Annotated in this window: 28 protein-coding genes and 1 pseudogene (1 of these 29 running past the window's edge); 15 read left to right on the forward strand and 14 right to left on the reverse strand. The window is 65.1% G+C overall.

What is annotated here, in order from left to right; all coding sequences use genetic code 11:
• Both BST42_RS29935 and BST42_RS30155 read left to right on the forward strand, forming a co-directional pair.
• A partial coding sequence (locus BST42_RS29935; protein WP_207569564.1) for a hypothetical protein occupies positions 1–1,450 on the forward strand: 1,450 nt, incomplete at its 5' end.
• 326 nt (positions 1,451–1,776) lie between these two features.
• Positions 1,777–3,024 carry a PGRS repeat-containing protein gene (locus tag BST42_RS30155; RefSeq protein ID WP_165760909.1) on the forward strand — a complete coding sequence of 416 codons (1,248 nt, stop codon included), beginning with the start codon at positions 1,777–1,779 and terminating at the stop codon, positions 3,022–3,024.
• A gap of 4 nt (positions 3,025–3,028) precedes the next feature.
• Here BST42_RS30155 and BST42_RS23420 read toward each other — a convergent pair whose 3' ends face one another.
• The gene (locus BST42_RS23420; protein ID WP_083121723.1) at positions 3,029–4,792 is read right to left on the reverse strand and encodes an AMP-binding protein; all 1,764 of its coding nucleotides are present in this window, start codon (positions 4,790–4,792) and stop codon (positions 3,029–3,031) included.
• Positions 4,793–5,134: 342 nt separating this feature from the next.
• Between BST42_RS23420 and pks2 the strand changes: the two genes are divergently transcribed.
• From pks2 to BST42_RS23435, 3 genes are read left to right on the forward strand one after another with little or no spacing between them, the layout of a single operon-like run.
• Positions 5,135–11,416, forward strand: a complete 6,282-nt coding sequence (gene pks2 / locus BST42_RS23425) for a sulfolipid-1 biosynthesis phthioceranic/hydroxyphthioceranic acid synthase (RefSeq protein ID WP_237159565.1) — start codon at positions 5,135–5,137, stop codon at positions 11,414–11,416.
• Positions 11,417–11,452: 36 nt separating this feature from the next.
• Positions 11,453–12,127, forward strand: a complete 675-nt coding sequence (locus BST42_RS23430) for a methyltransferase family protein (RefSeq protein WP_083121724.1) — start codon at positions 11,453–11,455, stop codon at positions 12,125–12,127.
• 58 nt (positions 12,128–12,185) lie between these two features.
• Positions 12,186–13,136, forward strand: a complete 951-nt coding sequence (locus tag BST42_RS23435) for a metal-dependent hydrolase (protein WP_083121725.1) — start codon at positions 12,186–12,188, stop codon at positions 13,134–13,136.
• On the opposite strand, the gene BST42_RS23440 is transcribed toward BST42_RS23435, so the two are convergent.
• The 5 genes from BST42_RS23440 to BST42_RS23460 form a co-directional block, all read right to left on the reverse strand.
• A complete protein-coding gene (locus BST42_RS23440; protein ID WP_165760910.1) occupies positions 13,133–28,732 on the reverse strand; it encodes a non-ribosomal peptide synthetase in 15,600 nt (5,199 codons plus the stop codon). The two genes, BST42_RS23435 and BST42_RS23440, sit on opposite strands and share 4 nt — an antisense overlap.
• Positions 28,719–33,266, reverse strand: coding sequence for a non-ribosomal peptide synthetase (locus BST42_RS23445; RefSeq protein WP_083121726.1), 4,548 nt, complete (start codon positions 33,264–33,266; stop codon positions 28,719–28,721). Before BST42_RS23445 ends, BST42_RS23440 begins: the two co-directional genes overlap by 14 nt.
• A gap of 27 nt (positions 33,267–33,293) precedes the next feature.
• Positions 33,294–33,524, reverse strand: a complete 231-nt coding sequence (locus BST42_RS23450) for an MbtH family protein (protein ID WP_083121727.1) — start codon at positions 33,522–33,524, stop codon at positions 33,294–33,296.
• 276 nt (positions 33,525–33,800) lie between these two features.
• Positions 33,801–35,069 (reverse strand): glycosyltransferase, encoded by a 1,269-nt coding sequence (locus BST42_RS23455; RefSeq protein WP_083121728.1) that lies wholly within the window; start codon positions 35,067–35,069, stop codon positions 33,801–33,803.
• Positions 35,070–35,083: 14 nt separating this feature from the next.
• On the reverse strand, positions 35,084–35,809 hold the full coding sequence (locus BST42_RS23460) for a class I SAM-dependent methyltransferase (RefSeq protein WP_083121780.1): 726 nt from the start codon (positions 35,807–35,809) through the stop codon (positions 35,084–35,086).
• 101 nt (positions 35,810–35,910) lie between these two features.
• Between BST42_RS23460 and BST42_RS23465 the strand changes: the two genes are divergently transcribed.
• The 3 genes from BST42_RS23465 to BST42_RS23475 all read left to right on the forward strand — a co-directional run bounded on the left by BST42_RS23465 (position 35,911) and on the right by BST42_RS23475 (position 40,836).
• Entirely contained in the window at positions 35,911–36,411 is a 501-nt protein-coding gene (locus BST42_RS23465; RefSeq protein WP_083121729.1) for a DUF2505 domain-containing protein, read from the forward strand.
• A gap of 69 nt (positions 36,412–36,480) precedes the next feature.
• Positions 36,481–38,661, forward strand: coding sequence for an acyltransferase family protein (locus tag BST42_RS23470; RefSeq protein ID WP_083121730.1), 2,181 nt, complete (start codon positions 36,481–36,483; stop codon positions 38,659–38,661).
• Positions 38,662–38,664: 3 nt separating this feature from the next.
• Complete coding sequence (locus BST42_RS23475; RefSeq protein WP_435406064.1) at positions 38,665–40,836, forward strand: acyltransferase family protein; 2,172 nt, start codon at positions 38,665–38,667, stop codon at positions 40,834–40,836.
• On the opposite strand, the gene BST42_RS23480 is transcribed toward BST42_RS23475, so the two are convergent.
• A complete protein-coding gene (locus BST42_RS23480) occupies positions 40,822–42,102 on the reverse strand; it encodes a glycosyltransferase (protein ID WP_083121732.1) in 1,281 nt (426 codons plus the stop codon). The genes BST42_RS23475 and BST42_RS23480 overlap by 15 nt on opposite strands.
• 203 nt (positions 42,103–42,305) lie before the next feature.
• On the opposite strand from BST42_RS23480, the gene BST42_RS23485 reads away from it, so the two are divergent.
• From BST42_RS23485 to BST42_RS30165, 5 genes are all read left to right on the forward strand, one after another.
• The gene (locus BST42_RS23485; protein WP_083121733.1) at positions 42,306–43,586 is read left to right on the forward strand and encodes a glycosyltransferase; all 1,281 of its coding nucleotides are present in this window, start codon (positions 42,306–42,308) and stop codon (positions 43,584–43,586) included.
• Positions 43,587–43,619: 33 nt separating this feature from the next.
• Positions 43,620–44,663, forward strand: coding sequence for an NAD-dependent epimerase/dehydratase family protein (locus BST42_RS23490; RefSeq protein WP_083121734.1), 1,044 nt, complete (start codon positions 43,620–43,622; stop codon positions 44,661–44,663).
• 69 nt (positions 44,664–44,732) lie between these two features.
• Positions 44,733–45,662 (forward strand): efflux ABC transporter ATPase subunit, DrrA-related, encoded by a 930-nt coding sequence (locus BST42_RS23495; protein ID WP_083121735.1) that lies wholly within the window; start codon positions 44,733–44,735, stop codon positions 45,660–45,662.
• Entirely contained in the window at positions 45,659–46,414 is a 756-nt protein-coding gene (locus BST42_RS30160) for an ABC transporter permease (protein WP_237159568.1), read from the forward strand. The genes BST42_RS23495 and BST42_RS30160 overlap by 4 nt, the downstream gene beginning before the upstream one ends.
• Positions 46,411–47,211, forward strand: coding sequence for an ABC transporter permease (locus tag BST42_RS30165; protein WP_083121736.1), 801 nt, complete (start codon positions 46,411–46,413; stop codon positions 47,209–47,211). Before BST42_RS30160 ends, BST42_RS30165 begins: the two co-directional genes overlap by 4 nt.
• Before the next feature lie 10 nt (positions 47,212–47,221).
• Here BST42_RS30165 and BST42_RS23510 read toward each other — a convergent pair whose 3' ends face one another.
• From BST42_RS23510 to BST42_RS23525, 4 genes are all read right to left on the reverse strand, one after another.
• Positions 47,222–48,499, reverse strand: coding sequence for a glycosyltransferase (locus BST42_RS23510; protein WP_083121737.1), 1,278 nt, complete (start codon positions 48,497–48,499; stop codon positions 47,222–47,224).
• Between the two features lie 20 nt (positions 48,500–48,519).
• Positions 48,520–49,512 carry an NAD-dependent epimerase/dehydratase family protein gene (locus BST42_RS23515; protein ID WP_083121738.1) on the reverse strand — a complete coding sequence of 331 codons (993 nt, stop codon included), beginning with the start codon at positions 49,510–49,512 and terminating at the stop codon, positions 48,520–48,522.
• Positions 49,512–50,882, reverse strand: a complete 1,371-nt coding sequence (locus tag BST42_RS23520) for a nucleotide sugar dehydrogenase (RefSeq protein ID WP_237159569.1) — start codon at positions 50,880–50,882, stop codon at positions 49,512–49,514. The genes BST42_RS23515 and BST42_RS23520 overlap by 1 nt, the downstream gene beginning before the upstream one ends.
• A 405-nt stretch (positions 50,883–51,287) precedes the next feature.
• On the reverse strand, positions 51,288–52,556 hold the full coding sequence (locus BST42_RS23525) for a glycosyltransferase (RefSeq protein WP_083121782.1): 1,269 nt from the start codon (positions 52,554–52,556) through the stop codon (positions 51,288–51,290).
• Between the two features lie 137 nt (positions 52,557–52,693).
• Between BST42_RS23525 and BST42_RS23530 the strand changes: the two genes are divergently transcribed.
• A complete protein-coding gene (locus BST42_RS23530) occupies positions 52,694–54,850 on the forward strand; it encodes an acyltransferase family protein (RefSeq protein WP_083121740.1) in 2,157 nt (718 codons plus the stop codon).
• Between the two features lie 278 nt (positions 54,851–55,128).
• Positions 55,129–55,684 (forward strand): annotated as a pseudogene (locus BST42_RS30495) (class I SAM-dependent methyltransferase); the annotation flags it as partial.
• Between the two features lie 132 nt (positions 55,685–55,816).
• Here BST42_RS30495 and BST42_RS23535 read toward each other — a convergent pair.
• The 3 genes in view from BST42_RS23535 to BST42_RS23545 are tightly spaced (each overlapping or abutting the next) and all read right to left on the reverse strand, a layout consistent with a single transcriptional unit that may run on beyond the window.
• Positions 55,817–56,698 carry a glycosyltransferase family 2 protein gene (locus BST42_RS23535; protein ID WP_083121741.1) on the reverse strand — a complete coding sequence of 294 codons (882 nt, stop codon included), beginning with the start codon at positions 56,696–56,698 and terminating at the stop codon, positions 55,817–55,819.
• Positions 56,695–57,168, reverse strand: coding sequence for a GtrA family protein (locus tag BST42_RS23540; RefSeq protein ID WP_083121742.1), 474 nt, complete (start codon positions 57,166–57,168; stop codon positions 56,695–56,697). Before BST42_RS23540 ends, BST42_RS23535 begins: the two co-directional genes overlap by 4 nt.
• Positions 57,165–57,671: the 3' portion of a glycosyltransferase family 2 protein gene (locus BST42_RS23545; RefSeq protein ID WP_207569565.1), read on the reverse strand. The gene runs 489 nt beyond the window's last position; only the last 507 of its 996 coding nucleotides appear in the window; its start codon lies beyond the right edge, outside the window; it ends in the stop codon at positions 57,165–57,167. Before BST42_RS23545 ends, BST42_RS23540 begins: the two co-directional genes overlap by 4 nt.

Consider the following 57,671-nt stretch of genomic DNA (forward strand, 5'->3'; position numbering starts at 1 on the left):
TGCCGGCGCCGGCGGCACGGGCGGTAACGGCGGAAACGGTGCGACTGGTACCACCGGCACGACCGGCACCACGCCGACCGCGGGCGGGCAAGGCGGAACCGGCGGCACCGCCGGTCAGGGGGGAACCGGCGGCGCCGGTATTGGCGGAACCGGCGGCGGCGCAGGCGGACAGGGCGGCGTCGGCGGAACCGGCGGCGCCGGCGGCGCAGGCGGCACCAACACCACGCTCGGCGGCGCTGGGCAGACCGGCGGCAAGGGTGGCACCGGCGGCAACGCCGGCGCGGCAGGCACCGGCGGAACCGGCGGTGGCGCGACCGGCAGCATCGGCACCGGCGGAAAAGGTGGTGTCGGCGGCAATGGCGGAGCCGGCGCTACCGGGACGACGGGTGCAAGCGGCGGCGCACCCACCGCGGGCGGCACCGGCGGGGCCGGCGGCGCCGCGGGCGCGGGCGGCACCGGCGGCACCGGTATCGGCGGAGTCGGCGGAGGGGCCGGCGGTAACGGCGGCATCGGCGGTACCGGTGGCACTGGCGGCGCAGGCGGCACCAACACCGGTAACAACGGCGGCAACGCCGCGGCAGGTGGAAACGGCGGCACAGCAGGCGCCGGAGGCGCGGCCGGTGCGGGCACCAACGGCGGCGCCAACGGGAAGGGCGGCACGGGTGGTGTTGGCGGCAACGGCGGCGCTGGCGGCACCGGTGACGTCGGTACCAACAGCACTACGGCACCCGTCGTTGGCGGCAACGGCGGCAACGGCGGCACCGCCGGTCAGGGTGGTGCCGGCGGTGCCGGTATCGCGAGCGTCGGTGGCGGCAACGGCGGCGCGGGTGGAATGGGCGGCACCGGCGGCACCGGCGGCCGGGGTGGCAACGGCACCGGCATCAACACCAGCGGCGCGAAGGGCGGCACCGGCGGAGCCGGCGGCCAGGGTGGTCTGGGCGGCAACGGCACCGACGGTGGCGCAGGGGGCGCGGGCGGCAACGCGAACACGGCAGGCGCCGGTGGAAACGGTGGCACCAGTAATGGCACCGGAACCGGTGGCGCCGGCGGCAACAGCGGCACCGCGGGCGTGGGTGGCGGCGGCGGCAATGCCGGCGGTGGCAATGGCAGCGGCGGGAATGGTGGCACCGGCGGCTCAGGTGGCACGGGTGGCACCGGTGGCGCCGGAACCGGTCTCCTCGGCATCGGCGGTGCCGGCGGCAATGGGGTTGTGGGCGGCACCGGCGGTGCCGGCGGAACGGGCAGTGGCAGTGGCGCCGGCGGAACTGGAGGAACCGGCGGCGCAGGTGGCGGCGGCGGTACCGGCGGATCAGGCAGGGCCGGCACGAGCGCAGGCAAGGCCGGCATCGGTGGGGGCGCAGGCAACCCCGGTGGTGGTCCGACGGGAGTTAACGGCGGGGCCGGCGGGACGGGTGGCACCGCCGGGACCGGTGGGGCGGGTGGTACGTAACGAACTCAACCCGCAAATTCAGATGAACGAGAGTTTGCTACGGTGCGCGTCGACCGTTGTTACCATGTGACCGCTAAACCAAGTCAACATGGGAGCAAACCATGGCCGCAAGGCATCGTGCGAGAAGCCGGGCCGGATCCGGTGCGCGGCGCACAGTCGGCCAGCACGAGGCTCAGGAGCCACACAGCAAACTCTTAACTTGGTTGGGAACGGGTGCACTCACCTTCGGTGCTTGCGCTGCACTATCAGGCACGGGGGGCGTCGCCCACGCTGACTCCGCCGGTAGCGATTCGGCATCCTCGGCACACAGTGGTACCCGTTCCACAGTGGCAGGCGGTGGCCGCGCCGCGTCGCCGAAGCATTCCCCGACCACCAAAGCAGGCACCGCTGGCCGCACCACCGCGGCAAAGTCGGCGGCTGGCGCCAAACGGGTGACCTCGACGACCGTGGCACCTCCGGCGGCCGCCGATTCGAGTTCGTCTACGACTCAGACCGCCGCCACCGACACCATTTCCGCGTCCACTTCCACGGGCGCACCGACGGGCACCCCGAAGTCGGCCGGAGCCGCGGCGGCGACGCCAGTTCCGTCGGCGACAGCCTCTCCGACCACGCCGCCAAACCTCACCCTCACCGACATCATCGGCGCGCTCGTCGCGTACGCCCAGACGGGAGGCGGCAGCCCAAAGGTCCAGATCAGCTTCCCAGAGATCGTCACCGCACTCGTGACCAATCAATGGCAGGGCCGCCCGATCGTCGGCAACGGCGCGGACGGCACCGCGGCGAATCCCGACGGGCAGGGCGGCGGCTGGTTGCTCGGCAGTGGCGGCAAGGGTTACACCTGGACCGGGGCAACCTGCACCAACAACGCCGGCTGCGCGGGTGGCAACGGCGGGGCTGGCGGCCTGATCGGTAGCGGCGGCAACGGTGGAGACGGCGCGAACGGCGGAACCGGCGGCGCAGGCGGGTCCGCCCTGTTGTTCGGCGTCGGCGGCAACGGCGGCGACGGCGGAGCCAATACCGGCGGAGTCGGCGGCGACGGCGGCGCGGGCGGAACCGGCGGGCTGATCGGCGGCGCCGGTGGAAACGGCGGCAAAGGTGGGGACGGCCTAACCGGCGGCAACGGTGGTGCGGGCGGCGCAGTCGTCAGCTTCGGGTTCGGTTACTTCACCGGCGTCTACCACCCCGGAAGCGTCTACGGCGGGAACGGCGGCACGGGAGGCAACGGCACGAGCGGAGCAGGTGGCAACGGCGGCGCCGGGGGCACAGCTGACCTGTCCAACGATCCGTTGTGGGACTACCTCTTGTCTGTCGCGACGCTGCTTCCTGGCGTCGTCTCCCCCGGCAACGCGGTCGGCGGGCAGGGCGGCGCCGGCGGCACCGGCACCACCACCGGTGGTGCCGGCGGCCAGGGCGGGATCGCCTACAACTACAGCCTTGGGAATTCGACCGGCGGCAAGGGCGGCAACGGCGGAGCCGGGACGACGGTCGGCGGGGCGGGTGGCACCGGCGGCATCGCCGTCGCGGCCAATGGGACGGCGACCGCCGGAGCCGACGGCAGCCCTGGATCGCCGTAAGGCGTCAGGCGTCCAACCGGGTGAACTGGTTGCGCTGGTAGAGGTCCTTCGACAGCTGTCGCCTGACCTTGCCGCTGGTGGTGACCGGGATCGAACCCTGGCCCACCAGAACGAGATCCGCCACGGCGATGCCGTGCGTATTCGAGATCGCCACTGTCACATCGCGTTTGATGGCCTCGAGCTTCTCCCTGACCTCCGCCTCGGAGTCGCCGCGTTTCCTGACCTCCATCACGACAACCAGCTTCTCGACGGAGTCGTCGGGAACAGCGACCGCGACACAGCGGCCACCGGTGACCTCGGTGACCGTCGCCTCGATGTCGTCGGGGGCGTGGTTGCGGCCGTAGATGATCAGGATGTCCTTGATGCGGCCCACCACGAACAGCTCGCCCTCGGAGATGAAGCCCACGTCGCCGGTCCGCAGCCACGGCCCGACGGGCGTGCCCTCCGACGGAGACACGATCGTCGCGCCGAACGTGCGCGCCGTTTCTTCGGGCTTCTCCCAGTAGCCGGCGCTGACGTTGTCACCGTGGCACCAGATCTCGCCGGTCTTGCCTTCGGGAACCTCGGTATGGGTCTCCGGGTCGACGATCCGCAAGATCGGTGACCGCTCGCTGATGGGGCCGTCGTAACTGATCAGCGGCGTCCCCTCGGTGCCGCTGACCCGCTTGGCCTCACCGGCGGTCAGCCCATCGGAATCGAAATGGACGACCTTGATCGGGTCTTCGGGCTTGGGCGTCGACATGTAGAGCGTCGCCTCGGCCATGCCATAGGACGGCTGGATCACGTTCTCGTTCAGGTTGAACCGAGCGAACCGGTCGGTGAACCGCTTGATGGTCGCGGGCTGAACGCGCTCGGCGCCGCTCTGGATGGTGTGCACACCACCGAGGTCGAGTCCGGCCATGTCCTCATCGGACGTTTTGCGCGTCGCCAGATCGAACGCGAAGTTCGGGGCCGCGGTGAACGGGCACGGGTTGGTCGCCAGCAACTGCATCCAGCGCGCGGGCCGCACCAGGAACGACGCCGGACTGGTCAGCACCGCGCTGGTCCCCAGCACGATCGGCGAGCACACCCCCAGGATCAATCCCAGGTCATGGAAGAACGGCAGCCACGACACGAACGTCAAGTCCGGCGGAGTGATACCGCCATGACGCGAGTAGTCGGTGGTGATCTGCTGCAGGTTCGTCAGAAGATTTGTGTACGAGATCATCACGCCGGCCGGCGAACGCGTCGAGCCCGACGTGTACTGCAAGTAGGCGGTGTCGTGGGGGGTGCCGTCCTCGTACATTCCGCCACCGGACTGCGGCGGGGCGTCCAGGTCGAGCCGATCGATCTCGATGATCGCGGGCGCCGGCTGCCCCGATTCCGGGGTCACGCTACGGACGACTTCGGCTACAACCGCAGAAGTGGTGAGAACAGCAACGGGCGAGGCGTCGCGCAGCACCGATTCGACCCGCTCGTCGGTGACACCCCCCATCGGCACCGACAGCGGCACGGGGATCACCCCGGCGTGCAGCGCACCAAGGAAAGCGACGATGTACTCCAGCCCCTGTGGCGCGATGATCATCGCGCGGTCACCGGGCGACGCGGTCAGGCGGAGCTCACGGGACATGTTGGTGACCCGCCGATACAACTGCGGCCAGGTCAGGCTGATCGGGACACCGGCCCAGTCCTGGTCATAGTCGATAAAGGTGTACGCCGTATCGTCCGGCTGCATACTGGCCCGCTCCCGCAGCAATGCCGGAAGAGAAGCCTCGATCGCCTGTGTCACGCGAAGCAAGCTATCAAAGGCCGTTGTCCCGATTCCTTCGAACCGGGATTTGAGTGACGCTGCCGTCAACTGCCCCGTACTGTGGCCAAGCGGGCGCCGCGGGCGCCTGCACAACGGCTCGGCCACCCGGTCTGCCGATGCGGATAGTTGCGAATCAAGCAAACTTGACCCGCAACGCTGCGTCTGCGTCAATAATTGCCTTGCCCGGGTTCGGGGGAACCGGCGGTGAGTCAGCAACGGACCGATCCGCAGTTTCCGTTGCTGTGGAGAGACGGGATGGTTTCATTCGGTGCGATCGATGATCGGGCAGGTTGCTCCGACCCGGCGGATCCCCCGGCCGCTATGAACGCCACCTCGCCCACCCCGATCGCCGTCATCGGCATGGCCTGCCGGCTTCCCGGCGGCATCGAGTCCCCTGAGCAGCTATGGGAGGCGTTACTGCGGGGCGACGACCTGGTCACCGAGGTCCCGCGCGACCGGTGGGACAACGACGAGTATTACGACCCCGAGGCCGGCGTGCCGGGCCGGACGGCGTCGAAGTGGGGCGCGTTTCTCGACGATGTCGCGGGCTTCGATTCGGAATTCTTCGGCATCACCGACGACGAGGCCGCGGCAATCGATCCCCAGCACCGCTTGCTTCTGGAGACCGCCTGGGAGGCCATGGAGCATGCCGGTCTCACACCGGACACCCTCAAGGACTCGCTGACCGGCGTCTTCACCGGACTGACCCACGCCGACTACCAAACAGTGTCGGCCCACTCCGGCGCCATGGAGGGGCCCTACGGCTTCGCCGGCAATACCTTCAGCATGGCGGCCGGCCGTATCGCCTACACCCTCGGACTCCGCGGTCCCGCGCTCGCGGTCGACACCGCGTGCTCGTCCGGCCTGCTAGCAGTGCATATGGGGTGCCGCAGCCTGAGCGAGGGTGAAAGCGACCTCGTGTTCGCCGGGGGCGCTTACGTAATGCTGGATCCGCGCAAGTATGTCGCCGGGACGGCGGCGGGTCACTTGTCCCCGACCGGACGCTGCCGCGCCTTCGACGCCGCAGCAGATGGCTACGTCGCCGGCGAAGCGTGTGCAATGGTCCTGCTCAAGCGGCTGCCGGATGCGCTGCGCGACGGCGACCGGATCCTCGCCGTCATCCGTGGCACGGCCGCCAATCACGACGGCCACACCGTGAACATCTCCACCCCCTCGGCTGCCGCCCAGTCCGCGGTGTACCGGGCGGCGCTGGCTGCTGCAGTCGTCGACGCAGACAGCATCGGCATGATCGAGGCGCACGGACCCGGCACACCGGTCGGTGATCCGATCGAGTTCGCCAGCCTGAGCGAGGTGTACGGCGTCTCCGAGCCGTGTGCCCTGGGCTCGGTGAAAACCAATGCCGGCCATTCGCAATCAGCCTCCGGTGCCGTCGGCCTGATCAAGGCGATCCTGGCGGTGCAACACGGTGCGGTGCCGCGCAATCTGCACTTCAGCCGGCTGCCGGACGACCTGGCCCGTATCCCGACGAAGCTCTTCGTGCCGCAGGAGACGACGGAGTGGCCCATCAGCGGCCTGAATCCGCGGCGTGCGGCGGTGTCGTCGTACGGCGTGTCCGGCACCAACGTGCATGCCATCGTCGAACAAGCTCCTGCCCCCGAGAGCCAGGCGAACGGCAGCGACGACGACAGCGTCGCACCCGTCGCGCTTCTCTTCCCGGTGTCGTCGACGTCCGCAGAGCAGCTCCGCCGCACCGCGGGTCGCCTCGGCCAATGGGTGCAAACCCATGACGACGTCGCCTTGCCCGACCTGGCGTACACCTTGGCCCGCCGTCGCGCGCACCGCCCGGTGCGGACCGCGGTGACGGCCCGAACCCGCCCGGAACTGACCAGGGCACTGCGGGGGGTAGCCGATGGCGATGCGCCCTACCCGGCGGAGCTGGGTCACGGCGACCGCGGACCGGTGTGGGTGTTCTCCGGGCAGGGATCGCAGTGGGCTCGGATGGGTGCCGAATTGCTCGCCACCGAACCGGTGTTCGCCGCTACGATCGCGCAGATCGAGCCCTTGGTGGCCGAGGAGTCCGGTTTCTCGGTCACTGCCGCGATGACCGCAGCGGACGTGGTGAGCGGTGACGCCCACCTCCAGCCGACGGTGTTCGCCGTGCAGGTCGCACTGGCGGCGACGATGGCTGCTTACGGTGCGCGTCCCGGCGCCGTCATCGGATATTCGATGGGTGAGGTCGCCGCGTCGGTGGTTTCCGGTGCGCTGACGCTCGAGGACGGCGTGCGGGTGGTCTGCCGCCGCGCACAGCTGATGGCCGGAATCGCCGGGGCCGGGATCATGGCATCGGTGGAACTGCCTGCCAAGCAGGTACTTTCGGAGCTGACGCTCGGCGGCATCAAGGATGTCGTCGTCGGTGTCGTCGCCGCGCCGGAGTCCACGGTGGTCAGCGGTGCCGCAGCAACGGTTCGCGAGTTGATGGCCACTTGGGAAGAACGAGACGTGATGGTGCGTCAGTCACTGATCGACGTGGCCGCCCATTCACCCCTCGTCGATCCTATTCTCGACGACCTCACGCAGGCACTGGCCGAGATCACGCCGCGGACGCCAGAGGTTCCGTTCTATTCCGCGACGGGCTTCGACCCCCGCGAAGAGCCGGTGTGCAACAACAAGTACTGGGCGAAAAACCTTCGCAACACGGTCCGGTTCGCCGCCGCGGTGCGGGCCGCCCTGGAAGACGGGTACCGGGTGTTCGCCGAGATGGCGCCGCACCCGATGCTCACCCATGCGATCGAGCGCGCCGCCGCCACATTGGACACACCGGTTGCCACCTTCGCCGCCATGCGCCGTGAGCAGGCTCAGCCGAACGGCCTACGCGATTTGGTCGCCGGCCTCCACAGTGCCGGTGCGGCAATCGATTTCGCCGTGCCATACCCGACCGGTCAACTGGTGGATGCGCCACTACCGAGCTGGACGCATCGCCGGCTGTGGTTGGAGCGGGGTGACCAAGAGTCCTCGACGCACGGTTACTCCGTATCCGTGCACCCTCTGCTGGGCCAGCACGTGCGGCTGCAGGAGGAACCCGAGCGCCATGTGTGGCAGGCCGAGGTCGGCACCGAGACCCAACCCTGGCTCGCCGAGCACTCGATCCGCGACGTTCCCCTGCTGCCCGGGGCCGCGTACTGCGAAATGGCTTTGAGCGCCGCGCATACCGTGCTGGGCGACGCCGCCGAGGTCCACGACATCCGCTTCGAACACGCCCTGTTGCTCGATAAGCACACCACCATCGGCGCCTCGGCGACGGTGCGCTCCCCCGGCCTGGTCGACTTCATCGTCGAGTCCGACGAGGCCGGCGCGCAGGTACGCCAAGCCAGCGCAACACTCGAGGCGACCGGGGAAGAACAGCCCTCCGCCTACGACATCTGTGCACTGCTCGCCCTCCATCCACGCCGGAGGGATGGCGCCGAGGTGCGCGCGAGCATGGACCAGCGTGGAGTTCAGTACGGCCCCGCCTTCAGCGGTCTCAGCGCGGTGCACACCGGCTCGGACGCAACAGACACCGTCGTGGCCGAGGTCGCGCTGCCCAGCAAGATCCGCTCACAACAGAGCGCCTACGGTGTGCACCCAGCCTTGCTGGATGCCTGCTTCCAGGCCCTCGCGGCGAGCCCGCAGGTCACAGCCGCGGGCGACGGTGTGCTCGGGCTGGCGCTCGGCGTGCGGCGGCTGCGTCTGTACGCCTCGACACGCAACGCCCGCTACTGCCATACCCGGATCACTCGTGTCGACTCGTCCGAAATCGAGGCCGACCTCGACGTGCTCGACGAGGACGGCGCCGTGCTGCTGCGTATACACGGACTACGTTGTGGCACTGGAGAATCCGAGGAGGCTCAACAGGAGCGGGTGCTCAGCGAGCGGTTGCTGACCATCGAATGGCAGCCGCGGCAGCTGCCCGAGCCACCTCACGTCGACGCGGGAACCTGGCTGCTGATCAGCACCACAGCGACGCCGACTGTGCTCGCGGCTTCGTTGGCCGACGCCTTGAAGCGCGAAGACGCGCAGTGCACTGCGATGTGCTGGCCGAGGTCCGCCGATCACGCAGTCCACGCCGGACAGTTGGCCGACAATCTGCGCTCCGGGCAGGTCACCGGGATGGTGATCCTCACCGGGCCCAGCGAAACAGGGCCCGCTGAGACCGAATTCGCCTCACGGGGCGGCGAATACGTCCAGCATTTGGCTCGTATCGCCCGCGAATTGCTGCAGACTCCGACGCAATTGCCCCACCTGTTCGTGGTGACCCAGGCTGCACAGACGGTACTGGCCGAGGACACACCCAATCTGGAGCAGGGCGGCTTGCGTGGCTTGCTTCGGGTTATCGGTGCCGAGCATCCGCATCTGCGTACCACCCACATCGACGTCGACGACACCGTCGACGCCGAGCAGCTGACGCGGCATCTGTTCAGCGGATCCGACGAGGACGAGACCGCCTGGCGAGGCGGCCAGTGGTACACCGCACGGATGCTGCCCAGCCCACTGGCCCCCGATGACCGGAAAATCACGTTGGCGGACAACGAGTTCGACGGCGTTCGTCTGCAGATCCGCACGCCCGGGGATCTGGAGACGCTGGAACTGGTCGCCTGCGAGCGGGTCGCGCCCGGGCCGGGGCAGATCGAGGTTGCCGTCGGCGTGTCCAGCATCAACTTCGCCGACGTCCTTGTCGCTATGGGTTTGTTCCCGGCGATCGAGGGCGCGTTGCCGGAACTGGGCATGGATTTCGCCGGAGTGGTCACCGCAGTGGGCCCAGACGTCGTCGACCATCGAGTCGGCGACCGGGTCGGCGGGTTCTCCGCGAACGGCTGTTGGGGGACGTTCGTCACCTGCGATGCACGACTCGCGGCGACGCTTCCCCCCGGGCTGACCGATCACCAGGCGGTCGCGGTGGCCACCGCGACGGCCACCGCCTGGTACGGCCTGCACGACCAGGCCCGCATCAGCGCCGGGGACAAGGTACTGATCCACTCCGCGACGGGCGGTGTCGGTCAGGCCGCCATCGGGGTCGCGCGGGCCGCGGGAGCCGAGATATTCGCCACCGCCGGTAGCGAAGAGCGTCGGCAAATGTTGCGCGACATGGGAATCAAGCACGTCTACGACTCGCGCAGCACCGACTTCGCCGAGGAGATCCGCCGGGACACCGACGGCCACGGCGTGGACGTCGTGCTCAACTCGCTGACCGGCGCCGCGCAGCGGGCCGGATTGGAACTGCTGGCAGTCGGCGGCCGTTTCGTCGAGATCGGCAAACGCGACGTCTACGGCAACACCCGGCTGGGGCTGTTCCCGTTCCGCCGGAATCTCACGTTCTACTATGTCGACCTCGCGCTGATGTCACTCAGCCACCCCCAGCGGGTGGGCGAGTTGCTGCGCACGGTGAATCAGCTTGTCGCAGATGGTGATCTGCCGCCCGCGAAGTACACCGAATACCCGCTGGCCGAAGCCGCCACCGCGATCCGTGTGATGGGCGCGGCGCAGCACACCGGCAAGCTGCTGCTCGACATCCCACAGACCGGGACCAGCCGAGCCGTCGTGCCGCCGGAGCAGGCGACGCCGTTCCGCAACGACGGCGCCTACCTGATAACCGGCGGCCTTGGCGGGCTGGGCCTGTTCCTCGCGGAGAAGATGGCCATCGCCGGCTGCGGACGCATCGTGTTGACCTCGCGTTCGCAGCCGACGCTGAAGTCTCTTGAGACGATCGAGCTGATCCGGGCAATGGGCGCCGACGTGGTGGTCCACTGTGGCGACATCGCCGACCCCGCCACCGCGCAGCGGATGGTGCAGGCCGCGACCGCGACCGGACTCCCGGTCCGCGGTGTACTGCACGCGGCCGCGGTGATCGACGACGCCACCCTGGCCAATATCACCGACGAGCTCATCGAGCGGGATTGGGCACCAAAGGCTTACGGCGCCTGGAATCTGCATGCCGCCACCGCCGGGGAACCGCTGGACTGGTTCTGCTCCTTCTCCTCGGCCGCCGCACTGGTCGGCTCGCCGGGACAAGGGGCTTACGCAGCCGCCAACAGCTGGCTTGATGCGTTCACTCGATGGCGGCGGTGTCAGGGACTGCCGGCAACCGCCATCGCTTGGGGCGCGTGGAGTCAGATCGGACGTGGCACGAAGCTCGCGGATACTGCCGGCGCCATCGCTCCCGACGAAGGGGCGTACGCACTCGAGATGCTGCTGCGCCACGACCGTGCCTACACCGGGTACGCGCCGACGGTCGACAACACCTGGCTGACCGCCTTCGCCCAGCGCACCCCGTTCGCGGAGGCTTTCAAGTTCGTCGGACAGGGACCAACGGGCACAAGCAGATTGCGCGCCGAGCTCAACAAGCTGCCGCGGCAAGAATGGCCCGGCCGCCTACAACATCTGATCTCCGAGCAGGTGAGCCTGATCTTGCGGCGCAGCATCGATCCGGACCGGCCGCTTTCCGAGTACGGGGTGGACTCGCTGGGGGCTCTGGAGTTGCGTACGCGCATCGAGACCGAGACAGGCGTGCGCTTGACGCCGAATGATCTTGCCGTCGGCACCATTCGGAGGCTGGCGGAGCTGCTGTGCGAACGGCTGGCACCGTCCAGCAGCGACGCGTCGGCGTAGCGGTAGGCGGTACAGGACAGGATTCTTGGGAGGATAGTGAACGCCGTTCTCAGAGTGGCCGCACTCGGCCTTGGTCAGCTGGTCGCGATCGGACTGTTGCTGTTCGTGTCGGCAGGCACCGTCGATTACTGGCAAGCCTGGCTGTTCTTGGCGGTGTTCGCAGTGACCGCCTGGCTGCCCAGTATCTATCTTCAGATTACGAATCCTGTTGTTCTGCAACGACGAATGAAGAGCGGGCCGGTCGCCGAGGGCCGGACCGTACAGAAGATCGTGATGCTCGGCCTCTACGGCTCACTGGTGGCGATCTGCGTGGTCGGTGGTCTGGACCACCGCTTCGGCTGGTCTGCAGTACCGGCTGCGCTGTGCGTGATCGGTAGCGCACTGGCCGGCGCGGGCCTGGTCGTCACTGTGCTGGTCGCCATTCAGAACACGTACGCCTCCACAACCGTCCGGGTGGAGGCCGGCCAGCACGTGGTCAGCACCGGCCTCTACGGACTGGTGCGACACCCCATGTACACCGGCAACGTCCTGATCCTCGTCGGCCTGCCGCTCGCTGTCGGCTCATTCTGGGCGCTGGCGTTCGTCATGCCGGGGATTGCCGTACTCGCCACCCGCATCCACGACGAGGAGAAGCTGCTCGGCGACGAGTTGGACGGATATCGCGAGTACACCCAGAAGGTCCGGTCCCGCCTCATTCCCTACATGTGGTGACGTACTGGATGACTCGTCATTGGCATCAGCAAGCTCGAGGAGACAAGGTGCGATTCAGGTGACCGATCTGCAGGTGCGAAAGATCCGATTCGCGTTCGCCGATTATCCGGTTCCCTTCAACTGGAATCCTTCCGATCCGGCGTTCTCCCTGGCAGCCAACGTGCTGTCGTTCCTGTTTCTGGCAATCGAGAAAATGATCAACGCAACGGTCCATGAGGCGTTGCCCACGATCACCGACCCCGAAATCGCCGACGAGGCTCTGGCGTTCGTCCGCCAAGAAGGCCAGCACAGCATGGCACATCGCCAGCACGCGAAAGCCCTCATCAAGGCTTACCCCGCCCTACGGGAGACCCTCGATGAAATCATGGCGGTCTATGACGATCTCACCGCCACGACCTCGGTGAAATATCGATTGGCGTACATCGCCGACCTGGAAGCAACCTTCACACCGACGTTCACAATGATGCTGAACAACGCCGACACCTTGTTCGCACCCGGCGACGATCGCGTGGCCTCATTGTTTCTCTGGCACTTCGTGGAAGAAATCGAGCACCGCAGCTCAGCGCTGATCATCTATGACGCCGTTGTCGGAGACCCCTGGTATCGCATGCGGATTGCGCCGCGGGTCTTCGGGCACGGCCAAGCGGTATTGGTGAAAGCCGCCGACAGCTTCAACAGCCGCATCCCGCTCGAGGAGCGAAAAGTAGACGCGATGTCGATATTCGGCAGCGAGTTGTGGAAAGCCGCACTCACCAAATGGGTTCCGTCCCTTCAGAAGTACCGGCCATTTGCGCCGTCCGAGCTCGGACCGACATATCGACTCTATTCCCACATCCCGATTCGTGAGCAGGTGGCCGTGGCCTACGGAGTCTTGCGGAGTCAGCTTCCCGGTCACAATCCCGCCAAACAGAAACTACCCCCGCTGGCAGCGCAATGGCTTGCCCGCTACGATGCGGGCTACGACGTCTCCCGCTGGTACTCCGCAGGTAATCAAACCTCGCGGGGCTAGCGGGCAGCGATCTGCTTGCCCAACTCTCGGACTGTAGGTGTGGCGAGAAAGGCTGGCAGTGTCACCCGCGAATCGAAGGCGGTGTTGACGGCGGCGACCGTCTGCATCGCCGACAGTGAATCCCCACCCAGATCGAAGAACGAGTCGTCAATCCCGACAATATCCACACCCAACACGCGGGCGTAGATACTGCACAGGGTCTTTTCGACGTCGGTTACCGGTGCGCTGTAGCCCCGGTGCTCGATCTTTGGCGCAGTCCGCAGCGGCTGGTGATCCCGAAGCTCCAACGGAGCGAGGGGCTGGCCGACATCTGCAACCAGCGACGCCAACGACCGGTTCAATTGTTCGATCAGGCGCTGAATACTGTTGTCGCCGAAGATATCTGCCCGATACTGGATTCGCAGCTCCAGCTCAGTGCCTGGCACCGCTTGTACCGTGAGTGGGTAGTGGTAGTAGTCACGGCTGTCGACGTCGGTGACATTCAACCCGTCCGCTCCCGACAACATCGACGTCTCGGCGGGATAGTTCTCAAACACAAAAACGGTGTCGAACAATTTTGACTGACCGGCGATTCGATGAATCTCATTGAGCCCCAGGAACTCATGGTCGAGTGTGCGGCTTCGACTGTCCTGCAGTTGGTCGAGCAGCCCGGCAACGGTGGTCTCGGCCGCAATCCTCACGCGCATCGGTACCGTGTTGATCAGCAGACCCACCATCGAGTCCGCGCCGGTGATCTCGGGTTGCCGCCCCGCAACCACGACGCCGAAGGCGACGTCACGCTGACCCGTCATTGCAATGAGTAGCTGCGTCCAGGCAGCCTGCAATACAGTGCTGACGGTGGTGTGGCGCGAACGGGCCAGCTCGTTCAATGCCTGTGTCATCTCCTCCGAAACCCGAAGCGAGATCACGCTTCGGGGCCCAACTCCCACGTCTGGTGGGCCGACCAACGTCGGGGTGCCAAAACCGTCAAGCACCTCTCGCCACGCTGAACGAGCGGCCGGCAGATCACGATCGGCCAGCCAGGTGATGAACCTGCGGTACGGCACGGCCGCCGGCAGGCGCTGCCCGTAATAGCCGGCGAACACTTCCTGCAGCAGGACAGTCGTCGACCAACCGTCGAGGAGGATGTGGTGATTGGTCAGCACGAGCCGGTGCTGATCGGGGGCAACACGGATCAACGCCGCCCGGAAAGCGCTCTGCGCAGCCAGATCACAGACCGCGGCGCGCTCCGCGGCGCTGAGCTGCGCGATCTTCCTATCGCGGTCCTCGGTCTCACGACTGACGTCGACGTACTGCCACGGCACCACCGGATTGGCGGGGATCACCTGGACCGGCTCCTGCCCGCCGGGTTCGCAGAACCGTGCCGCCAGGTTCGGATGTCGCTGTACCGCTGCCTGCACCGCTTCCTGCAGCCGGTACCGATCGAGCCGACCGTTCAGCGTGACGCTCATCTGCACGGCGTACACGTCGTCGCCTGAACTGTGAGCGACGCTGGCGTGGAACAACAATCCCTGCTGGAGCGGTGTCAGCGGCAGGACATCGGCGACTTCATGTTCCTGACACAGATCGTCGATCTGCTGCTGAGTCAGTCGCGCAGGAGCGATGTCCGAGGGCGTCAGTCCCCCACCGCCGCCATGCACATGCGCGCAGATACCGGCCAAGGCGTCGAACCAAAGCTCGGACAGGCGGGAGACCTGTGCATGGTCCAGAGCCGATAGCGCCCAGGTCCAGCCGGCCCGAAGGCGCGGGCCGTCAACGGTTTCCACGGTGCCGGCGTTGAGCTCGACGGTATGCATCAGCGGCATCGGGACGGCGGAGGCAGCACCAATCACCTTCCAGCCGTCCGCTCGGATCTCCCAGAAGTCGCCGGATACCTGGCCGCCACCGCCGCTCATCCGGCCTAGGTAGTTGAACCCTATCGTCGGGTCAGCTCCGCCCAGGTCCACATCATTGTTGAGGTAGCGCAGCAGTCCATAGGTCAACCCCTCGGGCAGCGCGCGGAGCTGCTCCTTGGCGTCCTTGATGATCGGGCCGAGCTCCGCATCGCCGGCGAGCACCTGGCCCCAGTCCAGTCCCCCGACCGCGAGCGATATTGGGTACTTGGTGGTGAACCACCCAACCGTGCGCGAAAGGTCTACGTCAGCCACCTCTTCTTGGCGTCCGTGCCCCTCGGCGTCAATGACTACCGGTGCGCCTGCGATGCCTAGAAATTCGGTCAACGCCAACCCGTACGCGATCAGCAGGATGTCATTGACCCCGGCATGGAACGCGGCAGGAACTTCGCCGAGCAGCATTCTGGTGGTCTCGCTGTCTAGTTCCACCGACAGGCTGCCGGCGTTGGCATAGGTGTCGACCACAGGCTGGACCGCCGGCAGTGGCGGGGGTATCGCCGCGATGTCCCGCCAGCGCTGAACCTGGTCCACAACCTCGGGGTGGTATGCGCGCTCGGTCAGGATCGACGCCCACCGAGCGAACGATGTCCGGGGGGTGTGCAGCTCGACGGGCTGACCGCCGTGAATTTGCGCCCAGGCGAGGTTGAAGTCCTCCAACAGGATTCGCCACGAGACGCCATCGACCGCCAGGTGGTGGGCGATCATCAGCAGCTGACCCGTAGGGACCGCCCACAGCGCACTGACCATTGCCCCGGTCGCCGGATTCAGCCGCGATCGGGCCTTGGTGACGGCCTCGTCTGACAGCACGTCGACCGTGTGCAGGCAAGTGCGAGCGTTCACAGATCCGGGCTCAGGCACGATCAGCGACCAGCCGCCGACGCCGTCGTCGTCGACCCGCATCCGCAGCATCGCATGCCGGTCCAGTACGGCTTGCAGCACCACCAGCACGTCGTCCTCGGTGACACCGACCGGCGCCTGGATCAACACGGTCTGGTTGAACTGATCGACCGGACCCTGAACGTCGTGCAGCCACTGGATGATCGGCGTCGCGAGCAACGGGCCGACGCCCTCGTCGATCACATCGGTGTCGCCGTCGGCGAGGGTCGCGACCCGGGCCAGCCCAGCCACCGTCTGTTCGACGAAGATGTCACGCGGCCGGCAGAGCACTCCAGCCGCGCGCGCCCGCGCGACCACCTGCATCGACAAGATGCTGTCGCCGCCGAGTTCGAAGAACGATTCGTCAACGCCGACCCGTTCCAGCCCGAGAACCTGCGCATAGATACCAGCCAGAACCTCTTCCATCGCATCAGAGGGAGCACGGTAGGAATTGACGTCCTGATAGTCCGGCGCCGGCAGAGCCTTGGTGTCGAGCTTGCCGTTAACCGTGAGTGGTAGCGCGTCAATGGCCACCACGACCGAGGGAACCATGTACGACGGCAACCGCTCACCGAGTGCGGCACGCACGGCGGCCGGGTCGACCTCGCCGGTGACGTAGCCGACCAAACGCTTATCTCCGGGGCGGTCCTCGCGGGCGATCACCACGGCCTGCACGACACCGTCCAATTCATTGAGCGCGGACTGGATCTCGCCGAGTTCGATCCGGTACCCGCGAATCTTGACCTGCTCGTCGGAACGCCCCATGTACCGAAGCTCGCCATCAGCACCCCACGCCATCAGGTCGCCGGTCCGATACATGCGCGCCCCCGGCTCCCCGAACGGGCAGGCCACAAACCGGGTCGACGACAACCCGGGCCGGCCGATGTATCCATCGGCGACGCCAGCGCCGGCGACGTACAGCTCACCGACTACGCCGGCCGGCACCGGCCGCAGCAGGGTGTCGAGGACGAAGAAGCCGAGATGGCCCAGCGGCACACCGATGGGGCTGACGGCGCTGTCCGCATCGCCGGCGACAATCTCCCGGAAGGAAGCATGCACGGTCGTCTCCGTGATGCCGTACATGTTGATCAGCCGCGGCGTGCCGGGTGGATGATTCTCCAGCCACGCCCGCATCTTCTGTGGTTCAAGCGCTTCCCCGCCGAACACCACGGTCTCGAGCTTCAGCTGGGAGCCGAGCTCGGGATTCGCCGCGTCGGCGGTCTGCAGTGCGTAGAACGCTGACGGGGTTTGACTCAAAACACCGACCTGCTCCGAAACCAGCAGGGCATGCAGGTCTTCCGGCGAGCGCACCACCGCGTCGGGTACCACGACCACGCGGCCGCCGTAGAGCAGCGCGCCCCAGATCTCCCACACCGAGAAGTCGAACGCCAGGGAATGGCACTGCGACCAGGCTAGCCCGGTCATGTCCATATCGGCGTCCAACGTCTGCAGCAGACGGATAACGTTTCGGTGCGGAATCGCCACGCCCTTGGGAGTTCCCGTAGTTCCCGAGGTGTAGATGATGTAAGCAACATCGTCGGGATGCGCCTGGGCTACTACGGCACCGGGATCGGCCGCCCCGTGAAACAGATCGTTCGTGTCGATCACCGAAAGAGCTTGTCCGTCAAGCAGTTCAGCGAGCGCAGTGGTGGTGACTGCTGCGACCGGCTTGGCATCGCTGAGCACGAACTGGCGCCGCACGTCGGGTACCGACGGGTCGATCGGCACATACGTGGCGCCGGTCTTCACCACTGCCACCATCGCGACGATCGCATCAGCCGACCGCGGCAGCAACAGCGCCACGCGTTGTCCCGGCCCGGCTCCTCGGCCGGCCAACACGCGCGCCGCTCGATCGGTCGCCTCGTCGAGCTCGCGGTACGTCATCGACACGCCTTCGAAGCTGACCGCCAACGCATCCGGCGTGCGCGCCGCCTGTGCGGCGAACAACGATGCGATCGTGTCCGGGGTGCTCACCGACTGGCTCAGGACCGCGCGGTTGCCGATCTGGTCGAGGTGCGCGCGCTCAGCGGGATCAAGAACATCAAGCGCCGACATCTGCTGTGCCGGATCGCCGGTCATCTCGGCCAGCACCCTCTGCAGCCGATCTACCAGGTTCTCGATCCTGACAGCGTCGAATACGTCAGTGCGGAATTCGACGGCGCCACCGATGCCGGCGGGTTCGCCGTCGTCGGTCCAGCGCTCCGCCAGATTGAAGGTGAGGTCCATGCGCGCGGTCTTGGTGTCCACCGCCATCGGTTCGACGTGCAACTCACCCAACGACAACCCGGCGGCGTCGCCGGCCTGCCAGCCAAAGTTCTGCCAGGCCAACACCACCTGCACCAGCGGGTGATGCGCCATGCTGCGGGTCGGCTTGAGCCGCTCGACCAGTACCTCGAACGGCACATCCTGATGCTCGTAGGCGGCCAGACTGCGCCGGCGCACCTGGGCCAGGAGTTCGGCGAACGAGGGGTTTCCAGACAGGTCGACACGCAATACCAAGGTATTGACAAAGAACCCGACCAGCTCATCAAGTGCGGTGTCCCCGCGTCCGGCGATCGGGAAGCCCACCGCTACATCATTGTTCGCGGAGAGATTGGACAGCAGCACCGCGAGAGCGGTCTGAATCACCATGAAGGGCGTCGCGTTGTTTTCGCGAGCCACTCGGCCCACTTGCTGCTGTAGTTCGGCCGGCCACTCCACATCGACTCGGGCGCCGCGGTAGTCGGCTACCAACGGGTAGGGGCGATCGGTGGGCAACTGTACCTGCTCGGGCATCCCCGCCAGGGCCACTTCCCAATAAGCCAGTTCCGCTGAGATGCGGCTGTCGATATCGTCCAGATCGCCCAGTTGCGACCGCTGCCACAGCGTGAAGTCGACGTACTGCACCGCAAGGTCAGCCCAGCCGGGAGCTTCATCGGCCGACCGGCTGGCATAGGCAACGCCCAGATCCCGCACCAGCGGTGCGATGGACCAGCCGTCCGCGGCGATGTGGTGCACGACGGCCACAAGCACGTGCTCATCGCCGGCAACGCGGAAAAGCCTGGCCTGCATGGGAATTTCGCTTGACAGGTCGAAGGTGTAGCGCGTCGTCGCATCGATCGCGTCGGCGAGCTCGTTCTCCGACCAGTCGGTGGCATCAATCACGGCCCAGCCGAAATCGGCAGCCTCGGTGGGCACGATGAGTTGTTGCGGTACGCCGTCAACCGCCGGGAAACGTGTTCGCAGGCTCTCCTGATGGTCGACCACATCGGCCAAGGCCGCGCAGAGGGCGTCAGCGTCCAGTTGTCCGTGGAGTCGCAGCGACACCGGCAGGTTGTAGATCGGGGACGGCCCTTGAAGCTGGTCGACGATCCACAAACGGTTCTGGGCGAAGGACAGCGGCACGACGTCGGGCCTCGGGCCAGCCACCAATGGCTCGGAACGGGTTTCGTCCCCGGAGATGCGAGGTGCCAACTGTGCAACGGTGGGCGACTCGAACAGCACCCTCACTGCGAGTACAGAACCCAGGCTGTTGTTGACGGCCGCGATCAGGCGCATCGCCGACAGCGAATCGCCACCCAGGTCGAAGAAAGAGTCGTCAACGCCGACGCGCTCAGTACCCAGCACCTGAGCGAAGATGCCCGCCAGAATCTCCTCGGTGGGAGTGCTTGGGGCTCGGTAATTTTCGGTGTCCAAGTAGTCCGGCGCCGGTAGCGCCCGGCGGTCCAGCTTGCCGCTGACGGTCAGCGGAAGTGCGGACAGTTTCAGCACCGCCGCCGGAACCATGTAAGCCGGTAGCCGTTCGGCGAGCGCAATACGAAGTTTGACCGGATCGGCTGTACCGGTGAAATAGCCCACCAGACGCGGATCTCCCGGGCGATCTTCGCGGGCGATCACCACCGCTTGCTCGACCCCGTCCAAACCCGCCAGAACCGCTTGGATCTCGCCGAGTTCAATGCGATACCCGCGGATCTTGACCTGCTCGTCCGCGCGGCCGAGATATTGCAGCTGCCCGTCGGTACGCCACCTCACCAGGTCGCCGGTGCGATACATGCGTGTGCCGGGTCCACCGAATGGGCATGGGACGAAACGTGAAGCCGTCAACCCGGTCCGGCCGATATAGCCGACACCGACGCCGCTGCCCGCCACGTACAGCTCACCGATGACTCCCTCCGGTACCGGCTGCAATCGCTCGTCGAGGACGAACAAAGCGACGGTCGGCGGCGGCGCGCCGATCGGCACCTCGGCACCCACCGTCAGGGGTCTACTCATGGTTGCGTACACGGTGATCTCTGTGGGCCCGTAGGCGTTGACGACCACCCGGCCGGGCGCCCACTGATCGACCACATCGGGCGGACAGGCCTCGCCGCCGAGCAGCACTGCTACCGACTCCAGTCCCTTCGGATTCAAAGCGGCCACCGCAGAAGGTGTTTGAGTGAGGACGTTGACATGCTCCCGGACCAGCAGGGCGTGGAACTCGTCCGGTGACCGGACTACCGCTTCGGGCACCACCACTAGCCGCCCGCCGCCGAGAAGCGCAGCCCAGATCTCCCACACCGAGAAGTCGAAGGCATAGGAATGACATTGCGTCCACACCTGGTCGGCAGGCAGATCCGGGTGCGCCGCTGCTGCCAAATGACCGAGGTTGCGGTGCGACAGCGCAACGCCTTTGGGCGTACCCGTCGTGCCCGACGTGTAGATGAGATAGGCAATATCGTCCGGGGACGGCGCCGGTGGCGGGGTGCTCGGCTGGTGCACGACGCCCGGGTCATCGATATCGACGACCACCAGACCGTGGCCATGCAGCCGCGACCGCAATCCGGCGGTCGTGACGGCGGCGACCGGTTGGGCATCAGTGAGCATGAAATCGGTACGCGCTTCCGGCAGCCCGGGATCGATCGCCAGGTAGGCGGCGCCTACCTTGAGCGCAGCCAGCATGACGACGACGGCATCCGCCGAGCGCTCCAGCATCAACGCCACGCAGTCGCCGGCACCGACACCTGCGCCAGAAAGCCGGTGCGCCCACCGGTTTGCCGAATCCTCGAGTTCCCGATAGGTCATCGACAGATCGCCGGATGTCAGCGCAACAGCCTCCGGGGCGCGAGCGACCTGCGCGGCGAACAACTCTGGAACCGATACCGCCTCGACCGCACGCGCAGTCAGCACCGCGCGATTGCCCACCTCGTCAAGACGCGTACGCTCGGCGGAGTCAAGCACATCGATTGATGAGACCCGCCGGGTCGGGTCGGCGGTCATCGCCACCAACACCCGCTCCAGCCGCACAACCAGTGTCTCGATGCTCGTCGCATCGAAGACATCGGTGCGGAATTCCACCATGCCAACGATCCCGGTCGGCTCACCAGTGTGGGTCCAGCGTTCGGTCAATGAGAAGGCGAGATCAATCCGTGCGGTGTGCGTGTCGAGCGGCAGCTGCGTGACCTGGAGCTCCCCCAATGCGAGCGCAATGTCTTCGCTGGCTTCCCCAGGCAGGTTTTGCCAGGCCAGCATTACCTGGACCAGGGGATGGTGGTTGAGCGACCGAGTCGGGTTGATCCGTTCGACGACGGCCTCGAAAGGTACATCTTGGTGCTCGTAGGCAGCCAGGCTGCGGGTCCGCACCTGCGCCAGGAGGTCGGCAACCGTGGGGTCACCGCCGACGTCGACGCGCAACACCAATGTATTGACGAAGAATCCCACCAGTGCGTCGAGTGCGGGGTCGCTGCGCCCGCCGATCGGGAATCCCACCGCCACATCGGAACTCGAGCTCACCTTGCCCAGCAGCAAAGCCAGCGCAGCCTGTACTAGCATGAAGCTGGTCGCGTTGTGCTCGCGGGCCACCGCAGCGATCCGCTGCTGCAGCTCGACGGGCCACTCCCATCCGATCGTGGCGCCTCGTTGATCGGCCACCGGCGGATAGGGCCGGTCGGTCGGCAACTGCAGCCGCTCGGGCATGCCTGCCAGCGCGTCCTGCCAGTACCCCAGCTGTTCGGCGATGAGGCTATTGTCGTCGTCCAGGTCTCCGAAATGCGCGCGCTGCCACAAGGTGTAATCGACATATTGGACTGGCAATTCGACCCAGACCGGGTCCAGCCCAGCGGATCGGCAGACGTAGGCTACGCCCAAGTCATTCACAAACGGTCCCATCGAGAGACCGTCGGCAGCGATGTGGTGTACGACCGCCACGACCACATGCTCGATGTCGCTGACGCGGAACAGTCGCGCCTGCATGGGGATCTCGGCAGCCAGATCGAACGAGTGCAGGGCGACCGCACTGACAGCTTCATCCAGCTGAGCTTGAGACCAGCCGCCCGCATCAACCACGTCCCAACCGAAGTCTGCCTGCTCGGCCGGCACCACCAGCTGCTGAGGTATGCCCTCCGGCGCGACAAACTTCGTGCGCAGGCTCTCGTGGCGTCCCACGACGTCGGCCAGCGCAGCTCCCAGCGCATCGGCATTGAGCGGTCCGTCCAACCGTAGGCCGACCGCCATGTTGTAGGTCGGAGAAGGCCCCTGCAACTGGTCAAGGAACCACAACCGGTTCTGCGAGAACGACAACGGGATCACCGAAGGCCGCGCCATAGCGCCCAACGGCTTCAGCCGATCGTCGTCCCCGCCGATGCGTGGCGCCAACTGGGCGACCGCGGGCGCCTCGAACAACGTCCGAACCGAAAGATGAGTGTTCAGGCCGGTATTGACAGCGGCGATCAGGCGCATCGCCGACAGCGAATCCCCACCGAGGTCAAAGAACGAGTCGTCCACGCCGACGCGGCTCAACCCCAGAAGCCTGGCGTAGATCCCGACCAGGATCTCCTCCATCGCGGTGGCCGGCGGACGGTAAGAGTCGGTGTCCGCGAATTCCGGTGAAGGAAGGGCCCGTCGGTCGAGCTTGCCGTTGACAGTCATCGGCAGTGTGTCGACGATCATGATCGCAGCCGGAACCATATATCCTGGCAGGCGTTCTGCCATCGCGGCCCGCACCCTGGCGGGATCGACCGAACCGATGACGTAACCCACCAGACGCTTGTCGCCGGGGCGGTCCTCGCGGACCATCACGGCCGCCTGCGCAACTCCATCTACCTCGGCGAGCACCGCACGAACCTCGCCGAGTTCGATGCGGTACCCGCGAATCTTAACCTGCTCGTCGGCGCGCCCGACGTACCGCAGCTCGCCGTCAGTGCCCCACCGGACCAGATCCCCGGTGCGATACATCCGATCGCCGGGTGCGCCGAACGGACAAGCGACGAAGCGCGACGACGACAACCCTGGGCGTCGCCAATATCCCAAAGCAGCTTGCGGCCCAGCTACATACAGGTCGCCGACGACACCAGCTGGAACCGGACGCATCCACTGGTCGAGCACGAAAAACGCCAGGTCCGACAACGGGCCACCAACCGGGCTGACATCGGAATCGGCATCCCCGTCGACAATCTCCCGGAACGACGCGTGCACCGTCGTCTCGGTGGTGCCGTACATATTCAGCAGACGCGGTGTGCCCTGGTGACGGTCTATCCAGGCGCGAAGCCGTCGTGGTTCAAGCGCTTCACCGGCGAAGATCACCGCCTGCAGCTTCAGCTGACGTCCGAGCTCGGGTTGAATCGCGTCGGCGGTCTGCAGCGCATAGAACGCAGACGGTGTCTGGGACAGGACGGTGACCTGTTCTGCGGCCAAAAGCGCGTGGAATTCTTCCGGCGCGCGGGCAACCGACTCGGGTACCACCACCAGCCGTCCGCCGTACAGTAGCGCGCCCCACATCTCGCAGACCGAGACATCGAATGCCAGCGAATGCCACAACGACCACACCTGCTCAGCCATAGCGATCTTGGCGTCCATAGCGGCGAGCAGCTGGGTCACATTCTGGTGGGTGATGGCGACACCTTTGGGGATCCCGGTAGTGCCCGATGTGTAGATCAGGTAAGCGATGTCGTCGGGAGCCGGTCCTTGCGGCGCGGTGTTCGGCTGGCTTGCGACGGCGGGGTCATTCGGGTCGATGATTCGCTGGTTCTGCCCAGACAGCCGTTCGGCGGACTCGGGGGCGGCGATTATGGCCACCGGAGCGGCGTCTCCCAACACAAGCTGCATACGCGCCGACGGGGCGGCCGGATCGATCGGCACATAGGCCGCGCCGGTCTTGAGCACCGCCAAAATCGACACGATCGCATCAGCCGAACGCTGCAACACCAGCGCCACGCGCTGTCCCGGGCCAATCCCCTTGCCTGCCAAGAAGTGTGCGAATCGGTTGGTTATCTCATCGAGCTCGCGGTAGGTCCAGGTGCGCTCGCCCCATGTGAGCGCCCCGGTCTCCGGGGCGCGTGCCACCTGCGCGGCGAACAAGGCGGGGATCGTATTCAGCGGCTGAGCTGTTTTTCTCAGTGCGGCGCGGTTGCTCCACCGATCCACGTCGACGTGTTCGACGTCGCCCAGTATGTCGATCGTGGAGAGCGGCTGGGCTGGGTCGGCGGTCATGGCCGCGAGTACGCGCTTGAACCGCTCGATCAGTGCTTGCACATCGGCCGCGTCGAACAAGTCGGCGTCGTACTCGACGCGCAGGGTCAGCTCGTCGCCCGGCAGGGCCTGCATCGCGATGGGGTAATGGTTGTACTCGCGGTGCGCGAAGTCCGTTACCTCCAAACTGGCATCGCCCGACAGTTCCGCGACAGCGATTGGATAGTTCTCGTAGACGAAGAACGTGTCGAAAAGGTGGTCCTGACCCGTCACGCGATGAATCTCACTGAGCGACAAGTGCTGATGGTCCAGCGTCTGAGCGTGATCATTCTGCAACTGATCGAGCAGATCCGAGGTAGTGGTCGACGTCGCAATCCTGACCCGCACCGGCACGGTATTGGTCAGCAAGCCCACCATCAGGTCCGCGCCCAACACCTCATCGGACCGCCCCGACACCGAGGTCCCGAATGCGACATCACGCTGTCCGGTCAGCGACATCAACACCCGCGCGAAAGCGCCCTGCAACACCGTGCTGACCGTGGTCTGACAGGAGCGGGCCAACTCACCGACGGCCCGCGTGATCTGCTCGGACGCCGTCGAGCAGACAACCTCGCGCCGTCCCAGACTGGCCCGGCCTGCAGCACCCAGCAGCGTCGGAGTGTCGAACCCTGCCAGCACCCGACGCCAGGCGGTGCGAGCAGCATCAAGATCGCGATTGGTCAACCAAGTGACGAATCGTCGATACGGCGCGGCCGGACGGAGCCGTCGCCCGCAATAGCTCGCAAACACCTCGCTCAGCAGGATCGGTAGCGACCAGCCGTCCAGCACGATGTGGTGGTTGGTCAACACGAACCGGTACCGATCGGGTGCGGTACGGATCAGCGCGGCCCGCAACGCCGGCTGATTGCCCAACTCGCACACCGCGATACGTTCGGCTGCGCAAACCTGCGCGATCAGGGCCTCGCCGTCGGCCCCATCCAACTCGAAGTACTGCCAGGGCACCGCAGGCTCGGCAGGAATGACCTGTACCGGTTCGTCGAACCGTTGAGAGAACCGGGCCGCGAGGTTGGGGTGACGGCCCACCACCGCCTGTACCGCCGCGTTCAGCCGGTCCGGATCGAGCGGACCGGTCACGTTCACGTACAGCTGAACCGCGTAGACATCGTCGCCACCCAGCGCCGCACTCGCGTGGAACAACAATCCCTGTTGCAACGGAGTCAGTGGCAGAACGTCAGCGATCCGCATGGCGTCGTTGGACCCCGTCGAGCTGCTCTTGGCGACGACGGGTGTCGGAGCGGGCGACTCGGCGACAGCCGGCTCCGGCCGAGCCTCGTCCCCACCGATGAGTACCGCCAACCGCGCGACCGTGGGCGCTTCGAACAGCGCCCGCACCGAAAGCCGAGTCTTCAAGCCGGTATTGACCGCGGCGATCAGTCGCATCGCGGACAGCGAGTCCCCGCCCAAATTAAAGAACGGATCGTCCACGCTGACGCGCTCCACACCCAGAACCTTGGCGTAGATGTCGGCGAGCACCTCCTCCACCACGGTCGACGGCGGACGGTAATGGGTGGCGTCGGAGAACTCGGGTGCCGGTAGGGCTTTAGTGTCGAGCTTGCCGTTGACCGTCAGCGGTAACGCGTCGATCGCGACGACGGCGGCAGGAACCATGTAGGCCGGGAGCCGCTCTGCCACAGCCGCACGGACTTTCACCGGGTCGGCAGACCCGGTGATGTAGCCAACCAGGCGCTTGTCACCGGCACGGTCCTCGCGGGCGATCACGACCGCCTGCTCGACCCCATCGACATCGTTCAGCGCAGCCTGGATCTCGCCAAGCTCGATCCGATAGCCGCGGATCTTGACCTGCTCGTCAGCACGCCCCACGTACTCGAGCTGCCCGTCGGCGTTCCAGCGCACCAGGTCGCCGGTGCGATACATCCGCGATCCCTGCGCCCCGAACGGGCATGCCACGAAACGTGTTCCAGACAATCCCGCCCGGCCGACGTAGCCATAGGCCAATCCGGAGCCGGCCACATAGAGTTCGCCGACCACACCCGCAGGGACCGGCTGCAACCAGCCGTCGAGAACAAAGAAACCGAGATTGGCCAGCGGACGCCCGATCGGGCTGACCGCGTTGTCGGTATCAGCAGGGAGGACTTCGCGGAACGAGGCGTGCACCGTCGTCTCGGTGATGCCATACATGTTGATCATCCGCGGCGAGCCGGGATGATTCTGCAACCAGGCCCGAAGACGGTGTGGTTCAAGGGCTTCCCCACCGAACACCACAGCCTTGAGCGCAAGCTGCTTCGAAGCCTCCATGGGCGCGTCAACACTTTGCAGCGCGTAGAACGCCGACGGGGTTTGGCTCAACACGTCGACCCGCTCGGCAACCAACAAGGCGTAGAAGTCTTCTGCCGAGCGGACAACCGCATCAGGCACGACGACCACCCGGCCGCCATACAACAGAGCACCCCAGATCTCCCACACCGAAAAGTCGAACGCCAGCGAATGGCACTGCGTCCACACCTGTTCCGCCAGCTCCATATCGGTGGCCAGCGCCGCCAGCAGACGGGTGACGTTCTGATGCGGAATAGCCACACCCTTGGGCGTGCCGGTGGTGCCCGACGTGTAGATGATGTACGCGATATCGTCCGGCGCAGGCCCTGGCAGCGCCGTACTCGGCTGGCTATCGACGACCTCATCGTGAAAGTCGACGACCAGCAGATCCCGTCCACCGAGATAGGGACGCAGCTCAGCTGTGGTGATCGCGGCGACCGGCGCGGCGTCGTCGAGCACGAACTCCATCCGCGCCTCCGGCACCGACGGATCGATCGCAACATAAGTCGCACCGGTCTTCAGCACCGCCAAGATCGCCGCGATCGCCTCATCCGACCGCGGCAACAACAACGCCACCCGCTGACCCGGACCCGCACCATGCGAAACCAAGACATGAGCCAACCGATTCGTCGCCTCATCCAACGCGCGATACGACCACGACCGCTCACCACAACTCAACGCCACCGCATCCGGCACCCGCGCCACCTGCTCAGCGAACAACGCCGGAATCGAGACCGGCGCGCTCATCGGTTCCACAAGCACAGCCCGATTGCCCCACACCCCAAGAGAATCCCGCTCCACGCGATCAAGCACATCGATCGACGACAACCGCCGCGTGGGATCCGCCGTCATCGCGACCAACACTCGTTCGAGTCGCTCGATGAGAGCTTCGACATCGGCCGCGTCGAATACGTCCGTGTCGAACTCGACGCGCAGCATCAGCTCGTCGCCGGGTACCGCCTGTATCGCGAGGGGGTAGTGGTTGTATTCGTGGTGGGCGAAGTTGGTTACAGCCAGCCCGTCGGTGCCTGATAGCTTGGCGGCGTCGATCGGATAGTTCTCGTAGACGAAGAACGTGTCGAACAGCTGGTCCTGCCCCGTGGCACGGTGAATCTCGTTGAGCGCCAAGTGCTGATGGTCCAGGGTCTGAGCATGATCGTTCTGCAGCTGGTTCAGTAGGTCGGCTGTGGTGGTCTCCGCCGTGATGCCGGCCCGCACCGGCACGGTGTTGATCAGCAGCCCCACCATGGAGTTCGCGCCCAGCATCTCATCCGGCCGGCCGGACACGGTGGTGCCGAATGCGACATCGCGCTGAGAAGTCAGCGACATCAATGCGCGGGCATAGGCGCCTTGCAATACCGTGCTGACAGTCGTGTGGCATGAGCGCGCCAACTCGCCAACTGCCCGCGTGATGTCCTCGGACAGCTGAAACGACGCGACGTCGCGGCCGCAGGGTTCCTGGCCCACCGGCCTGACGAGCGTCGGGGTATCGAAACCGGCCAGCACCTCACCCCATGCCGCACGCGCGGCATGGAGATCGCGGCCGGTCAGCCAGGTGACAAACCGCCGGTAGGGTGCCGCCGGCGGCAGGCGCCGGCCGTAATAGCTCGCAAATACCTCACCCAGCAGGATCGGTAACGACCAACCGTCCAAGACGATGTGGTGGTTGGTCAGCACGAACCGATATTCGTCGGCGCCCGTGCGAATCAGCGCCGCACGAAACGCGGGCTGATTGCCAAACTCGCACACCGCGATACGTTCGGACGCGCAGAATTCCGCGATCTGTTCCTCGCTGCCGTCGGCATCCATCTCGACGTACTGCCAGGGCACCGTCGGCTCGGCGAGGATGATCTGGACCGGCTCGTCGTACTTTTGGGAGAACCGTGCCGCCACGTTGGGATGACGGGCCACGACTGCCTGCACTGCCGCGTGTAACCGCTCGGGATCCAGGGGACCACTCAAGCTGACATACAGCTGTACTGCATAGACGTCGTCGTCACCTTGCGCCGCGCCGGCGTGGAACAACAACCCCTGCTGCAGAGGAGTCAGAGGCAGTACATCAGCTATCTGCATACTGCCGCTGAAGCTCGTCGATCTGCTCCTGGGTCAAGCTCGCCGCGATATCCGACGGCGTCAACCCGCCGCCACCGCCTTGCACATGTGCGCAGATGCCGGTGAGTGCCTCAAACCACAACTGGCTCAAGCGGTTGACCTGCGCCTGATTCAGCGCAGACGGCGCCCACGTCCAGGTCGCGGACAGGCACGGCCCGGCGTCGGTGTCCACCGTGCCGGCATTGAGCTCCAAGGTGTGCACCAGCGGGATGGGCGGCTTCACCCTCGGGCTGATGTCCGCCAAACCGTCCCAGCAGATCTGCCATGCGTCACCGGATGTCTCGGCGGATGTCGCACCCTGGCGACCCAGGTAGTTGAACCCGATCACCGGATCGGACCCGTCTAGGTCGACCTCGGCATTCAGGTAGCGCAGGGCACCGTAATTCAGCCCGTCCGGCAGGGCGCGAAGCTGCTCTTTCGCGGCCTTGACCACCGTGCCCAGCCTGGCGTCGCCGGCGACTACCTGCGCCCAGCTCAGCCCGCTCACTTCCAGGGACACGGGATATTTGGCAGTGAACCAGCCCACCGTGCGCGACAGGTCGACCTGCTCGACCGGGTCGACCACCATTTCATCGTCGCGCCCGTGACCCTCGACATCAATGGCGATCGGTGTGCCGCAGGTGCCCAAGAATTCTGTTGCGGCCAAAGCGAATGCGATCAGCATGACCTCGTGCACACCGGCATGAAACGCCGCGGGCACCTCACCGAGCAGTGTCTGAGTGGTCTCGATGTCGAGAACTGCCGTCAGGTTCCCTGCAGTCACCAACGTGTCCGCGTTGGGATCCGCTTCAGGCAAGGCGGACGGTGTCGCGGCGATCTGCCGCCAGCTATCGGCCTCGGCCACGACATCGGCGCGATGCGCGTGCTCATCGAGCAACGACGCCCATCGAGCGAATGACGTCCCCGGCTCGGGGAGGGCGACCGGTCCACCGGCGCGGTGCTGAGCCCATGCGACGTTGAGGTCCTCCAAAAGGATTCGCCACGACACCCCGTCGATCGCCAGATGATGGATGATCGCCACTAATCGACTCGTCGAGGTCACCCACACAGCGCTCAACATGACGCCGGCGGACGGGTTCAACTGCGTTCCGGCATGGAGTACGGCGTCGTCGGTGAGTACATCGACGGTGTGCAGGCGCCCACGGGCGTCCACCGAACATGCCCCGGGCACCTCCAGCGACCAGCGGCCGTCATCGTCACGGTTGACCCGCAGCCGCAGCATGGCGTGCCGATCCAGCAGAAGCTGCAGCATGTCGAGCACATCAGCCTCGGTGGTGCCGACCGGAGCCTGGACCACCACCGTCTGATTGAAGTGGGCAACCGGGCTGCCTGCCGCTTCCAGGCTCTCGAGCCAGCGGATGATCGGCGTAGCGGTCACCGGACCGGCGCCGTCTGCAGCCAAGTCACCGTCGGCGTCGACCACCTTGGCCACCTGCGCCAGGCGCGCCACGGTCTGCTCGACGAAAACATCACGCGGACGGCACAACACGCCCGCTGCCCGCGCGCGGGCGACCACCTGCATCGACAGGATGCTGTCGCCGCCCAGCTCGAAGAACGACTCGTCCACACCGACCCGATCGAGTCCGAGAACCTGGGCGTAGATCCCGGCCAGGATCTCCTCTACCGCATCGGCAGGGGCGCGATAGGACTCGACATCCTGATACTCGGGTGCCGGTAGGGCTTTAGTGTCGAGCTTGCCGTTGACCGTCAGCGGTAACGCGTCGATCGCGACGACGGCGGCAGGAACCATGTAGGCCGGGAGCCGCTCTGCCACAGCCGCACGGACTTTCACCGGGTCGGCAGACCCGGTGATGTAGCCAACCAGGCGCTTGTCACCGGCACGGTCCTCGCGGGCGATCACGACCGCCTGCTCGACCCCATCGACATCGTTCAGCGCAGCCTGGATCTCGCCAAGCTCGATCCGATAGCCGCGGATCTTGACCTGCTCGTCAGCACGCCCCACGTACTCGAGCTGCCCGTCGGCGTTCCAGCGCACCAGGTCGCCGGTGCGATACATCCGCGATCCCTGCGCCCCGAACGGGCATGCCACGAAACGTGTTCCAGACAATCCCGCCCGGCCGACGTAGCCATAGGCCAATCCGGAGCCGGCCACATAGAGTTCGCCGACCACACCCGCAGGGACCGGCTGCAACCAGCCGTCGAGAACAAAGAAACCGAGATTGGCCAGCGGACGCCCGATCGGGCTGACCGCGTTGTCGGTATCAGCAGGGAGGACTTCGCGGAACGAGGCGTGCACCGTCGTCTCGGTGATGCCATACATGTTGATCATCCGCGGCGAGCCGGGATGATTCTGCAACCAGGCCCGAAGACGGTGTGGTTCAAGGGCTTCCCCACCGAACACCACAGCCTTGAGCGCAAGCTGCTTCGAAGCCTCCATGGGCGCGTCAACACTTTGCAGCGCGTAGAACGCCGACGGGGTTTGGCTCAACACGTCGACCCGCTCGGCAACCAACAAGGCGTAGAAGTCTTCTGCCGAGCGGACAACCGCATCAGGCACGACGACCACCCGGCCGCCATACAACAGAGCACCCCAGATCTCCCACACCGAAAAGTCGAACGCCAGCGAATGGCACTGCGTCCACACCTGTTCCGCCAGCTCCATATCGGTGGCCAGCGCCGCCAGCAGACGGGTGACGTTCTGATGCGGAATAGCCACACCCTTGGGCGTGCCGGTGGTGCCCGACGTGTAGATGATGTACGCGATATCGTCCGGCGCAGGCCCTGGCAGCGCCGTACTCGGCTGGCTATCGACGACCTCATCGTGAAAGTCGACGACCAGCAGATCCCGTCCACCGAGATAGGGACGCAGCTCAGCTGTGGTGATCGCGGCGACCGGCGCGGCGTCGTCGAGCACGAACTCCATCCGCGCCTCCGGCACCGACGGATCGATCGCAACATAAGTCGCACCGGTCTTCAGCACCGCCAAGATCGCCGCGATCGCCTCATCCGACCGCGGCAACAACAACGCCACCCGCTGACCCGGACCCGCACCATGCGAAACCAAGACATGAGCCAACCGATTCGTCGCCTCATCCAACGCGCGATACGACCACGACCGCTCACCACAACTCAACGCCACCGCATCCGGCACCCGCGCCACCTGCTCAGCGAACAACGCCGGAATCGAGACCGGCGCGCTCATCGGTTCCACAAGCACAGCCCGATTGCCCCACACCCCAAGAGAATCCCGCTCCACGCGATCAAGCACATCGATCGACGACAACCGCCGCGTGGGATCCGCCGTCATCGCGACAAGCACCTCAAGCAGGCGTCTGGTCACCTCGGCGGCATCCCAATCGGCGAACAAGTGGCCCAGCGTGCTCAGCGAGAGGTCGTCGCCGAGCCCCGAGAAGGTGAATCCTCTGCTGGCGCCAAGACCGGAGTTGGTCATGTTGGCTTCAGCCGGGGCACCGCCGAAATCCAAATTGAATGCGGCCGGGAAGAAGTTGATGACCATCCGGCCCGCGGTCTGGGTGCCGCGCTCGAGCGCGTGCACCGGATACCGCTGATGCCGAACGGCTTCGGTGATCTGGGTGTCGACGTGTTGGCAGAAATCGCGCACCGAAGTCTCGGCCGGGGTGCTCAACACCAGCGGCACCAAACCGGCGGCATTTCCGGGCAGCGTTTTCAGCTCCGGGCGGATCCGCCGGCTGACGGGGAAGTCGAACACCACCTCTGAACCCTCGGCACTGCGCCCGCGCACCAGCAGTGCGGTCGCCGCGGCGACGATCGAAGTGCGCGGGATGTCCCATGCGTGGGCCAGTTCGTCGACCCGCCGAAGCACGGCGGGGTCCAGAGGAACCGGCAGTGAACGCCAGCCCCCGTCGTCGGAGCCGTCGGGCAGTGGATTGTCCGATCCGTTGCCGGAGGGAAGGTGCGCGGTCCAGTACGCCTGATCGTCCGAAAAGTCGCCGGACGCTTCGTATTCCGATTCGCATTCCAGCAATTCCCGTAGTGAACCGAAGAATGCGGGCGGGACGAGATCGCCCGAAATGGTCGCGGAGTAAATCGATGCGAGGCGATTGACCAGCAACCAAATTCCGGCGCCATCGATGACGATGTGGTGAAAGCAGCCGAAAATATAGAATTCCGCGGGCCCGGTCTCGAACAACGCGTATTTGAACAGCGGCCCCGAGAACGGCATAGGCGTGCGCTGGATCGACAGTGCCATCTCGTGCACGGCGTGGGCCGGATCGCTGGAACCGCTGAGGTCGCAGAAGTTGAGCTCGATCTCGTCGTAGTCGATCACCCGCTGGAAGACATGGCCGTCCTCCTCGAAAAATGCCGCTCGGACCGGTTCGGCTTCGCGCATCGCGCGCTGCAGCGCCCACTCGAAGGCGTCGCGTTCCAGCATGCCTTCGACTCTCAGTAGCATGCCGATCTGCCAGTCGGTACCAGCGTGACCCGTCTCCTGCGCGAGCCAGATGTCCAGCTGTGCACGCGTCAGCGGCAGCGCATCCTCGTTGAACTCCATCAAGACTCCCAGACCCAAACCGTTGAACTAGTCAGACGCTCGGCTACCTGCCAACCGGTCGCGCAGGCTCTTCGGTCGGATGTCGGGCCAGTTCGCTTCGATGTAGTCCAGGCATGCCGCGCGGTCCGCTTCGCCGAAGACGGTCCGCCAGCCGGCAGGCACGTCGGCGAACGTCGGCCAGAGGCTGTGTTGCTCCTCGTCATTGACCAAGACGACGAAACGGCCCTCGTCGTCATCGAACGGATTGGTGCTGCTCACCGGGTCTCCCGACACTCTCGTCAATTTGGGTAGAACAAGTTCCAAACCATACTTCGTGGTGTGACCCATGTCATGAACTTCGATGTGACTCACATCACCCGACAGCTACCTTTCGTGCAGTCACAGCGTCGAGTGACAGTGGTGGCCACCGGTTTCTCTCAGATGGCACGCTTCGGTTCGCCTTCGAGGCATTTCATCTCTGGGCCGTTGCGGAGCCGATGTGAGGGCAAATTCCGCCTACGGTCGTTAGTGTCGCGTGCCAGCAAGCACCGGACGTCAGCCCTGGCGAGCCCGCCGGGCGAAATCCTCCAACCGATCGGCGGCGTCCGCGGCGCTCTTGGCGGGCTCGGTGATCCGGGTGGCGAGCTCACAGGCCCTGGCGACGTAGTCGGGTGCCAGGATCGCGCGCAGATCGGCGACCAACGTCTGCTCGGTGACCGTGGAAAACCGGCGGGCGGTGCCCACCTTCAGCCGGTTGACCGCGGTCCCGTAGATCGCGTGAACCATGTCCCAAAACAGGATCAGCTGCGGGACGCCGGCGCGCATGGCGATGGGCGTGGTGCTCGAGCCACCGTGGTGGACGACCGCGCGGCAGGCCGGAAAGACGGTCGCGTAATTCATCAGGCCGACCACTTTGACGCGATCGGAATGTGGCGCGCTGCTGAAGTCTGTTCCGGCGGCGCCGACGAGTGCCCGCTCCCCCAGCCGCGCGCACGCCGCGTCGATCATCGCGATCGTGTCGGCGGGCGACTCCACCGGAATGCTGCCGAAGCCGAAGAAGATCGGCGGTGTTCCGGCGGCAATCCACGACATGACCTCGGCATCGTCCGCGGTCGCCAACTCCAGCGTCAGCGTCCCGACAAACGGGCGCTGGCCGTCGAAGGACCTCCACTCGGCCCCGAGGCCCGGGAAACACGCCTCGTCATAGGCCTGGACTTCCAGCGATCCGCGTTCGGTGATCCGTGACGGCGCGGACCGGGTTGCCCTAGGCAGCCCCAGGTCGCGGCGCTGGGCGTCTTCGGACTTCTTCGTGCCACGCCATGACATCCACCAGAACGCGCTGACGACCGAACGGCCCAGCCGCGCCGGCAGAAACGGCAGAACCCGCGCATTGGGTCGCAGCGGGAAGTAGTGCAACGTGGCGAACGGGATGCCGTAAAACTCGGCGACGTTCGACGCGGCGTCTTCGAAATTGATCCCACTGAATATCAAGTCGGCGCCGTCTGCCAACGACATGAGTGTGGCGCTCATGTCCTGCCAGCCCTGGAAAAGCGGCCCGGTTATTTCCGCGCGCGCCTTGCCCATCTTCCGGAATTTCCACGGGGCGCTGAAAAAGCACGTCCAGTAGTCGCGGTGCGCGTCCAGAATCGACCGCGAGTTCGGCCCGAAGCCGACGGTGCCCGGGACCGCCGCCTTGCCGAATTCGACCAAGTCCGGCGGAACCGCCATCGACACGTCGTGCCCGCGGCGCACGAGCTCCCGACCGACAGTCGCAGTGGGTTCGATATCGCCACGGCTACCCCAGGTTGCCAGCACGAACTTCATCGGCGGACGCGTGATTACCGGGCGCCAGTCGTGGCGAGGAACTCGTCGAGGTACCGGGGCGGCTTCAGATTGAGCAGCCGTGTGCGATCAGCCTTGAGGTCGGCGTAAGTGAGCGCCTCGACCTGCTTCGGGGAGTAGGACAGGGTTGACTCCGGCGACCCCTTGCGGACAAATCCGACACCCTGATCGCATTTGAGCACGCCGACCAGCAGGTCGGGGCGGGTGCTGCGGAGTTCGACGATGGCTTTCCATACGTCGCCGTTCCAGATGCCGATCTTCAACGGCCCGGACTGTTGCGCCATGAACTCGTCCCACGACTCGGCGCGGCGGCCGGCCAGCTCGAATGGCGGGTTGCAGTCGTGAAGAAAGATGACGCCGTCATCCTTGAGATAGCGCACGGTGTTCTCGACGTCGCGCACCACCTGCTCATAGGTGTGCAGCCCGTCGATCAACGCGACGTCGACGGGGTTCTGCTCGAGCAGAGCAGCCTCGTTCTCGAAGAAGGCATCGCTGGTGATTTCGAAGTATTCGACGACGCGACCCTTGGCGTTAGCGAGCTCACGGGTGCGATCGGTCAGCCGGAACGCTGGGTCGACGGCAAGCTTCACATCGGCGCTGATCCGCTGGAAAGCCTGTCCGCGGGACACGCCGATCTCCAGATAGACGGGGTTGGACCGCATGGAGAGCGCCTGTTGGACTGCCCTGATCCGGTTCACCCCTGGCATGGCGTCTGCCAGCATGACCAGACCCTGGTTGATATTCACGCGTGGTTCCTACCACAAAGGTGTTGTGCAGCATGAGGGTTTCGACGCACTCGCGGGTGGCGTAAGAATGGTCGGCTATGTCGCGTTCATTCGAGATCGTCAGCGAATCGGCCGCCAGTGTCGACGCCATCCACGCAGCTTTCGGACGTGAGGACTACTGGCTCGACCGGCTGGCCGGCGATGCCGCTTCCACTCTCGATTCGTTTACCGTAGATGCCGCCGGAGTGATTGAAGTGCACATCACCCAACACCTCGGCCGGCAGGTCCTGCCGTCACTTGTGGCCAACTTCGTCCCTCGCGACCTCAAGCTGCTGTACCGAGAGACATGGCGACTGGCCGGCGACGGCCGGGTGCGCGGCGAGAGTAACGTGACGGCTTCCGGCGGTCTTGGAGCAAGCCGCGCCGACAACACACTGAGCCCGTCGGGCACCGCTTCGCAGCTGCGTGCGACCGGAAACGTAGTCGTCAAAATCCCTTTGGTGGGCGGGAAACTCGAGAAGTCGATCGGGGAGAGTCTGGCCAAGAGCATCCCCGCGACGTTGCGCTACACAACCACCTGGATCGCCGAACACTCCTAAAGCGCCTCTTATTGACGCGCGCGAATGCGAGAATGCCTCGACCACAAGACGCGTCCGCTCATTAAGTAGGTGATCTTGCGCCAGGCTGACAGCGTTAGCCCTACCGAGAAGCAGCAGCCTCAGCGCTCCGAACAGAAGACATTCCGCGCGGATATCGAAGGCTTGCGCGCCGTCGCCGTGCTGGCCGTCGTTCTGTTCCACGCCGCCGTTCCCGGAATCGGCGGCGGATTCGTGGGCGTCGACGTGTTCTTCGTCATCTCCGGGTTCCTAATCACCGGTCTGCTCTGGCGAGAGGTCAGCAGCACCGGCACCGTACGGCTGCGCAGCTTCTACGGCGCCCGCGCCCGTCGGCTGCTGCCGGCCTCGGCCTTCGTCGGCGTTGTCACAATGGCCGCCACAGGGCTACTGCTACCGCCGCTGCAGGCCGAGCCGGGCATCATCGATGGCATCGCCAGCGCGCTCTACGTCAGCAACTTTCTGTTCGCGCTACGGGGCGTCGACTATTTCGCCGGCCATATGGCGGCGTCACCGTTCCTGCACTACTGGTCGCTGGGCGTTGAGGAACAGTTCTACCTGGTCTGGGCGCCGCTGCTGCTGAGCACGGCTTGGTTGGTACGCCGGGCACGCCGACGCTCAGTCACTACCCCGTTCATCGTGGTGCTGACGCTGGTCGCCGTGGTGTCGTTCGCACTGTCGTTCCTGGCGACCTACATCGCGCCCACGATGGCGTTCTACTCGCTGCCGACCCGGGCGTGGCAGCTGGCCACCGGTGGGCTGGTTGCGCTGACCGCGCACCGTTGGCAACGCCTCGCACCGCGCATCGCCGCGATCACCGGATGGGCCGGCCTCGCCCTGATCGTGCTGGCCTGTATCTGGTTGAGTCCGGCCACGCTGTACCCGGGTACCGCAGCGCTGTTACCCACGCTGGGCGCAGCATTGGTGATCGGCGCAGGCTGCGCAACACCTGCGCAGGGCTGCGGGCGCCTTCTCGGCCAGCCACCCTTGCGGGCCATCGGCCGTGTCTCCTATTCGTGGTACCTGTGGCATTGGCCGGTGCTGATCCTCGCGCCGTTCCTGCTCGGACACCCGCTCGGACTGCCCGCGCGGATCATCGCCGCGCTGCTGTCCGCCGGGCTGGCTTGGCTGACCATGCGTTATCTGGAGAATCCACTGCGCTTTGCGCCGAAGATCCGGGACTCCTCATGGCGCAGCCTCACGCTGGGCGCCGTCTCCACCGTCATCGCCGTCTGCGTCGGCATGGCCCTGCTCAAGGTAATGCCAGTCCCGGTCGGGCACGGCGCTCCCGCGAAACCAGTGAACTTCACCGCAGTGCCCGTCCCTGCCGGCGCCCCGATCGGCGCCTACGACGCCGCCGTACGCCAGACCTTCACCCAAGTGCACGCGGCCGTCACGGCATCCGCCGACCTCACGGCCGTCCCCGCCAATATTTCCCCCCCGATCGGCCTGGTAAATCAGGAGTTGGAAGGCATGTCGTTCGGCGGTTGCCTGCGTGAACCCTATGAAAGCGGGCAGCCCGAATGCGCGATGGGCGACACCTCGTCCCCGACGACGATCGCCCTGGTCGGTGACTCGCACGCCGCGATGTGGACCCCGGCATTCCGGCAGGCCGCCGAACAGCGGCACTGGCGCCTCGAGATGCTGGCCAAAGGCGCCTGTCCCCTGCTCGACCTGCCGGTGACCAACCCCTTGAGACGGATGTCCGATTATTTTCAACGCTGCCCGGAATGGCGCTCGCAGATCATTAGCCGGCTGGAATCCGAGCGCCCGCAGCTCATCGTGCTGGGTTTGTGGCGAGGCTACGGCACCGAGGAGTCGCTCTCGGGGTATCAGGCCTTTAACGCGGCATGGATCGACGGTGTCACCCGCCTGGTACAACGACTGCGCGACACCGGTGCACGCGTACTGGTACTCGGTCCGACGCCGGATCCGCGCTTCCATGTACCAGCTTGCCTGTCCGGATTCCTCGATAACGTTCAAGCCTGCACACTTACCCGATCGAGCGCGGTCAACGAGTCGGGCATCGCCGCTGAGGCCACCGCCACCGTGGCCGCAGGCGGGCAATACATCGATGTCACCGACTTGTTCTGTACCACCAGCGTATGCCCGGTCATAGTCGGCAACACCCTGGTCTACCTCGACAAGGACCACATGACCCCGCAGTACTCGGCAGTCCTGGCGCCGGTCGCCGAGGCACTTACCGACCGGGCACTCGCCACAGCGAACAGGTAGGTGATTTTGGCCCACTCAACGAGCCTCAGCGGTGCAATAGTCCAGCCGCGGCTGGACTATTTCCGTCCGGACATCGAAGGTCTGCGCGCGATCGCCGTGGTCGCGGTAGTGCTGTTCCACGCCGAGGTGCCCGGTATACGCGGCGGTTACGTGGGGGTCGACGTGTTTTTCGTCATCTCCGGGTTCCTGATCACTGGGATGCTGTGGCGTGAAGCCGGCGCAAGCGGCAGCGTAAGACTGCGCAGCTTCTACGGCGCCCGGGCCCGGCGGTTACTCCCGGCCTCGGCGCTGGTCGGTGTTGTCACGATGGTGGTGTCGATACTCGTCCTGCCCCCACTGCGGGTGCCGACAGTTCTGTTCGACGGTATCTACAGCGCACTCTACGTAGGCAATTACTGGTTTGTCCTCGACCACATCAACTACTTCAACACCCTGCTGGTGCCATCTCCGTTCCTGCACTACTGGTCACTGGGCGTCGAGGAGCAGTTTTATCTGGTCTGGGCACCGCTGGTCCTCGGCACCACCTGGATCATCCGGAGGTTCCGACGAGACAGGAGCCGGGCGGTCGACGCCTCGCCCCGCCCCTACCTGGTGGCTCTCGGACTGGTGGCCACCGTCTCGTTCGCCCTGTCGCTGGTGATCACCTATGCCGTGCCTTCGCTGGCGTTCTTTTCACTGCCCACCCGCGCCTGGCAACTCGCCGCCGGCGGCCTCGTGGCGCTGACCGCTGCACACTGGCGGCGCCTCACCCCAGGATCAGCTGCTGTCTCCGGTTGGGCGGGGATCTGCATGATCGTGTTCGGCTGCTTCTGGTTCACTTCGGCCACCCCTTTTCCAGGCACTGCCGCACTGCTGCCCACCCTCGGGGCGGTGCTGGTGATCGGTTCCGGGTGCGCCATTCCGTCCCGAGGCGCGGGGCGGTTTCTCGGCACGGCACGGATGCGCGCGATCGGCCGCATCTCCTATTCCTGGTATCTGTGGCACTGGCCAGTGCTGGTACTGCTACCGGCCGCCCTGGATCGCCCGCTAGGACTAGCCGAACGGATCATCGCCGTACTGCTGGCCGCCGGACTGGCCTGGCTGACCCTGCGCTATGTGGAGAACCCGTTGCGCTTCGCACCGGCGATCCGTGATTATCCCTGGCGCAGCCTCGGTCTCGGCATGGTGGCCACCGTTATCGCCGTCGCCACCGGTTTCGGGCTGCTCAGGGTGGTGCCCATCCCGGTCGGTCGCGGCGCAGCAGTCCCGCCTGTGGCCTTCACCACCCCGCCGGCTGGTACCGGTATCGACGCCGCCGTTTCGCAGAGTCTCGCCGAAGTGCACGCCGCACTCGCCACTTCCCTCGGTTCCCGGCCCGTGCCGTCGAACCTGACCCCGTCTCTTAGCGAAGTCGCCGTTCAGCAAGGCAATTTCAAATATAACGGCTGCCTGCGCACACCCTACGAAAGTGGGCAGCCAGAATGCGCGATGGGGGACACGTCTTCACCGACCACGGTGGCGCTGATCGGCGACTCCCACGCCGCCATGTGGACACCGGCCTTCCAGGAGATCGCCCTGCAACGGCACTGGCGGCTGGAACTGCTGGCCAAGGAGGCCTGTGCCATCACCCAAACGCGGGCCGGCGGTACGCTGGGCCGCCTGATTGAGGACATGCAGCACTGCCAGCAGTGGCGGGATCAGATCGTCGCGCGGCTCACTGCTGAGCGTCCCCGACTGGTCATCATCAGTGTGTGGCGCAGCTACGGTGTCGATGAAATAGCCTCGGGTTTCAACAGCTACGACCAGGCCTGGTTCGACGGCATGACTCACCTGGTGCGGCAATTACACGACGCGGGCTCGCAAGTCCTGGTGCTGGGCCCTATTCCGGCTCCGCATCAGGCTGTGACGATCTGCCTATCCGGTCACCTCGGCAACGCAGCCGCATGCGATCTGTCCCGATCGGCCGCGGTAAACCAATCCGGCATCGCCATGGAGGCTTCCGCCACCCGAGCCGGTGGCGGCCAGTATGTCGACGTGACCGATCTGTTCTGCACCGCCGACCGCTGTCCGGCGATCGTCGGCAACACCCTGGTGTATCTCGACACGACCCATCTGTCGATCACCTATGCCCAGCAGCTGGCGCCGGCCATCGGGGCGCTGACGGACCGCGCCATGGCGCAATCAGCTCCTCGGTGAACGTGACCGCGGCGTACGAGCGAACTTTTCCATTAGATCGGCGGCACGTACCACGCTCTCCACGGGTTTTGCCATCTTAGTGGAGAATTCACGAGCCGCCTCAGCGCGGTGGGGATCGAGAAGAATGCGCAGGTCGGCAGCCAAGGAAGTTTCCGTGAGCCTCGATAGGCGGCGGGCCAGACCGACCCCGAGCTTCTCGACCTGACGGCCCCACAGTGCTTGATCGGCGTCTGTCGCCAGGATCAGTGTCGGCATCCCCGCCCGCAAGCCAAAGGCAGTCGTCCCGGCACCGCCGTGATGCACAACCGCACGGCAAGCCGGGAAGATCGCGCCGAAATTGACCGTGCCGACCACCTTGGCGTGCTCACACTGTGGGAGGCCGGTGAAATCGCTGAAGCCTGCGCCGATCACCGCTCGTTCACCCAGTTGAGCGCAGACGTCGCTGATCATGGCCACCGTGTCGGACGGTGATGTGACCGGCGTACTGCCGAACCCGAAGAAAATCGGCGGCGGTCCGGCGGCTATCCACGACAGGATTTCGTCGTCGGCCGGTGTCGGTATCTCCATCGCCAGCGCACCCACAATCGGCCGCCGATCACCCCACTTCGCCCATTCAGCGGACAGGCCCGGGAACCACGCCGCGTCGTACGCCTGGATTTCCAGCGCCCGGTATTTGACGATTCGCTGCGGCCACGACCCGGACGCCCTGGGCAGCCCCAAGTCGGCGCGTTGCGCCATTTCGGCGTCCCGCGCATAGCCACCCCTCGATAGCCAGTCGTTGGCGTGCATTATGGCGCGGCAAACCGGCGGCGGGAGGAACGGCATGATCTGGCCGTTGGGGCGCAAGGGATGCCAGTGCAGTGTGGCCAATGGGATGTTGCGGTATTCGGCGACGTTGGCCGCCTGCACGTCGAACCCGGTGTTATTCACGACAATCAGGTCCGCATCCTCGGCCAGCTCGTTGAGCACGGCGCTCATTTGTGCGTAGTTGTGGCGGTACGGCGCCCACACATCGCGCATCAGCCGCGTGAGTTCGCGTACCTTCCACGGCTGGCTGAAAACTCCCGTCCAGAAATCACGGTACGAGTCCATCTGCAGAGTGGGTCCGAAACCTACGGTGTTGGGCACCGCAGATGTACCGAAGCCGACCAAATCGGGGGGCACTGCCAAGGTCACATCATGGCCCCGGCGCACCAACTCACGGCCCACCGCCGCACACGGCTCGACGTCGCCACGGCTGCCCCAGCTCGACAACACAAACTTCAATAGGACTCCGATGCTATGCGTGTGAAAATGCGCCATTATCTCCGGAGCGCAGCTGGCCGGACGCAGCGTAAGCCATACGGCGTAAGCCTGCACACTGCCCCTTGCACCGCGGTGGTTAAATACCTCACAGCCGTGCCACTTCATCAAAGATCACGCCTGTTGTCGGGGGTCGGAGCACGCAGAATTGAGGTTGACACGCTGCGATGAAAATTGCGCTAGCCGTGTATGGAACCCGTGGCGACGTCGAGCCAATGCTGGCGGTCGGGCGTGAACTGGTGCGCCGCGGTCACGAGGTTCGAGCGGCAGTCCCGCCGGATCTGTTCGGGTTGGCCGAATATGCCGGATTTGCAGCAGAACCATACGGTCATGATTCACAAGAGATGCTCGCCAAGGAGGCCGGCGCAAATCTCTTCGGTGAATCCACCTATCGCTTCTGGCAGGTGAGAAAAATTGCCAAAATATACCGCGAGAGCTGGGATGATAGTAGCCGACTTCGGCGAGAACTCAGCACCGCCTTGATACCGCTGGCCCAGGGAACGGACTTACTGTTCCATGGCCAGCTTTTTGAAGATCTCGCCGACAACGTCGCGGAACACCTCGGCATACCCATGGTGGTGCTGCACCATATTCCACTGCGCCCCAACAATGCATTCCTCTGGTTCGTACCTGCACCCGCAGGCCGGGCCGTGATGACCGCATTCTGGTGGGTGACATCGCGCATCGCCGGAAGTGCCGAGAAGCGGGAACGCCGGCAATTAGGGCTGCCCAAGGACTCCCGCGCCGCCACTCACCGGATCACCGAGCGCGGATCGCTGGAAATCCAGGCCTATGACGAAGTGTGCTACCCCGGACTGGCTGCCGAATGGATCGACTACGCACGGCATCGGCCATTCGTCGGGACGCTGACACTCGAACAACCCACCGGACACGACGACGATGTCACCGACTGGATCGCCACGGGTGCACCACCGATCTGTTTCAACTTCGGCAGCATGGCGCTGAAGTCCCCCGCCGACACGATCGCGATGATCGGCCACGTATGCACACAACTCGGTGAGCGGGCTCTGGTATGCGCAGGGTCGAGCGGATTCAGCACCAACTCCCCACGGGCCGAACACGTCAAGGTGGTGGGCAGCATGAACCACTCAGCAATCTTTCCGGCCTGCCGCGCAGTCGTCCACCATGGCGGGGCCGGCACAACGGCCGCCGTCTTGCGCGCCGGCGTCCCACACCTGGTTCTCTGGTCGGCGCCCGACCGGTGGGCACACGGCGCCGTGGTAACCCGGTTGAAAGTCGGTATTTCCCGCCGTTTTTCGGGTGATCTCACCGAGAACGCACTTATCGGAGAACTCCGAGAACTCCTTGCCCCCAGCTATCGTGACCGGGCACGTGAAATCGCCACCCAAATGAAGACTTCCACCGAGGGCGTCCGAGTTGCCGCAGATTCCATAGAGGAATTCGCACGCTCGCGGTCCGTCAGCTGACCGATCAAGAGAGTCGAAACCTTGTCACAGACCGTGCTCATCACCGGCGGTGCCGGATTTATCGGCTCTGCGCTGGCGCGCCGCCTCATCGACGCCGGCTACGACGTCGCAGTGATGGACATCTTGCACCCGCAGGTACACGCACCGAGCACACCGATCACCCTGCCACCGCAGGTTCGGCTGTTTACCGGGGATATCACCCATGCACCAGACTGTGATGCGGTGCTCCGGCTGTGCACACCGGACCAGATTGTGCATCTGGCAGCAGAAACCGGTACGGCACAGTCACTTTCGGAAGCCAGCCGGCACGGCTCGGTCAACGTCGTCGGCACGACACAGCTAATCGACGCATTGAGCCGCTGCGGTCAGGTCCCCCATCAGCTGGTGCTGGCGTCGTCCCGGGCCGTCTACGGGGAGGGCGCCTGGCAATCCGATGATGACGTCTTCTATCCGCGGCCACGCAGCCACGCCCAGCTCGCGGCGGGCATCTGGGATCCCCCGGCCCCTTCCGAGGAGCCCGCAACCCCCCTCGCGAGCAGTGCGGAACGGACTGAACCCCGACCCACGAATATCTATGCCGCAACCAAACTCGCCCAGGAACACATCCTGGCCGCCTGGGCAGCCGCCCGCGACACCAGGCTCAGTGTGCTCCGGCTGCAGAACGTGTACGGACCGGGCCAGTCGCTGACAAATTCTTACACGGGGGTTGTCGCGCTGTTCGCCAGGCTATCCCTGGCAAAGCATGCACTCGAGGTCTACGAAGACGGGCGGATCGTGCGCGATTTCGTCTATATCGACGACGTGGTCTCGGCCCTGTTCGCGGCGATCGAAAACCCGGCCGCGTCATCGCGTTGCGTCGATATCGGGTCGGGTGTGCCGACCACCATCCACGAGCTCGCCCAGCAGCTCGCGACCCTCTGCGACGCCCCCGAGCCGGTGGTCGTCGGGAAATACCGGGACGGTGATGTCCGCGCCGCGCGCTGCGACATCGAGCTGGCGGCCAGTCAACTCGGCTGGCGTCCGGCATGGTCACTGGAGCAGGGCATGCGTGCGCTACTCGACTGGATCAGCAAGTAGCGGGCATGTGTGTTGCCGGGTTGCCGGAAGCGGCTCCGTCTATGCAAACTGACGCTATGGTAAGTCCTCGTGATCGAGGTTGACGGGGTAGCAAAGACGTTCGGCGGTGACGTCCTCGCACTGCAGGACGTGAGTTTTTTCGTCCCCACCGGATCGATCTGCGGTTTGCTCGGACAAAACGGCGCAGGAAAGACCACTACCATCAACATTCTGTCCACGCTGACCCGGCCAACCTATGGCCGGGCGGTCGTCGCGGGGTTCGATGTGGTCGAACAACCCAGCCGTGTACGGGAATCCATCGCGATGACCGGACAGCACGCAGCGCTCGACTGGCATCTGACCGGGCGGGAGAACTTGGTGATGTTCGCCCGGCTGCACGGAATGCGCCGTAAGGATGCCCGTGTACGAGCCGATGAGCTGATTGCGCAATTCGCCCTGGAGTACGCCGCCGATCGTACCGTCGACACGTACTCCGGCGGAATGCGACGGCGCATCGATATCGCCGCCGCTCTGGTGGTTCCGCCCAAGGTGCTGTTCCTCGACGAGCCGACCACCGGGCTGGACCCGCGGAGCCGGCGCACCGTCTGGGATCTGGTGTCGTCATTGGCGGCAGACGGCGTGACCGTCCTGCTGACCACGCAATATCTCGAAGAAGCCGACATGCTGAGCGACTCGATCGTCGTCATCGACCGTGGCAGAGTGATCGCCAGCGGTACCGCAGACGACCTCAAGCGCCGGGTGGGATTCAGCTATTGCACGGTCAGCCCGGTGGACCCCGCCAACCTGCCCAGGATCATGGCTGTCCTTAGCGATCTCGACGACGCCGAGGCCGATGAAGAGTCCAACACCGTCTCGGTACTCGCCTCCAACGGCATGGCGATGATGTCCGAGGTCTTCCGCCGGGTCGATCAGCTCGACGTTGAGCTGGCTGATATCTCCCTACGCAAGCCATCCCTGGACGAGGTTTTCCTCCATCTCACAGGCAGTATTACCGCGTGACGGCGGTAGCGATTCTGACCGGACGCATGGTCCGTTACACGCTGCGCAACGACCTGCCATTCGCGGTGCTGGCGCCCGTCGGCAATTTCGTCGTCTTCGACCTCGCACTACGCAATGTGATCAGCACCGGTACGGTCAGCTACTCCCAATACCTGCTGCCGGTCATCATTGTGCAGGTCACCCTGCTCGGTGCTCTGACTACCGTTGACCGGGCGGCGCGCGACCACGACTCCGAGCTTGGTGTTCGGCTCCGGTCCATGCCCATTTCGACGGTGGCACCGCTGGCCGCACGCATGCTGTACTGCCTCATCCGGGGTGCCATCGCACTGGCCGCCACCATCGGTGTCGGATATGCGTTCGGCTTCCGGCTGTTCAGCGACCCTGTCTATCTGTCGACCTTCATCCTGCTGGTCTTGGCGCTGACACTCGGACTATCGCTGGCGGCGGATGCCGCCGGGGTATGGATGTCCGGGTCGACAATGGCGCGGGAAGGCGGGGCGAGCCAAGTCTTGCTGGTTCCCCAACTGTTGCTGACGATGCTGTCCACCGGAATGGCACCGGTGGAGTCGTTTCCGAGCTGGCTGCACGGGTTCGTGCGGTATCAGCCGGTCTCCCAGGTGACAGAAACGCTGCGGGGGCTGGCCTCCGGCCACGTCGAACTGGGCAACCTGATGACCACCCTGGGATGGTGTGTCGGGTTGCTGGCGGTGTTCGGAGTGACCGCGGTACGGCTGCAGAGGCAGCCGGCATGATCACTGGCACACCTCTGCGGGGCTCCGTGTTCAACGAGAGTCTGGTATTCGCCGGCCAGCTGCTCACCAAGTGGCGCCGTGCCCCGGTGGTGCCGATCCAATCCGTGCTGTTCCCGACGTTCCTGCTGATCACCTATTACCTGTTGGTCGGCAAATCGGTCTTGAACATCACCGGAACCGACAGCCTCTACGGTTTGGTGCCGACGTGCGCCATCGCCGGCGCATTCTCCGGCGCGCTCGCGGCCGGTCTCGCCATGAGCCTGGAACGCGACTCCGGTCTGCTGAGTCAGCTGTGGGCGCTGCCAGTCCACCGCGCCAGCGCCCTGATCGGCAGGATGCTCGCCGAGGCCATCCGGACGCTGGCGAGTACCGCGGTGATCCTCATCGTCGGTATCGGGCTTGGGCTTCGCTTCCACGGCAATGTGGTCTCCCTACTGCTGTTCCTGCTGGTCCCGGTGCTGGTGGTGATCGTTTTTTCGCTGATGGTGATTGCAGTCGCAGTGCGCGCCAAGGACGGAACCGTACTCATCTGGCTCGCGCTGCCCGCTATCACCGCGGTGTTCGCCAGCTCCGGTTCGCCCCCGATCGAGTCATTGCCCTCGTGGATGTGGCCACTGCTCCGATTCCAGCCGATGGAGCCGATCGTCGATTCGATGCGGATACTCTCCCAGGGCGGCTTCCCGGCATCACAGCTGCTCATCGGTCTGGCCTGGACGACGTTGGGAATTGTCGTCATCAGCCCGCTGGCAATCCGCGGTTACCGTGTCGCCGCCGAATCCGGAGGTGTTCAAGGCTGACGGTTTGGTGTCAACGACCGTGGGAACGCGCGTAGTTCTCCAGCAAATCCGCCGCGTTCGCCGCACTGGCAGCGGATGTGGTCATCTGCGCCGCAAGCCGACGCGCATTGTCAACGTGTTCCGGATTGAGAATTTCACGCAGGTCTTTGACCAGAGTCTTCTCGGTGGTCGCCAAGAAGCGCCGCCCGGTGCCCACCTTCAGCCGTTTGAGCCGGCCTGCCCAGAACATCTGATCGGGCAGCATCCACAGGATCATCGTCGGGCGCCCTGAACGCAGACCCGCGTTGGTGGTTCCCGAGCCGCCATGGTGCACGATCGCTCGGCAAGACGGGAAAATCTCCGCGTAATTGATCGTCCCCACCACTTTGATGTGCTCGAAATACGGAACGCCACTGAAATCGTTCATGCCTGCCCCGATCAGTGCCCGCTCCCCTAGCCGGGCGCAGGCTCCGGCGATCATGCCGACGGTGTCGTCGGCGGATTCGATCGGCATGCTGCCGAATCCGAAGAAGACCGGCGGGGTCCCCTCAGCGACCCACGACGAGACGTCCTGGTCGTCAACGGCGGGCAATTCGAGGGTCAGTCCTCCGACAAAAGGCCGTTGCGGTGGCGACTGAAGGTTCCATGTCGCCCATTCCTGTGCGAGCCCTGGAAAACACGCCGCGTCGTAGGCCTGGAGTTCGAGCGCGCCGCTGTCCGCGATCCGGCGCGTCCAGTGGGCAGCCGCCCTCGGCAGGCCGAGCGCGAGACGCTGCGCATCGTCATCGACTCGATGCCCTCGCCACGCCATCCCGTCGGCCACCGTCATCACCGTGCGGCCCAACTTCGCCGGTAGCAAAGGGAGCACCTGGCCGTTGATCCGCAGTGGAAAGTGGTGCAACGTCGCGAATGGAATGCGGTGATACTCCGCGACATTGGCGGCAATGCCTTCGTAATTCATGCCTGTGACCAGCACGTCGGCACCCTTCGCCAACGCCAGCAGCGTCTTGCCCGCCTCTTCCCGGTGCCGGTCGAGAGGAGTTGAAAACTCGCGCACCAGTCTGCCCAGTTCCCGGACCCGCCAGGGTTTGGTGAAGAGCACCTTGAAGTAGTCCTGGTGCGGCTCGATGATCTCCCGCACGGCCGGGCCATAGGCGACCGCCTCCGGACCGGCGGACGTAGCGAACTCGACCAGGTCGGGCGCGACCACTAAACACACCTCGTTCCCTCGGCGCACCAGTTCACGGCCCAGTGCCGCAAAGGGTTCCACTTCGCCCCGCGAACCCCAATTCGCCAATACGAATTTCATGCCGGTTCCGGCTTTACGCCCTAGCCTGCCGTTTCTTCGAGGTACCACGGATTGGCCCGGGCCCACTCGATGGTGCGGCGCAGTCCCTCTTCGAGGTCGACCTCCAGCTTCCAGCCCAGCACCCGCTGTGCCTTGGTCGAATCGGGGACGCGGCGCGGAATGTCCTCGTAGCGTGCACCGTACTGTTCGGCGGTATTGAAGGCGACGGTGCTCGACACCGATTCGACATTGGCGATCTTGATCGCCAGGTCGACGGCGTCACGCATATTCGTTTCGATCATGCTGCCGATGTTGAACAGCTCGCCGATTCCCGAATCACTGTCTGCCGCAAGCAAAGTCCCGGAGATCGCGTCGTCGACGTAGGTGAAACACCTGGTCTGGTTGCCCGAATCGTAGAGCAGTGGATCCAGACCGTTGAGAATCCGGTGAATGCTCTTGGAAACCACGAAGATCGGATTCTGTCGCGGCCCATACACATTGAAGAACCGCACCACCGTCACCGGCAGCCCGTAGGTGTCGTGCATCGCGAACACCATGTGTTCGGCCATGGCCTTGCTGGTGCTGTAACTCCAGCGGGCGGTGCGGGTGGAGCCGACCACCCGGTCATCGTCCTCGCGCCACGGCGTTGCGGGGTTCTTGCCGTAGACCTCCGAGGTACTGGTGAACACGACCCGCGTGCCGTACCTATGAGCCAGCTCTAGAACGTTGCGGGTGCCGATCACACTGACGTCCACCACGCGCAGCGGGTTCTCGACATATTTGTTGACTCCGACGACCGACGCTAGATGGAAGACCGTGTCGATATCAGCGGTGATCACAGCTTCGAGCGCGGCGAAATCGGTGACATCACCTTGTATGAAGCAAAAATTGGGATAACTGTCGAAGTCGATGCTGCTGTCGCGGGTGTTCTTCGCAAAATCGAACACGGTGACCGAGTCCCCGCGGTCCAACAGCCTGGTGACCAGATGCGATCCGACGAACCCGTACCCACCGGTGACCACGATGTGTGCCATTAACGGCCGATCCCCTTGTAGATGAAGCCTGCGGCACGTGCCGCCGCGGGGTCGAAACTGTTTCTGCCATCGAGGAATATGCATCCGACGGCGGTCAGCTCGGCCAGCCGCGTCAGCGGGATCTGGTGGAATTCGCGGTGCCCGGCCAGCACCACCAGGGCGTCGGCGTCTTTCACCGCGGACTCGATATCGGCGGTCAGCGGAACCTTCGTCACGGTGTAGGCCTCCTCGTCCGGCACCCACGGATCATGCACGCTCAGTTCACATCCGGACGCTTCCAGCAGCTCGACGACATATCTGGTCGGCGTCAGCCGGCAGTCTCCGGTGTTGTTCTTGAACGCGATGCCCAGCACCGCGATCTTGCTGGTCTCGATCGCCTTGCCCTGTCCGGTGAGTAGATCCGTCAGCAGCCCGTAGGTGTAGGTGGGCATGGTGTCGTTGACGGTCCGTGATGTGCGAGGGATGGAGAGCTCCAGCCCGAGGTTCTGGCCCAGGTGGTTGACGAACCACGGATCCTTGGTCAGGCAGTAGCCGCCGACGCCCATGCTCGGATGCAGGATGTTGACGTTGTGCATGCCCTTGGGCATTGAGTTGGCGGCATAGATGACCTGCAGCGCGTCCATGCCGAGCCGGTCGCATATCTTGGCCATCTCGTTGGCCATTGCGACGTTGAGGTCGATCCACGTGTTGCACGCGAGTTTGACCATCTCGGCAGTGCGGGGGTCGTCGACGATGATCGATTCCACGCCGAGGGCGTGCCGCCACAGCATGGCGCAGGCGCGGGCGCTGCGTTCGTCGACGGCACCGACGACGACGGGGATCGAGGTCAGCTCACGGATCGCCACGCCCTCCGCGAGGCGCTCAGGGCAGAACGCCAGCCCGAAGTCGACACCGGCGGTCAACCCCGAGACCTCTTCCAGGACCGGCTTGACGAGGGTTTCAGTGGTGTCGGGCGGCACCGTGCTCTTGAGGATCACGAGGTGCCCGGGCCGCAGGTGCCCGCCGACGGCACGGGCCGCGGCGGTGATGTCGTCGACAATGGGTTCGTAGTCGGGGCCCAGCGGTGTCCCGACGGTCACCACAATGAAGTCGTTATCTGCGACGGCGGCGAAATCGGTTGTCGCGCGCAGCCTGCCGACGCCGACGTTGTTGGCCACCAGTTCGCCGAGCCCCGGCTCCGGCACGTGGCTGCGGCCCGCGTTGATCTCGTCGACAACGTGTTCGCGGACGTCGACTCCAGTCACCGGCCAGCCGCGATCGGCCAGTACGGCGCCGATCACCGTACCGATATAGCCGAAGCCGACCACCGCGATCCCCGACCGCATGCCCCGGACCATGAGATCGATCTCGGCGTCTGTGCGACCAAACACGCCTCTTGTCATCGCAGGTCCAGCCCCTCGGTTTCCCTAGCTACCACGTCAGGGCTTCACACAGTCCCCGCTCCAGTCGCGGGGAGTCTAAACCAGCAACGGCGCCCTCCGGCAGGAAATCTCGGAGATTGGGCTGCGGGCGACGCGCCGCGCCCGTGATCAGGCGGGGCGCAGGGCCAAGTCGAGACTGGTGGCGGTAGCGGCGATTGATCCACTTCTCGCAACGATCGGTATCGGTGCAACGGTTCACCCGATCACGCACCTACTGGGTCGTGGTGATGCCGCGCGCGGCCAAGACAATGAGCACGACATCAAGCTCGCCTTCGGCACAGCTCAGTGGCGCCGTGCTGTGCCATTCCCGATCAAAAGCGGCCCGGTCAACCACGGCGCGCGGCGCGGGGCCATTCATCCGATTCCACGCCGCCGGGCGAACCCCTCGATGCGGTCCGCAGCGGCCGCGACGGCCTGAGCGCGCGTGGTCATCTGCGGCGCCAGCCCACGGGCCCGTGCCGCACACTCGGGGGCCAGAACCTTGCGCAAATCCTTGACCAAGGTCTTCTCAGTGGTCGTGGAAAACCGCCGCCCGACACCCACCTTCAGACGTTTCACCTGAGCCGCGAAGAACGGCTGATCGGGCAGCGTCCAGAGCACCACCTGCGGCACGCCCGCGCGCAGGCACGCCGCCAGAGTCCCCGAGCCGCCGTGGTGCACCACCGCCCGGCACATCGGGAAGATGCTCGCGTAGTTCACCTGTCCGACAACCTTCACCTGCTCGAACCGGGGGGCGCCTCCATAGTCGGTTCCGCCGGCGCCGATGATCGCGCGAACCCCCAGTTGCGCACACGCCGCGGCGATCATGGCCACCGTGTCGGCCGGTGATCCGATTGGAACGCTGCCGAATCCGAAGAAAACCGGCGGGGTTCCCTCAGCAATCCAAGTCGCCACCGCTTCGTCAGCGGCCGTCGGCGATGCCATCGCCAATGCCCCGACAAATGGCCGTTCATCGCCCCATCGAGCCCATTCGGATACCAGGACGGGAAAGACCAGTTCGTCGTACGCCTGTATTTCCAGCGAATCTCGGCCGGCGATGCGCCGGTGCACCGGAGCAGTGGCCTCAGGCAGTCCAAGTTCACGGCGCTGCGCATCCTCGCCCCTGCGGGTTCCGCGCCAGGCGGTCCATTCATTGACGGTCATCGCCATGCGGCTCAGCGGCGCTGGGATGATCGGCATGAGCTGGCCGTGCGCCCGGTACGGGAAGTAGTGCAGGGTGACTAACGGAATGCCTTGCGCCTCCGCCACGTTGGCGGCGGGCTGTTCGAAGATCAGTCCGGTGGCCAGCAAGTCGGCCCCTTGCGCCACCGAGGCCAGTGTTCTGGTCATCGCCGCCCAGCATTCGGCGGCGAATTGCGCCGTCTCGGTAGCCATCCGGTTGAGCTCTTTGAGCCTCCAAGGCGTGCGGCCGTACAGCGTGAAGTAGCGCCACTGCAGCTCAAGGATTTCCTTCGAGTCCAGCCCATAGGCAACGGCGGGGAGCCCGGCGCCCTCGGTGAAACCGACCAGGTTGGGTGGGACCACCATCAGTACATCGTGTCCCCGGCGTTGTAACTCATCGCCGACAACAACAGCGGGCTCGATATCGCCCCGGCCACCGTAACTCGACAGCACAATATTCATGGCCGTGTGGTGGCCTTCCGGTCGTGCGGCACCGGTCATTAATACCGGACTCGCGACGGCCACGTAAGCGTTCTACAAACCCAACGAGCACGGCTATCCGCAAGCCCGAACGGTTGTACGGGTAAGGTCGCGCCGAAATGCAAAATAGCCACAGTGGCCGCTACTCGGCGAATGCGGAGAATCACCATTTCCGCCCGGACATCGAGGGCTTGCGCGCGGTTGCCGTCATTGCCGTGGTCCTATTCCACGCTGCGGTGCCCGGGATCAGCGGCGGATTCGTCGGCGTCGATGTCTTTTTCGTCATCTCCGGTTTCCTGATCACCGGGTTGCTGTGGCGCAAAGCAAGCACCACCGGGGGCGTCCGGTTGCGCAGCTTCTACGGGGCGCGGGCACGTAGATTGCTGCCGGCATCAGCGATGGTCGCGATCATCACGGTGACCGTCTCGGCAATCCTGATGAACCCGTTGCAGATCCGGGCCGTCATCCAGGCGTGCATCGCCAGCGCACTGTACGTCTCCAACATCTGGTTCTCCGGACAGGAAACCGGCTACTTCGCTTCCAGGGATCCGTCGCCGTTCCTGCACTATTGGTCACTGGGCGTCGAGGAACAGTTCTACTTGGTGTGGCCGGTACTGATCCTGGGCACAGCCTGGCTAGTCCGGCTGTTCCGACGCCGCAGCAGGACCGAAGCCACTCGGTCACTGTGGCCGTATCTCACGGTTCTGACCGTTACCACGATCGTGTCATTCTCGGTCTGCTTGGCGGTCACCAAAGCTTGGCCCGAGCCGGCGTTCTACCTCATGCCGAACCGGGCGTGGCAGTTGGGCTTGGGTGGCGTCGTGGCCCTGACCGCCGGCTATTGGCGCCGCCTGGATGCACGCTTTGCTGCCGCCATCGGGCTGGCCGGTCTGGCCCTCATCCTGGCCGCATGCACCCTGCTGACTCCGGACACCCCATACCCCGGCACCGCAGCACTGGTGCCCACACTCGGCGCGGCCCTCGTCATCACCGCCGGCTGCGCAACACCCACCGCAGGATGCGGGCGTCTGCTGGGACTGGCGCCCATGCGCGCCATCGGCCAGATCTCCTACTCCTGGTACCTCTGGCACTGGCCCGTTCTCATACTCACTCCCATCGCACTGGGTCATCCACTCGGACTACCAGCGCGGCTGGCGGCTGCCGCGGTCAGCGCCGTCCTGGCCGCGCTGACACTGCGCTATCTGGAAAATCCACTGCGCTTCAGTCCGGGTATCCGTAACTCACCCTGGCGCAGTCTCGGGCTCGGCGCACTATCGACCGCGCTCGCCGTCACCGTCAGCAGCGCGCTCCTATTCGTTATCCCATCACCGATCGGCCGGGGTGCCCCTGCCACACCGCTGGTCATCACCGCGCCGACCATCCCGCCCGGCGCCCCGATCAGCGCCTACGACACCGCCGTCCACAACGTCTTCGCCCAGGTTCACGCCGCCGTCGCCGAATCCGCCAACCTCACGGCAGTCCCGGTCAACCTCACCCCGCCCCTGGCCGACGCGAACAGCAAAGGCATCAAGACCTTTATCGCCGACACCTGCTTTAGCACCATCAATCAGGTGGCGCAGCCTGAGTGCGCCAGTGGTGATCTGGCGTCCCCCGAAACTGTCGCCCTGATCGGCGACTCCCACGCCGCGATGTTCAACCCGGCCTTCGGCCAGATCGCGAATCAGCGGCATTGGCGCCTGGAATCGCTGTCCAAACGCGGATGCCCAATGCTGGACTTACCCCTCGAGATCCCGGACCCGACAAGGGAATACCGGGAGTGCGCGGTGTGGCGCACAGCCATCATGTCCCGACTTCGCACCGAACACCCCCGACTGATCGTCCTCAGCCTCCAGCGCAATTACAGCGGCGTCTACAAGGGCCAAAGTTTCACGCCATTCGACCCCATCTGGCTGGCCAGCCTCACTCGTTTGATCGGCGATCTGCGCAGCACCGGCGCTCAGGTCCTCGTCCTGGGCCCCATTCCCATCCCACAAACCGATGTACCAGAATGTCTGGCCAGCCACCTGACAGTCGCCGCCGCCTGCGCACTATCCCCCCTCAGCCAATCTGGCATCTCCGCCGAAAAGGTCGCCGCTACAGCCGCTGGCGGGTATTACGCCGACCTCACCGACCTGTTTTGCACCAACAACCGCTGCCCCGTCATAATCGGCAACACCTTGGTCTACTTCGACATCAGCCACCTCACCGCGGAGTACTCCCGGATACTGGCGCCCGTGATGGGCGCGCTAGCTGACCGTGCGCTCGCAGGCGACTGACCACGCAGCGTGGAGCCATCAGTCCTTTACATCGCTCGCGCTGTGCCTGAACGAGAAGTCCCGGTGGCCGAAATGCTGAGGATTGTGCTAACCGCGAGGATCGCCGCCTGCGCGAGAATTCGGTCGCCACACCCCGTTGACGCCGCCGGGCGAATTCTTCGATGCTGTCCGCCGCAGCGGCAACGCTGTCACCACTCGGGAGCCAAATTCTTGCGCAGGCCTTTGACCAGTGTCGTTTCGGTGGTGGTCGAAATCCGCCGACCGCCCCCACTTAGCCTCTGACCGAGCTGCGCAGCTGCCGGATTCCTAGCCACCCATGTTGTGGGAAGCCTCCCAGTTGCCCGAGAATTCCGTGAACTTCTCCTCGACCTCGGCGTCTGGCTCGGCTGGTCGACACGGCTGACATCGCAGGCATCGGGCCGCAGGGTGTACGGCCTCGACACCTTCGAGGGACTGGCGAGCACTGGCAGATCGAAGACAGTTCCTCATCAAGCAGAGCACGTTCTCGCTGTCCGATCCCACGTCACAACGGTTCCCGCGCGATACCGCGTCACTGTCCGCGACGGGTGTTCCCGACACGCTCGGGCGCGACGTCCAGTACGTCAAGGGCAGCACCTACAACACCCTGGCGCCGTTCCTTGTCAAGCACCCCGGCGCGCCGATTCGGCTGTTCCACATGGACCTAGACCTGGACCTGCCAAAGCTGCCTGCACGCGCTGGAAACCTGCAAGGACCGCTTCGTAGGGATCGATCCTCGTCTTTGACGAGTGCCTGGTGACCTACGGTGAAATGCGCGCGTTCTTCGAATTCGCCACCCGCTACGAACTGCGGTGGGGAACCACATTTACTTCAAAAGAGCCCGAAAACCTCAGTTATCACACTATCATTCCAACCGTTGAAATATACAAGAATTGCGATAACACCGTAAACCGCGAAAACTGCTGCAAACAAGCGCGCAGAGCGAGATCACGTACCCACCGGATGCCGTCCCTCTCCGACACTTTTGCTATTTAATTGACTGCGCATCCGGTCATCCAGCCGAATATATACCGCCCGGCGCGCAAAAGCATTCGCATGCGCGCGCGTACTGCCGACCAACACGTCGCGGCTGCCGATTACGCCGGGGTTCTCCGCCGCGAATTTCTTGAAGAACGCGATGAATTGTTCTGCTTGGGTGCGCACCAACCGCACACTCCACTGCGAATCGCTGATCCGGAACGCAGCGAGTGGCCGTGGCACCACCACCAAGTCACCTCGCAATAGCACGGCGCAATACGCAGCCAAATCCAGCAGAAACGCTTGTCGCCCGTCCCAGCCGCCAGCATCAATCAGCGCCGCCCGCCGGAACAGCACGGATGCGGGCTCGCCAAATATGTTGGTGCCAGCCACAACAGTCCGCCGAATCGCCTCCCCCCCGCCAACAGCACCCTTGAGTCCTGCCAGCCCCCGATTACGCAGTACCATCCCGCCGGCCGCGTCGATCACGTCCCTGCGACTGGCCGCGAGCGCCGCCGACGAATTCGCTGTCAGCGCTTCCACCTGCGCCGCAAGACATTCCGGATACAGCACATCATCGCCACAAACCAGCTTCACGAACTCGCCGGCGGCACGAGCGGTGACGGCATTCCAGTTCGCCGCTCCTCCTCCACCGGAAGCCAAGCGACTCAATCGGACTCGCGGGTCAGCAGAGTACTTCTGCAACGCCTCCCAGGTGCCGTCAGTTGAGCTGTGGTCGGAGACCAACAGTTCGAAGTCGGTGAAAGTTTGACCGAGGATCGAGCGCATGGTGGCATCGATGAACGCAACGCTGTTGTAGGCCGGAATGACGACCGAGACGCGCGGGCTCACCGGGCACGCCGAAACGAAAAGTCGCGATGGGCAAACCAGCTGTAGATGACCTGCACTCCAGCAATCGCGAATTGTGACAGCAGCGGCTGCCACCCGAGCCCCTCAACCAGCACCGGCAGCATAACGAAGTTAAAAGCCAGCGAGGAAATATTGACCAATTCGAACCGCGCCAGATCACGCATAACGTGTCCGCGAACCCGGAATACGAACCTGCGATGCAGTACAAATGCGCACAGCACTGAAACGATGTGCGCCCCCAGTAACGCGACCATATAGTTCATGCCCCCCTTGGGCAGCATCCACAGGAACAGGGCGTAGCAGGCCGTTCCGATACCCGTATTCGTCGCTCCGACCATGACGAAGGCGATGCGCTGGTCCCGGATCAGCCGCAGCAGCCGCCCGGGCGCACCTGTGATACCTGCCGTGGGGCCGCCGACCTCGCCATGTCCTGACTCCACGCCGGATGTCATGAATTCCGATGCCCCCAGCCGAGCCCACGAAGCGGCTCGACGGGCCGGTCACCTGTGCAGGTGACCTCTCTGATCATGTAAAGGGGTCGGCCTTTGCTCTGGTCGTACAACCGGCCGAGATAAGCGCCCAAGGCGCCCAACATCAGAAACTGCATAGAGCTCAGCAGACAAAGCACAGCCATCAGCGACGCCCAGCCGCGCGCCGTCTGCCCCCATAGCAGCGTCCCCAGTATCGTGTAAACCGTGAACAACGACCCGGCCGCTGCCATGAACCAGCCGATACTGGTCGATAACTTCAGCGGGGCAACCGAAAAGCCGGTCAGGGCGTCGGCCGCAAATTTCACCATCTTTCTGAACGGGTACTTGCTCTCCCCGGCCACTCTGGCCTTGCGGTCGTAGATCAGCGGGACCTGCCGACCACCGATCCAGGCGATCATGCCGCGTATGAATCGATGTCGCTCCGGCATGCTGATCAGCAGGTCAAGGACTTCACGGCTGATCAA

Origin of the sequence: Mycolicibacterium rhodesiae (genome assembly GCF_002086695.1) — a bacterium.
Taxonomy (GTDB): Bacteria; Actinomycetota; Actinomycetes; order Mycobacteriales; family Mycobacteriaceae; genus Mycobacterium; species Mycobacterium rhodesiae.

Coding starts and splice junctions, on each gene's coding strand:
- pks2 (WP_237159565.1), top strand. CDS start 5,135: ATGAACGCCACCTCGCCCACCCCGATCGCCGTCATCGGCATGGCCTGC.
- BST42_RS23440 (WP_165760910.1), bottom strand. CDS start 28,732: ATGCAGATAGCTGATGTACTGCCTCTGACTCCTCTGCAGCAGGGGTTG.
- BST42_RS23445 (WP_083121726.1), bottom strand. CDS start 33,266: ATGGAGTTCAACGAGGATGCGCTGCCGCTGACGCGTGCACAGCTGGAC.
- BST42_RS23455 (WP_083121728.1), bottom strand. CDS start 35,069: ATGAAGTTCGTGCTGGCAACCTGGGGTAGCCGTGGCGATATCGAACCC.
- BST42_RS23460 (WP_083121780.1), bottom strand. CDS start 35,809: ATGCTGGCAGACGCCATGCCAGGGGTGAACCGGATCAGGGCAGTCCAA.
- BST42_RS23465 (WP_083121729.1), top strand. CDS start 35,911: ATGTCGCGTTCATTCGAGATCGTCAGCGAATCGGCCGCCAGTGTCGAC.
- BST42_RS23485 (WP_083121733.1), top strand. CDS start 42,306: ATGAAAATTGCGCTAGCCGTGTATGGAACCCGTGGCGACGTCGAGCCA.
- BST42_RS30165 (WP_083121736.1), top strand. CDS start 46,411: ATGATCACTGGCACACCTCTGCGGGGCTCCGTGTTCAACGAGAGTCTG.
- BST42_RS23510 (WP_083121737.1), bottom strand. CDS start 48,499: ATGAAATTCGTATTGGCGAATTGGGGTTCGCGGGGCGAAGTGGAACCC.
- BST42_RS23515 (WP_083121738.1), bottom strand. CDS start 49,512: ATGGCACACATCGTGGTCACCGGTGGGTACGGGTTCGTCGGATCGCAT.
- BST42_RS23525 (WP_083121782.1), bottom strand. CDS start 52,556: ATGAATATTGTGCTGTCGAGTTACGGTGGCCGGGGCGATATCGAGCCC.
- BST42_RS23530 (WP_083121740.1), top strand. CDS start 52,694: ATGCAAAATAGCCACAGTGGCCGCTACTCGGCGAATGCGGAGAATCAC.
- BST42_RS23540 (WP_083121742.1), bottom strand. CDS start 57,168: ATGACATCCGGCGTGGAGTCAGGACATGGCGAGGTCGGCGGCCCCACG.